The organism is Butyrivibrio sp. VCB2001 (assembly GCF_000423965.1).
In the GTDB taxonomy this organism is placed as follows: Bacteria; Bacillota; Clostridia; order Lachnospirales; family Lachnospiraceae; genus Butyrivibrio.
In genome coordinates this window covers 1-57,671 of sequence record NZ_AUIZ01000011.1, presented here as the reverse complement: position 1 = coordinate 57,671, position 57,671 = coordinate 1, and the positions used below count along the sequence as shown (strand labels likewise).

Here is a 57,671-nt window from a genome sequence, read left to right as displayed (position 1 = left end):
TGTTAAGGCCTTCGCCGGATCTCTTGCAAACGGAGACTTTACAGTTAATAAGATCAAGAGTAAGAGCGGAGACGAGCTTGGTCAGATGTCCGATTCCCTCAACAACATGTTTGAGAGTAACCGTGATGTTATCAGCAAGATTTCAGATGGATCCGAGCAGGTATCCGAGACATCATCAGGTCTTGCAACAATGGCAAGCGAACTTCAGGATCAGTTCACAAGTATCCAGGGCAATATCTCAGGTGTTAACGATGCTATGATGTCCTCCGGTGCAGCAACCGAGGAGGTTAATGCTTCTGTTGAAGAAGTTAATGCATCCGTTCATCAGCTGGCAGGAGAGACTGAGAAGACCAGCGCTGAGGCTGCAGATATCAAGGCAAGAGCAAGAGATATTGAGAGACAGTCCAAGCAGGCTTATGACAATGCCATCAGCATTGCGGAGCAGAGAGAAGCTGATCTTGCTGAAGCTAATGAAAAGGCTAAGGTTGTTGATCAGATCGGAACTCTTGCAGATACGATCGCTGAGATTGCTGATCAGATCAACCTTCTTTCACTCAATGCAAGTATTGAGGCTGCAAGAGCAGGAGATGCAGGTAAGGGATTTGCGGTAGTTGCTTCCGAGATCAATAAGCTTGCAAGTTCAACATCTGAAGCTGTTGAACAGATCAGAGACACAATCGATGGCGTACAGGAAGCTTTCGGAACACTTTCAAATTCTTCAGGAGAGCTGCTTGAGTTCATTAAAGAGACAGTTACACCTGACTATGACAATTTCGTAAATGTAGCTAAGCAGTACGGTGATGATGCTGATTCCTTCGGTGGTTCTTCAGAGAACATTGCTCAGATGGTTGAGAATATCAGATCTGCAATGGAAGAAGTATCAAAGGCTATCCAGAATATCGCAGAGTCCACACAGGATACTGCTGATCTCTCCAGCAGAGTAAACGACTCCGTAATGGCAGCTGCAGATGTTGTTTCTAACGTAAACGACATGTCTGGCAAGCAGGAAGAGATCGCCGGAACACTTAAAGAGATTGTTGGTAAGTTTAAACTTAAATAAAGAGCTCCGAATGGAGCAATAAAAAAGCAGTGGGAATGATAACATTCCCGCTGCTTTATTTTTGTGTGTCGCTTTTTTAAAGTGTATCCTGCCTCTTGATATACTGCGGAGCATCAGCCTCGCCTCTGATATTCTTGGCGTGAATGATGTGTGCCCACTTATCAACGATGGCATTTTCAATGTGAACTCCCTCTTCAATAGTGGAGTAGGCCATGATGATAGAGTTCTTGATAACAGCTCCCTTCTTAATGGTTACACTACGTCCGATGATGGAGTTATCTATTGTTCCTTCGATGAGACATCCGTTACTTACAAAGGAATTTGTAACCTTGGCGCTCTCAAAGTACTGTGTAGGACATGCATCCGTTGTTCTTGTGTAGATAGGCCATTCAGGTCTTAAGAGATCATGAGCCTTGTCATAGTCAAGCAGTTCCATGGAAGCATTGAAGTAATCTTCAAGACTTGTGAGGGTAGCAAAGTAGCCTCTGTGCTGGAATGCTCTGATATCCATATCCTTGCACTTAATGTTTACGATATCTGCAAGAGTGTACATTGAGGACATCCAGTTAGCTGCCTTGACCAGTTCTACGAAAACATCTCTCTTCATGCAGTAGGTATCCATGAAGATGTTTCTTGAATTGGCTGTTCCAAGGTTCTTGTCAATTGACTGAACACCCTTTTGCTTGTTTACGGAAACAGTGTGACAGTTCTTGAAGTACTCTCTGGCGTTATCAACCTTGTGGTAAAGGAGAGTAACGTCTGCGCCTGAAGCAACATGTGCATCGAGGAGCTGTCTGAAATCCTGTTTGTAAACCATGTAGCTGGGAGCGATGATAACATAATCCTGATGCATACGCTGGATGATATCAAGGTTCTCCATATAAGCTGAGATATCGTTATTGTAAATGGAGCGGGAAGAAGAGTTCTGAGAGAAGAGGAGCTGAATCTTACCTCTCTTTGAGTTGATGTTGTAATGCCTTCCGCTTCCTACGTGTTCTGCGATCGATCTCGGCCTTGAACGAACATATACCTGAATACGGTTAATGTCACTGTTACTCATGTTTGAAATAGGAAAGTCTATAACACGAAATCTTCCAAGGAAAGAGAATGCGCCGATGGGGCGGTAATCGTGAAGACCCTCTACATGAATGGAATTATCTGCGGAGGATACTATACCAAATGCCTTAACTGCCATTACTTTGTACCTCCTTTCACATTTTTAGCGACAAGCTCAATGCTCTCGCTGTTCTTAGAGCCGACTTTGGCTTTCTTGCCAATATGAACATCTTCAGCAACCAGTGCTCTTGTGACCGTTGCACCTTCTTCAATCACTACTCCGGGCATGATGACGGAATCAACTACCTTGGCTCCCTTGCCGATGACTGCTCCCGTAAAGAGAACGGAGTTTGTAACGCTTCCCTCTACGCGAACACCCTGTGTGATGTAAGCTTTCTTGATCTTGGCTTCCTTACCTATGTACTGAGGAAGAGTGGATACATCCTCTGTGTAGATAAGCCATGATGAGTCATTGAGGTTGAGCGGATTCTTGGGATCGAGAAGGTCCATGTTTGCTTCCCAGAGGGAGTCGATGGTTCCTACATCCTTCCAATAACCCTTAAACTCGTATGCGAAAAGACCTCTCTTTTCATTTAACATTCTCGGAATAATGTCTTTTCCGAAGTCATGATCTGAATCGGGATTCTTCATATCCTCAATCAGCATCTTGCGAAGAAGCTTCCAGCTGAAGATATAGATACCCATTGATGCGAGATTGCTCTTTGGCTTGGCGGGCTTTTCTTCGAATTCTATGATCTTGCCCTTGCTGTCTGTGTTCATGATTCCGAAACGGCTTGCTTCACGCATGGGTACACCGCGGACAGCAATGGTTGCGTCAGCGTGCATCTGCTTGTGATAATCAAGCATCTTGGAATAATTCATCTTGTAAATGTGATCTCCGGAAAGAATGAGAAGATACTCCGGATCGTAGGTATCGATGAAATCGATATTCTGTGAGATTGCATCAGCGGTTCCGCGGAAAACATCAAGGCCCTGATCAGCCTTTTCGCGGGGAGTTAAGACATAAACACCGCTGTCCCTGGTGTCGAGACCCCAACGTCCGTCCTGTGCCACATAACTGTTAAGAAGTACGGACTCATACTGTGTAAGGACACCGACTACATCGATGCCACTGTTTGCACAGTTACTTAAAGGGAAATCAATGATACGATACTTTCCCCCATAGAAAACTGCTGGCTTAGCTACCTTCGTGGTTAGGTCTTTTAGCCTGCTTCCACGTCCACCTGCCAGGATCATCGCTAACATTTCGTTTTGCGCCATAGTAAGATCCCCCTATCATTGTGTTTGTAGAAATACCATATAAACTATGATATAATGCATGAGAACTTTAATCAAGCACGAAAGGGGTATTTTAGGGTGCTTTCAGTAATAATACCTGCATACAATGAAGAAGAAATAATACCGCAAACAGCATCTGTGATCGATGGCATTTTAAGCGGTGAGAATATAGAACATGAACTGCTTTTTGTAAATGACGGATCCAAGGACAGGACCTGGGAGAGGATAGAGGAGCAAGCTAAGGCATTTCCAAGTGTGAGAGGCGTTTGTTTTTCAAGAAATTTCGGAAAAGAGTCAGCGATATTCGCGGGGATTGCCGAGGCAAAGGGAGAGTGCTGTGTAGTAATCGACTGCGATCTGCAACACCCACCGGAGAAGATTGTTGAAATGTACAGACTCTGGGAACAGGGCTATGAGATAGTTGAAGGCGTTAAGAGCGACAGAGGAAAAGAGAGCGGTTTGCATAGGTTTGCTGCCAGGAGCTTTTATGATATCATGTCAAACTCAGTCGGCTTTGACATGTCAAGGGCATCAGACTTTAAGCTTCTTGACAGAAAGGCTATGAACGTCCTTCTAAACATGCGTGAAAAGAATGCGTTCTTCAGGGCTCTTTCATCCTGGATCGGATTTAAATCCACAGAGGTTGAGTACGAGGTCAGAGAGAGGGAAGTCGGAACATCAAAGTGGAGCACCAAAGCTCTTTTCAAATATGCTCTCACCAATATCACTTCCTTTACATCAGCGCCGATGCAGATTGTAACGATCCTTGGAATTATTGTTTTTGTTGTCGGTATGGGTGCAAGTCTTGAAGCTATTATCACTTTCTTTGAAGGGAAGGCTCAGGACGGTTTTACAACGGTTATCATACTTCAGTGCTTTACGGGATCATTTATTATGATGGCCCTTGGAATCATAGGATATTACATTTCCAAGATCTATGATGAGGTCAAGGGAAGACCGAAATATATCATCGATAAGACGGTATAACGGACTGGACTGATTCAACATGTAGACGAGCCAAGACTCGAAAACGCAAGCGTTTCCTCGTTTCGTCTTGTCGCCGAATAAATCGCAATAAAAAAAGAGATTCATATGCAAGCATAGAATCTCCTTTTTTATTGCGATTTGCTTGGCTCGTCATTTACGGAATTTTATAAAATTATTATTGGTTTAAACATTTTTTAGAGGTACAATATAAGTAAGTGGGAGTTTGTCTTTAAATGGCTGAAAGGAGAACTTTATGCTTGCTACGTTGATACCTCTTTTTGATAATCAGATGTCTGTGAGTGCATATTCTGTCTTTGCTCGCAAGACCAATCTCTTTTTAAACCCCTCTTTCATGGCCGGAGCAAGATTTGACGGAGCCGGAACGGTTCCCGAACTTGAAGTTGTAAGCAACATGGGCGTTGCAACTCTTTCCGGCGGAAAGGAAGTCTTTGTCCCAATAAATCAGTTCTCCGTATTCGCGGAAATTTCCCTTCAATGCACAGTTCCACCCGAGAAGGTTGTTCTTCTTATGGACAACTCTATTCCGCCTGAGGCAGAGTACATTAAGAGGGTAAAAGAGCTCAAGGAACAGGGCTACAAGCTCGCCATCCGAAAGATTCCCATCAGCAGTTTTGAAGATTACAAGGAGATAATCAGCCAGTGCAATTATATCCTCCTTGATCATGCCAAGATAGATATTTCAAAAGCTAAGATATACTTTGGCAGACAGTATCCAAACATCAAACTCTGTGCTGTCAACGTAGATACAAAAGAGCAGTATGACAAGCTGGTAGAAGACGGCGGCTACGACCTCTACGAGGGAGGTTTCTTTAGAATGCCGGTCACAAAGTCAGAGACAGAAGTTAACCCGTTGAAGGTCAACTACATTGAACTTTTAAATGTCGTCAACGCCCCTGACTATGATCTTACCGACGCTGCGGATGTCATCGGAAAAGACCCGGCTCTTGTAATCTCTCTTTTGGAAATGGTCAACAGAATGGCCTTTAATTCGGAGATCACTTCCATTCGTCATGCAGCAGCAATGCTGGGACAGAAAGAACTAAAGAGATGGATAAACACAGCCGTTACCAAGGAGCTGTGTGCAGATAAGCCTACAGAGATCATAAGACTTGTAATGATAAGAGCTAAGTTTGCAGAGAACCTTGCAAGCGAATTTGAGATGGCAATGCATGCTCCCGAGCTGTTCATCATGGGACTGTTCTCCGCTCTTGATATCATGCTTGAAAAGACTATGCCTGAAGCACTCGATATGGTTCAGGTTTCTAAGAATGTAAGAGAAGCACTCCTTGAAGATAAGGGCGACTTTGCCAAGGTACTGGATTTTATTAAATGCTATGAGGATGCGGACTGGACTGAAATATCCAGGATTCTTGTTCTTGAAGACATTGATATGAACGATGTTTATACTGCATATCTCGGGGCACTTAGATGGTATCGTGACCTGATTCCTGCATAAGGGAAAAGATCTTTTGGATGCCTTGAGGATTTTGTATGGTAGATGTTAGAGGTATCGGCAGTTTTACCTTTAACCTTGCGGCTATTGTCATTTCACTGACCTGTCTTTTCTATACTCTTTTGATGGGCAGAAACCGCAGGTTTAAGAATAGACTGTTTATTACGTTAATAGTAATTGTTATCGTTGATTCAATAACAGTTATCGGAGCTGACCTGGTTGTTGCCGGAGGTATTTCCCATGCCGGTAAGCTCCTGCTTCTTAATGTGCTTCAATTTCTGTATTTCTTTACCCATTTTGCAATTGCTCCGATATTTGCCCTATACATAATCCTGGTCTGCAATGTTTCGTATAGGTTCTCAAAAAGCGCTCAGTTTTGCCTTGCGCTGCCTTTTTATATTCTTGAAATTCTTGTTCTGACCAATCCTCTTACACGTTTTGTCTATATTTTTGACGATAACCTGACATTCCACAGACATACCGGAGTGTATGTTGCATACATTCAGGCCGGTTTCTATGTTCTCTTTGCGATAGTAGCACTCTTCCTGTACTGGAATATCCTAAACGGTATGAAGAAGATAGCCCTTTTGTATTTCTTTGCCATAGTCATAGTCGGAACCCTGATACAGATGATACTCAGCAATATCCAGTGCGAGCTCATGTGCGAAGCCATAGGTCTTATGGGTATCATGATAGTTCTGGAAAACGACGATGACAGAATGGATATGCCCACAGGTGCCTTCAACAGAAATGCAATGACCAGGGATGTCGCAAGCTACTTTAAATACGGACGTAGCTTCTATAGTATCTGTATAAGAATGGTCAACGCCGATTCGTATCGCAAGATAACAGGCTATGAAGAGTTTGAGAAGATACTGAGGGAGATTGTCAATTTTATCCGCAGTATAAACAACAGCTTTGACATTTACAGGGCAGCTTCGGACTGCTTTATGGTTGTGTGTCCGGATATTGACGGCAGCGATGCAAAAGAGGCTGCAGAAAAGATTTTTGCAAGATTTAGCAAGGGCTGGTCTTTGGGAGATAACACCTTATTCTTAAAAGCTTACATTCTCATGGCATCATCACCCGATCAGTTTGCGTCTTTGGATAATCTCTATTTCCTCAGTGATACCTCAATAGATGCAGACAATGACAGAGTTTTAAGCGGACACGATCTGGACTTCATCCTAAGAAGAGCAGAAGTAGAGAAAGCAGTAAAAAGAGGCATTGGAACGGATGCCTTCAAGGTTTACTTTGAACCCATATACACCAAGGAAGATCTGGCTATCTGTGCTGCTCAGGCGGTTGTTGTTTTTGAAGATCCCGAGCTTGGAAAGATTGAGCCTGAGGAGTTCATTCCGATAGCGGAGCAGACAGGACTTATCGAAAAGCTTGGATGGTTTACCATCGATGAAGCTTTTTATTTCCTGGGCGGTGGTATTGCAGAAGAGATGGGACTTTTGTTTATTGAGATCGGCCTCTCATCTATTCAGCTCATTAAATCAGACTTCAGTAAAAGAGTCAGAGAAGCCCTTTCAAAGTTTGGAGTCAGACCGTCGCAGATTGTCTTTGACATCACGGAATCAGCAGCTGCAACGGATCAGGATGTTTTGGGCGTTGTTATGTCTGATCTTGCAAAAGACGGAATCCGATTCTTTATGGACGAGTACGGAACCGGCTTCTTTAACATGCAGTCGGCTTCATCTCTGATGTTTGAAGGTGTAAAAATGGATGCGGCTCTTTTGCATGTGGCAGGCAAGCAGATGCAGAACAAGATCATCCTTGAGAACAGACTCAAGATGATGAATCAGATGCTAAAGCGCGTCGTTATTGATAATGTTGACAGCCAGGAACTCCTTGATACTATTGCACACATCAAGGCTGACTATCTGAAGGGAACATATTTCTCCGAGGCGGTAAGTAAAAACGAGTTTATCGCAATCCTTCGTGCCACTGAGCTTGCAAGGATGGAGGAGAGAAGGGCAAGAGCTGCCAACGAAGCCAAGAGTAATTTCCTTGCAAACATGTCACATGAGATCAGAACCCCTATCAATGCCGTGCTCGGCATGAATGAGGTTATTCTTCGTGAGTGCAAGGATGAAAAGATACTTGAGTATGCCCAGAACATTGAAGGCGCGGGAAGAACTCTTTTGTCACTGATAAATGATATCCTGGACTTCTCCAAGATCGAGGCGGGAAGCATGGAAATCAACGAGTCGGATTATGACTTCTCATCAGTACTGAACGACGTCTACAACATGGTTCATATCAAGGCATCCCAAAAGGCGCTGAAGCTCGAGTTTGATATTGATGACCAGCTGCCTGAGAGAATGCATGGCGATGAGATGCGTCTTAGACAGATAATGGTCAACATCCTTAACAACGCAGTCAAATATACTTCAGAGGGTAAAGTAACCTTAAGGATCACAGGCTACAGGGAATATGAGGATCTGATAACCCTTAAGATAGATGTCACGGATACCGGCGTAGGTATCAAGGAAGAGGACAAAGAAAGACTCTTTGAGAAGTTTAAGAGACTTGATATAGACAAGAACAAGACGGTGGAAGGAAGCGGACTTGGACTTGCAATCACCAGCTCTCTTCTTGATCTCATGGGCGGAAATATCTCCGTTGAGAGTGAATACGGAAAGGGCTCAACCTTCACAATGTCCCTACCGCAGAGGGTTGTGGATGATACGCCTATAGGAGACTTTAAGACCAAACTTCAGGAATCCGTTAAGGAGAGAAAGAAGTATAAAGCTAAGCTCACTGCACCTGAAGCAGAGATCCTGGTAGTTGATGATACACCGATGAATCACGTGGTGATCAGGGAGCTTTTGAAGAACACCAAGGCAAAAGTAGAGTCTGCAAGAAGCGGAGATGAGTGCTTAAAGAAGCAGCACGAAAAGAAATACGACATCATCTTTTTGGATTACAGAATGCCCGGAATGGATGGCATTGAGACTCTGGATGAGATCAAGAAGGATACGGCAAGTCCCAACAAGGACACTCCGATCATCGTTCTTACAGCCAATGCTATTTCAGGCGCCAGAGAGAACTTCTTAAGGGAAGGCTTTGATGATTATTTAAGTAAGCCGATAGAGAGTGACAGGCTTGAAGATACACTTATAAGATATCTGCCAAAGGATAAGGTTTTACTGCAGACAGAGGAGAATGTAGCTACCAAGACTCAAGGCAGCAGCAAGGATACGGAAGAATATCCTCAGTGGCTTAAAGCGCTTGAAGAGATAGATGTTGGTGAAGGACTTAGGAACTGCGGCGGAGTAGACAGCTACTTCAGCATTATCAAGGTATATTACGAATCAGCACAGATGACGGAATCAAACCTGGTAAATGCCTATGAGGATGAGAACTGGAAAGACTATACCAGCTATGTTCATTCCTTAAAGAGCACCAGCAGAACCATTGGTGCGATGGAGCTCAGCAATCTGGCTAAAAAGCTTGAAGATGCAGGTAATGCGGGCGATATAGAAACTATAAGGGATCATCAGGATGAACTGATGAACCTGTATGCAATAGTTATTCATTCCCTCTCAGAAGTTCCGGGAATTGATAAGGAAGATGAGAGTGCAGATATAGAGGATAAGGTTGATATAAGCGCAGCACAGCTTAAAGACGCATATCAGAGCATTATAGAAGTAAGCAAGAGCCTTGATTATGACACACTTACCTTTATTCTCGATTCATTAAGAAGCTACAGACTCTCCGATGCGGACAGGAAGATCACAAGAAGTATCGGAGAAATGGCCTACAAACTTCAGTGGGATGAGATAGTGAAGCTGGCATCGGAAGGACTTGCCGGATTGGAGGAGTAAGCTATGTTTAATAAAAAGATATTACTCGTAAGAAATGAACAGACATTCCTGGTAAACGCCATAAAGAACGCATTGGATGCTGCCAAATTCATAGTGGATGAAGCAGCTTACTCCCTTGCTGATCTGAGCGCAAAGGCAAAGGAAGCCAATCTGATCCTTCTTTATACGGATAACGAGCTCGAGGAGCATCGTGATGCCATGGTCTATCTTAAGGATTTGAGCATGGAAGATAACATAGTCATGATGGTCATAGGAAATAAGGATGCCTTTGACTTTGTTCATCAGTATATTCCCAAAGAGGATGTTGCCTACGAGATAGAAAGACCTCTTGATATGGCTGACCTGGTTCAAAAGGCGCAGATTGTCACAGATGATGAATACGAGTTCCAGAGAAGAAAGAGTATTCTCATAGTTGACGATGATCTCACCTTCCTTCAGATGATAAGAGAGTGGCTAAAAGATACTTACAGAGTCGGTATGGCAAACTCAGGAACACAGGCTGTTGCATGGCTTGCAACCAACAAGGCTGACCTTGTGCTTCTTGATTACGATATGCCTGTTCTCGACGGCCCTAAGGTTCTTGAGATGTTAAAGAGTGAGTCTTTTTCAAGCTCTACACCGGTAATGTTCCTTACCGGCAAGAACGACAAGGAGAGCGTTACAAACGTTATCGCATTAAAACCGGCTGATTATCTGCTTAAGACTATATCTAAGGATAAACTTCTTTCAACTCTGGATGCATTCTTTAAGGCGAGGAAGTAATACATGGGTGATCTAAATCCTATTGGAGCGCTATCCTTTAGGACTGCTGCGGCTATAATCTGCATAACATGTATATTCTACACGGCTGTGATGAAAAGAGAGAACACAAGAAGGCTCCGCAGCCGTTTATTTCTTGCTGCCCTTGTGATCACCCTCTATGACTGCATCACAGGTATCATCAATACGCTGGTTCTGGACAGCAATCTCCCCCAAAGTACAAAATACATAGTCGTTTACTTTAACAAGCTCACATATTACGGGACGCATTTTGCCTTTGTTCCTATATTTGCGCTCTATATCATACTGGTTTGCGATGTCCTACACAGATATAAAAGCAAACTGAAACAGATCATATTTCTTGCACCGTGTCTTTTGCTTGAACTTGCGGTAATAACCAATCCATTCACAGGCTTTATTATAAATAATGATGTTGAAAAGAACTTTGTCAGAGGAGGCGGCGTTTATCTCGCTTACATTATCAGCGCGGTATATCTGGCATTCTGTTTCTATCTTCTTGGCAAGTACTGGAATACAATGAATCACCTGCAGAAGATCGCCATGTTCTATTTCCTGGGACTTGCTGTGCTGGGCGTTTTCATACAGATGATATTCCCTGAGATCATCTGTGAGATGCTGGCTGAATCTCTGGGACTGATGGGCGTTATGATCATGATAGAGAAGGATGACTACAGGCTTGACTATAAGACCAGAGCATTTAACAGAGCCTCGCTCCTTCAGGATTTAAAGGGCAGTATCAACGTAGGAAAAGAGTTCTATGCAATCTGTGTTCGAATAGTAAATGCCGATCTGTATAGACGAGTAATGGGCTATGAAGGATATGACATCATTCTGACTAAGGTCGCTGATTTTCTTAAAGGAATAAACTACGAGTATGATGTATACAGGACTACCGGCGGTATTTTTTATCTGATATGTACAGATGCAGATGAAGATGCGATTGATATTATTATTGACAGTATAGTTAAGCGATTTGGCCAGAGCTTTGAGGTTAACGGCGCAGCTACGAACGTTAAAGCCAAGATCATCTGTGTAAAATCTCCCGATGAGTTTAACGATGCCGATGATATTTTAAGACTCTCAGAGACCAAAATTGATGATGACGATAAGATGGTTTTCAGAGGAAAAGGCCTTGACTTCATGCTCAGAAGCATTGACGTAGAAAAGGCGATAATAAAAGGTATGGCAGGCAACGCCTTCAGAGTAATGTATCATCCTGTATACAAAAAAGAGACTATGGGTATATTTTCTGCAGAAGCTCTTTTGACACTGAATGACCCCAATATGGGAAGGATCAGATTCTCGGAGTATGCAGTCGTGGCAGAGAACGCCGGAGTTATCGATGAGCTGGAAGTCAGGATGATAGAGGCTGTCTGTCAGTTTATCAATACCGGTGTCACCAAATCGGAAACAAATATAAAGATATTCTGCATACACATAATGTCGGTTCAGGTTCTTACTCAGGAACTGGTGGACAAAGTGCGTTTTCTTATCAATAAATATGAAGTGGATCCGGCTATGCTCAGATTCAGTGTAAATGACACGATCGCAACACAGGCACAGGATGTGCTTGGATTCATAATGGATGAGTTTAACAAGATCGGAATAGAGTTCATTCTTCTTAATCATGAATCGGTATTTCTTGGACTTGATGTGGCAACTATTGATAAGTTTGACGGTATCAATATCGATGTTAAAAGACATTTCGAAACCGCAGATGAGAATCAGGCGGATGCAATACTTCGCAACAGGGCAGCTATGGTAAGCCAGCTCGGAAAGCGCGTTATCCTTAGCGGTATAGACAGTAAGGAACTGTACAACAGGATAAAGGACGTTAAGGCAAATTACCTTATAGGAGATTATCTGTCGCCTATGGTAACAAAGAATGAACTTCAGAATAAATTCTGGAATAATGAGGTATTTTCCGACAACAGATGATCAATTGGTTTTGTTATCTGACAAATAGCGTGTATAATTAATATATCAAGTAATCCGAAATGGAAAGGAGAAGAATTATGAAAAAAAGATTAGCATTGGTATTGGCGGGGCTTATGACTCTTGGCCTGATCGGCTGCGGAGAGGCTGAATCTTCGGCTCCTGCAGCTACTGAGACACCCGCAGCAACAGAGGCACCTGCAGCAGAAGCACCTGCAGCAGAGGCTGAAAGTTCAGGAATGGACGCACTCATCGAGGCTGCCAAGGCAGATGGAGAACTCATTGTTTACGGTTCCTGCGAAGAAGAGTATCTTGCAGCAGCTTGTGAGAACTTTGAGAAACTCTATGGAATCAAGGTTCAGTATCAGCGCCTTTCAACAGGTGAGGTTCAGAGTAAGATCGAAGAAGAGAACGGAAATCCTTCAGGTGATGTATGGTTCGGCGGAACAACAGATCCTTACAACGTAGCAGCTTCAGAAGGACTCCTTGAAGCATACGATGCGCAGAATGCCAGCCACCTTCTTTCAGATAAGTATCGCGATGCTGATGGATACTGGTACGGTATCTACAAGGGAATCCTCGGATTCATGGTAAATAAAGACGAGCTTGCAAGAATGGGTATCGAAGAGCCTGCAGATTGGAAGGACCTTCTTGATGAGAAGTACAAAGGTCTCGTTTGGCTTTCAAACTACAACACAGCCGGAACAGCTAAGCTTGTTATCAACACAATGATCCAGAAGTATGGTCATGACGAAGGTATCCAGTACCTTGTAGACCTTGATAAGAACATCGAAGTTTACACAAAGTCAGGTTCAGGCCCTTCTAAGAACGTTGGTACAGGTGAGTGTGTTGTTGGTATCGGATTCCTTCATGACGGTATCACACAGATCGTTGACAACGGATATGGCAACATCGGCCTCATCATTCCTTCAACAGGAACATCCTACGAGGTTGGTGCAACAGCTATCTTCAAGGGATGCCAGCATCCAAACGCAGCTAAGCTTTGGATCGAGTATGCACTCAGCCCTGATTGTGTAGAGCTTGCAGCACAGAACGGTTCATATCAGTTCCTGGTTATCGACAACGCTAAGCAGCCTGAGATCGCTACAGAGTTTGGCCTTGATCCCGAGAACGTTATGGATTATGACTTCGAAGATGCTAAGCAGAACACAACAACTTACATTGAGGAAGTTATGAATGCACTCGGAAGCGCAGCAGATGATCGTTTCCAGACAGAGTGATTTCTATATCGGGGATATTACAGGGCGGATGCTTATCCATCCGCCCTTCTCTTTTTAAGTTGATGTGAGGAGGATTTTCAAATGGCAAAGAGTCAGAGTGCCAGCCTTGACAGGAAAAAGCTTTTGGCCGACCCGATCATGGTGACGACCATTGTGCTCCTGGTGGTATTTCTTACAATATTCATCCTGTATCCGCTGGCAATACTTCTGGTAGACAGTTTCGTTTCGGACAATGGACTTACGCTTGATACATTTAAGAGAGTAATGGCGCTTCCCAATTTCAGGCGCGCTATCACCAATACTCTTAAAGTTGGTTTTTTGGTTGGAATTGCATCAGCTCTCATAGGTCTTTTGTTTGCCTATGTTGAGGTCTATGTTAAGCTTCGTACAAAATTCATGGAGGGACTCTTTAAGGTAGTATCAATGCTTCCTGTTGTTTCACCTCCCTTTGTTTTGTCGCTTTCAATGATCATGCTTTTTGGAAAAGCAGGTATCATTACAAGATTTCTTTTACATATCTATGACAACAGTGTGTATGGATTCTGGGGCATTGCAATTGTCCAGACCCTTACATTTTTCCCCGTATGCTACATGATGCTCAAGGGTCTTTTGAAAAATATCGATCCTTCTCTTGAGGAAGCAGCAAGAGATATGGGCGCTTCAAGATTCAAGGTATTCATGACGGTTACACTTCCTCTTATCCTTCCGGGACTTGGAAATGCATTCCTTGTAACCTTCATCGAGTCTATCGCAGACTTTGCAAACCCAATGATCATCGGTGGTTCATACGATACTCTTGCAACAACGATCTACCTGCAGATAACAGGTGCTTATGATAAACAGGGTGCAGCTGCCATGGCGGTAGTTCTTCTGGCTATTACACTCATGATGTTCGTGGTTCAGAAGTATTACCTTGAGGCAAAGAGCACTGCGACACTTTCAGGTAAGGCATCAAGAGAGCGTATGCTGATCACCGATAAGAGTGTTACTATTCCTCTTACCATCATGTGCTCAGCCCTTGCGATATTCGTAATCATCATGTACATCTGTGTTCCCTTCGGTGCGATGTTCAGGACCTGGGGATATGATTTCCATCTGACCTTCAAGTGGTTCGGTCAGGTATTTAGCAAGTACAAAGGCTTTAAGGCATTTAAGGACAGCTTCATTCTGTCACTTATTTCAGCGCCTATAACAGCTCTTTTGTCTATGATAATCTCATACCTTGTGGTAAAGAGAAAGTTTAAGGCCAAGGGCTTTATTGAGGCGGTGTCTATGCTGGCTATGGCAGTTCCCGGAACGGTTCTCGGTATCGGATATATCAGAGGCTTTTCGGGCGGATTGTTTGGCAGCGGATTCCTTCAGGGACTCTACGGAACAGGTGCGATACTGGTTATCGTATTCGTAGTACGAAGTCTTCCGACAGGTACCAGAAGCGGAATTTCAGCTCTTCGCCAGATTGATAAGAGCATTGAGGAATCAGCTTATGACATGGGTGCGGACAGCTTCAAGGTATTCATGACGGTAACGCTCCCCCTCATTAAGGACAGTTTCCTCAGCGGCTTTGTTACCTCCTTCGTAAGAAGCATAACAGCCATCAGTGCTATCATCCTTCTGGTTACACCTTCTTATCTGCTCATCACTGTTCAGATCAATGAGTTTGCAGAGAAGGGTGCTTATGGAATAGCCTGTGCATTTGCAACTATCCTGATCCTTATTACCTACACAGCGGTTCTTCTCATGAATATTTTCATGAAGTACTTCGGAACCAGCCGTAAGGTAAATTTAGAAGACTGACACTTAACACAGATTAAAGCCGCATGAAGATGCGAGATAGGTGGATAAAATGGCAAAAGAGAAAAAGGGCGTACGCCTTGAACATATTTCAAAGATATATAAAGATCCAAAGACAGGAAAAGATTTTTACGCAGTTAAAGATCAGAACCTTGAGATTGAGCCGGGCAGCTTTGTTACACTGCTTGGACCATCAGGTTGTGGCAAGACGACCACACTTAGAATGATAGCGGGCTTTGAGTCTCCTGATGAGGGAGAGATATACCTTGGCGGAGAGCCAATCAATGCTCTTACTCCCAATAAGCGTGATACAGCCATGGTTTTCCAGAGCTATGCGCTTCTTCCTCACTACAACATTTTTGACAACGTAGCTTACGGACTTAAGCTTCGCAAGATGGATTCAGAGACCATCAAGAAGAAGGTTACGGATATCCTTTCACTGGTTGGACTTGAGGGTATGGAAAACCGTATGACAAACCAGCTCTCAGGTGGACAGCAGCAGAGAGTTGCTCTTGCAAGAGCACTGGTAATTGAGCCCGGAGTTCTTTTGTTCGATGAGCCTTTATCAAACCTTGATGCCAAGCTCAGAGTATCCATGAGAACTGAGATCAGACGTATCCAGCAGGAAGCCGGAATTACAGCCGTTTATGTAACTCATGACCAGTCAGAGGCCATGGCTATTTCGGATAAAGTTATCATTATGAACAAGGGCGTGGTAGAGCAGGTGGCAACTCCGCAGGAAGCTTACTACTATCCAAACAGCAAATTTGTTGCTGACTTTATCGGCGAGTGTAACTTCCTAAAAGCCAAGGTGACAGGTCAGGATATGGTTGAGATCGACGGATCGACTGTAAAGTGTGCGACAGGAAGCCTTCAGACCGGCGCAGACTGCGATGTGGTTCTTCGCCCTGAAGGAGCTGTTCTTTCAGATACAGGAGCCATTAAGGGCATTGTTGATTACTCATGTTTTATGGGTGCATATCAGGATTATCGCATCAAAGTCGGCGAGAGCTTTGTTAAGATCCAGGAATACAATCCAAAGAACAAGAAGATATACAATGTCGGTGATACTGTATGTCTTGGTTTTGAGGATAATACATTATATGCGCTATAAAGGGGTAATATATGTCTTTAGCTACTATTATTGATTATTTGCAGGGAAGCAGCAGTATAGCTGTTGGTATAAGGCTGGTGGTAGCCACTGTATTCGGGGGCATTGTAGGCTGGGAGAGGATAATAAAGCACCACAGTGCTGGCATTAAGACCCATGCGCTGGTAAGTCTTGGATCAGCTTCAGCTACGGCACTCAACATTTATCTTGCCATGCTACCCGGACTAAATGCCGACGTCAGCAGGATTCCTGCCGGTGTGGTAAGCGGAATTGGATTTTTGGGAGCCGGCACAATACTGGTTACCGGCAGAAAGCAGATAAAGGGATTATCTACAGCAGCTACACTCTGGGTTACCTCCTGTATGGGAATGGCTATAGGTGCCGGATATCTGGAAATCGGCTGTGTATGTCTTTTGATGGTTGCCTTTTCAAATATCCTTCTAAAGCAGCTCTCCAACAAGGTGGAAGGCTACAGCAAGTACATGAACATCTACATCGAGGTCAACAAAAGCCGCGGTGTAAATAAGCTCATGAAGATGCTTTCGGATCAGGGCTTTACAATTCTTAGCATGACCAAGAGTAAGGAAAAGACCCTTCAGTCCTCCGATACAGGCCTGATCCTTGATCTGGATCTGGATAAAAAGAGATCGCACCATGAGATCTTAAACATGCTCAGCGATGAGGAATATGTCAATTACGTAGAAGAAGTTTAATAGTTTTGCAAATCTGTTTTAGAGGGACAAAATACTATGATAATTGAAGGTTGGCAGGTCAATAATTTCCTAACACTCTTTATATTGGTTATGATTCTTGCATTCCAGAGTAGAGGCAGCAGAGTTAAGACAAGCAGAATGTTTACGTACATTATCATTACCACTATTGTGCTTGTCGTTGCCGATACATTTGCAAGGATTGGTGAGAACAGAGGAGGCTCATTTATTCTCATGGCCTTTTTCGGCAACCTTGTAATGTTTCTGCTGGATCCTCTTATCATCCTGTTTTCAGTCATCTATATAGACTGCTGGATGGATGAAAAGAATAAGAATGCACGCAAGATATTCAAAGTGGTTTTTCAGATATTTGCTACTTTAAACATAGCACTTGTGCTGGCAGACCAGGTTCTTGGCCTTAAGTGGTTCTTCTATTTTGAAAGAAGTAATTATTTCAGAGGGAAACTCTTTATGGCAAGGGCTGTTGTGCTTGCTCTGTTCATGCTTCTGGTTACGGTTTATCTGGTTGCCTTCAGGAAAAATGTACTTAATGATTACAGAAGAACGCTGTATGTTCTGCCGGTATTTGCTCTGATCGGTACAATTGCTCAGATTCTGTATAATGGAATAAATACCACATACACCGCAGGTTCATTGGCTTGTCTGATACTGTTTATCAGTTTTCAGAGTAATGATGTCAACATGGATAACCTGACCGGAGTCTTAAACAGGCGAGGATTTGATATAAGGCTTGAGAAGATGATGAAGAGCAGCGCATCCGGAGATGGAAATTTTACGGCTGTTTTGCTGGATATCGACAACTTCAGAAAGATCAACGAAAGCTGCGGTCATGAGGAAGGCGACGGCGCCATTATGGTATTTGCCGATATGATCATGGACGCTTTCGGAGAAAACTGCAAGATTGGCAGGATTGACGGAGTGACCTTCTGTGTGCTTTTGGAAAATGCATCAGAACCGGAGATAAAAGAGGGAATCAGAAGAGTAAGAAACAGTCTTGAAAGAGTAAGAAAAAAATGCGACTGGGATGAGAGTGTTGGAGTAAGAAGTATCTATGAGACCTATAATCCCGGTATTAACATGAATTCTTCGGAGTATAGAAAACACCTTGATAGCCTTATGCATGAACAGGGGGTATAACAGGGAGAATCAGCACCATGCAGGAAGATTTTCATTACTATGGAACATATTGCGCGGCGTATCTGGCAGGGTACTCCCATGAGGAGAGCCTTGACATCTGTTACTGCGCCCAATTTGTTGATCTTTGTTCAACTACCTTTTTATCCAAGATAAAAGCGCCCACCAAGGCAGCCACAACCCAGCTTCAGCTGGAGATGATGGATGCAAGGACTGATATCATAGGCCTTCAGGACATTACCAGAATCTGGGCATCCTTCCACTTCCTTCCAAGAGATCTTTATGCTTATAAACCAAAGCGCACAAAGAGATACTTGAATAAATTCAGGCTTATCTGCGGACCAAACGGCGATCTTTTGGAAAAGACCGTCAGGCTTGCGAAAGATAAGCCTCTTCAGCATGCAGGTATTGCAATGCATGTACTTGCCGATACCTGGGCACACATGTACTTTGCCGGGACTCCTTCACTTGTCATCAACAATGTAGATAATTCATTTTTTGAGATCATAGAAAAAGACGGTGAGGAGATAGCAAGGCCTATCAGGTTCAGGCATAATCCTTCGGCTCCCGATGACATTGAAAAGGGCCTTTATACAAACAGTCTTTATCAGTCAAACGAAAATTCCATCATGAACTTAGGGCATGGAAGAGCCGGACATTTCCCCGATTACTCTTTTGCCAAATACAAATATATGCCTGCCTGGGGAGATTACATGGAAGTTTTGAAGGACAACCCTTCGGACTACGAGAAGGCCTTTACTCAGATGGTATATGCTCTTAAGTACTTAAGGGGCGAAGTGGAGTCTTTTAACAAAGATACTTATGACACCTCCGTGATGGAGAAGTATGGTGACAGGATCAGAAGCATAATCAGAAAGAGGCAGCTAAATGCCTGTGCTGATTGGAAGAGCTTCGGAGAGGAGCTCTCAGGCGAGAACATTGAGGACTTTGATATCACAAAATATGAGGATGAATACGACCTGATTCCCGCCGATTCCAAGAACAAGTCCTTTATTGGCAAATTCATTGAGGGAGCTATGTTGCAAAAGGGAATGGTGACGGATGAGATATCAAAGGCCGGCATAAATCACGCTGGATTTGTACTTCCAAAAGAACTTAATCTGAGGAAATCGGGATGACGAAACTACAGAAAATCCGAAATTCATTATTCGGGATAGCCATGATGGTGGCAGCAGTTGTCATGGCTTATAAACCAAAGGATGCATACGAGAGCGTGATTGTCTTTATGGCACTGGGCTTTTTTGTTACGAGCATCGCAACACTTGGGTACTACTTCACCATGGCCAAATACATGGTGGGCGGCAGAATGATACTGTACAGAGGCGTTGTGCTGTTTGACTTTGCGATTCTTACAGGCTCGATCACGGATGTTCCCAGATTTTATGTGATCATCTATCTTGCAGTACTCCACCTGTTCTCGGGACTTGTCGAGATACTAAGATCAAGGGAGGCAAGAGCCAGCGGCGGAAGGGGCTGGAGACTCAAGCTCTTCCATGGAATCTTTAACATGTCGATTGCAATCGGTTGTATCGTCCTTGCCAGAAGAGTAAATACCGCAGTTTATATGTACTGCTTTGGTATATTCTACTCAGGACTTATAAGAGTGATACAATCTTTCAGAAAGACAACTTTTGTTTATATCAGATGATTCGGATTTAATGCCGCTTTCCATGGCTTTGGAGAGCGGTATTTTTGCGCCATTTTTTTAAGTGCAAAAATATATAAACTTTGGCTTGGATTTTATAAATACACCCTTTCAACGCTTTGATAGAATACAAATCGGTTGAAACTTTTTGGAAAAAGTGCGCCTTTTGTCTAGTAAAAAAGATACTTAAATGGTTTTAAGATACTTGTTTCGCCTGCCCTAAAAAGTTATGATATATGGGCATGAAAACGTTTCCGGGGGTGTTATATGAAATACAGAACTCTTGTTGCAGATGATGAACCTATGATAAGAAGAGGAATCATCAGTTTTCTCAAGGCCTATGATGACTTTGAAGTTGTGGCCGAAGCGGAAGACGGTGAGATGGCTCTTGAGAAGTCCAAATCAACAGTTATTGATGTATTCTTTGTGGACATCAACATGCCCTTCCTCAACGGACTGGATTTCATTAAGGAGCTTAAAAAGCTCTATCCTCAGGCACTTGTTGTAATAATAACCGGGTACGATCTCTTTGAATACGCAAGAAAGGCCGTGGGCCTTGGAGTATTTGACTATGTACTTAAGCCTCTGATGGAGGATCCTTTCGATGAACTTATCGGAAGAATCCGTGAGGCTCTCAGCAAGCGCAGCGGCGAAGAGATGGAAAAGAAATACCTTGAGTGGGCAAGAGACAAGATGAACGAGAGCAGAGAACTGCTCGTTGCCGAACTTGTCAAAAAGATAATTGACGGAAGACTCTCGGAAGATGAGATAACCCAGGAGTGCAATTATCTGAATCTCAGGATTCCTGAGAGCTACTCAATGATTCTTGTCAGGATGGACACAAGACCTACAGAGGAACTAAACGGAGACTGGAACGATGATCTTTTGTACTTTGTATCGGAGAACATTGCGCTTGAGATGTTTGCTTCTCTTGCTCTTGAGAGCAGATGCAGAGACGAATCCGGAAATCTCGTGCTCATAACTTCTCGCATGGATGAGAGTCTTTTGGCAGAGAAGGCTGATGAGTACATCAGCTATATTTCAGGAATACTTCCTGTAAAATGCGTAATTGAGACTGCTCTTGGCTCAGGCCTTGGAACAATTGCCGGCACCTATCAGGAAGCACTCTCAAGAGCTTCAGAGAACACCGGATATTCCTCCATCATGGAATCAGTACTTGAGCTGATGCAGGAGAGTTATTCAAGAGAGGAGTTCTCTCTCCAGGAGGCAGCAGATAAGGTTGGACTTTCCGTTCCGTACCTCAGCCGCATCTTCAGGAAGGAAGCAGGCTGTACCTTCGTCGACTATCTCACAAACTTAAGGATGCGGAAGGCAAGCATTCTGCTGCATGATGAGGAAATGAAGATCTACGAAGTTGCCGAGAGCGTAGGCTATACATCACAGCAGTACTTCAGCCTGGTATTCAAGAAGAAACTGGGAATTAGCCCTGTAGAGTACAGGCAATCAATAAAAGAGAATAAGTAAGCGAAGCGGCTACAACATTTCTGCCCCGCAGATCGTGTATTGTAGCACAAATAAAGAAGGATGCAACGGCTGCCCGAGCGCCAAAAAGCGGCGCTCAGCGTACTGTCCGCTGCATCCTTCTTTTTTTGTGCATAAAGGTCACTAAGCGGGGCAGGCATGTTGGAATAGCGCCTTGAGCATGCAGAACTCATGTCCCGGGGACGATGAAGTACGATATTGCCACAGATTTCTGGTGGGAGTAGCCCCTTATGCAAGCTTTTATCATGTCCCGGAGACGATATCTTCTGATTTGCCACAGATTTCGGATAGGAGTAGCTCTTTATGCAAGCTTTTATCATGTCCCGAAGCCGATATTTTCTGATCTGCCACAGATTTCGGATAGGAGTAGCTCCTTATGCAAGCTTTTATCATGTCCCGGAGACGATATCTTCTGATTTGCCACAGATTTCGGATAGGAGTAGCCCCTTATTCAAGCTTTTATCATGTCCCGAAGACGATATTTTCTGATCTGCCACAGATTCTAGGAAGGGGTAGTCCCTTGTGCAAGCTTTTATCATGTCCCGAAGCTGATATTTTACAGTCTGCCACAGATTTCAGGCTGGGACTAGCTGAGTTTGTGGCAGGAAGGGTAGTTTGAGGCCTTATGACATGTAAAAGACTTGCATACAACCTGATTTCTGGATGCATTTTATGGCAGGAAGGGTAGTTTGAAGCCTTGTGACATGTAAAAGACTTGCATACAACTTGATTTCTGGATGATTTTTATGGTAGGGCGGGGTGTTTGAAGCCTTGTGACATGTAAAAGGCTTGTATGCAGCCAGATTTCTGGATGCACAAGGTTCGATATAGCAACCGATTACTGTAAGCTGCGGGGCTGAGCTGTTCTGCACTCTGAGGAATAATTAGCTGAGCGGCAATAAGTTAAAAAAGTATAAACTTCGGACAAATCAGTCTAAATACTTTTCCTTACTCCTTAGCTAGAATCAGTATTGTAAACAACGAAAGGGCCTATAAGGAAAGGGCCAAATAAGGAGGATAATATGAAGAAAAGATTAGTTAGTTCGATTCTGTGTGCAGCCATGGTTGCTGCAACAATCGCAGGCTGTGGAAGCGCTGCTCCTGAGACTGCAGCTACAACAGCTCCTGCTACAACAGTAGAAGAGGCTGAGACACCTAAGGCAGATGCTCCTGCTACAGATGATGCAGGAAGCGAGAAGCTCGTAGTTGGCTTTGCACAGATCGGACAGGAGTCAGGCTGGAGAGATGCTGAGACAATGTCTATTCAGACATATGCTGCAGAGCATACAGATACAGTTGAACTCAAGTTTGCTGACGCTCAGCAGAAGCAGGAGAACCAGATCAAGGCTATCAAGAGCTTCATCGAGCAGGACGTAGACGTTATCGGACTTGCACCTGTTGTTGAGACCGGTTGGGATCAGGTATTTGCTGAGGCACAGGATGCAGGAATCCCTATCATTCTTCTTGACAGAACAGCTGATGTAGATGAGAGCCTTTATGCTACATTCATCGGTTCAGACTTCATCGAAGAGGGCAAGGAAGCTGCTAAGCAGATGGCTGAGCTCATCGGTGGAAAGGGTAAGATCGTAGAGCTTGAGGGAACAGTTGGTGCTTCTGCTGCAACAGACAGAAAGACAGGTTTCGATGAAGAGATCGCTGCTAACTATCCTGATATCGAGATCGTAGCATCACAGACAGGTGACTTCACAAGAGCACAGGGTAAGGAAGTTATGGAGTCATTCCTTAAGTCAAATCCTGATATCGTTGGCGTATATGCACACAATGATGACATGGCACTTGGCGCAATCGAAGCTATCAAAGAAGCAGGCCTTAAGCCCGGAGAAGATATCGTAACAGTATCTGTTGACGGTGTTAAGGGAATCTTCGAGGCTATGGTAGCAGGCGAGGCTAACTGCACAGTAGAGTGCAATCCTCTCCTTGGACCACTTTTCTTTGAGACAGCTGCTAAGCTTAAGAACGGCGAGACTGTTGAGAAGTGGGTTAAGTCAGTTGACGGCGTATTCACATCAGATATTGCTGCGGACGTTATCGATTCAAGAGCTTATTGATCAGTAAAGAGTTAGTAAGAATAATCCGCTCCGATACACTCCGGAGCGGATTTTTTAAAGGAGGAGAAGGGTGAGCGGTCAGACAAAACTCTTAACAATGGAAGGCATATCCAAGACCTTTGGTAAAGCGGTAATTGCCTTAAATAATGTACAGTTCGAACTTGAGGCCGGAGAAATCCATGCTCTTCTGGGCGAGAACGGTGCAGGAAAATCCACACTTATAAAAGTACTTACGGGTGTTGAGGAGAGAGATGAGGGAGAGGTTTTACTTGAGGGAAAAAAGATCCATCCCAAATCTACAAATGAAGCTCAGCAGGTGGGAATATCAACGGTTTACCAGGAAGTAAATCTTTGCCCCAACCTGTCTGTTGCAGAAAATATCTATATCGGAAGAGCTCCTAAGACAAAGATGGGAGCAATCGACTGGGCAGCTATGAGCAGAGATGCAAAAGAGCTACTAAAGAAATTTGATCTGCACCTAGATGTAAGCAAGAGGCTCGATAACTATTCCGTAGCCATTCAGCAGATGGTTGCCATAGCAAGAGCCAGTGACATACAGGCTAAGGTACTTATACTGGACGAGCCCACTAGTTCTTTGTCCAAGGTAGAAGTAGATAAGCTCTTTGAGATCATGAGAAGGCTTAAAGCAGAAGGTATGGGAATCATATTTGTAACTCATTTCCTTGATCAGGTATATGAGGTTACAGACAGGATCACAGTCCTTAGAAACGGCACTTATGTAGGTACATACAAGACATCTGAGCTTCCGAGAATGGAGCTGGTATCAAAAATGATCGGTAAGGACTATGCAGTCCTTAATCAGTCTCTTAAGGAAGGTCAGGCAGAAAAAGAGGGAACTAGAACAGGCGATGAGCTGATCTCCATGAAAGGTGTATCACACCAGGGAAGCATATCCGGAATGGACCTCTCAATTTCAAAGGGAGAGGTACTTGGTCTTTCGGGACTTCTTGGTTCAGGAAGATCGGAGACAGCAAGAGTACTGTTTGGAATAGATCAGGTAAACAGCGGTGAACTGTATATCAATGGGGAAAAGGTACACCTAAAGCATCCAATAGATGCCATAAGAAAAGACCTTGCATTTTGCCCTGAAAACAGAAAGACGGAAGGAATTATCGGGGACCTTTCCATCAGGGACAATATGGCACTTGCTCTTCAGGCAAAGAAGGGACTCTTTAAAAAGATATCCAAGAAAGAGGCTCAGAAAATCGCCGACGAGTACATAGAAAAACTTGAGATAAAGACACCGGATGCAGATCAGCTGATAAAAAACCTCTCCGGAGGAAATCAGCAGAAGGTGATCCTGGCAAGATGGCTTGCCACAAATCCGCAGCTTCTTATGCTGGATGAGCCCACAAGAGGTATCGATATCGGTACAAAGGCTGAGATCCAGAAGATAGTAATAGATCTTGCAGCTCAGGGGATGGCTGTACTCTTCATATCATCAGAACTCGACGAGGAACTCAGATGTTGCAGAAGGATTGTTGTATTAAAAGACATGGAGAAAGCAGGAGAAGTAGTAGGGGATAACATCTCAGAGACAGCTGTGATGCAGATCATGGCAGGAGGAGAAAAGTAATGAAAAATAAGCAGTATAAAATAACGCAGAATCAGGCGTTCTGGCCTGTGATCATTTTCCTGACTATCATATTGTTCAACACGATAATGACAAGGGGAGAATTCCTCTCCATATCAATAGTTGACGGACACTTCTACGGAAGAATCATTGATATCTTCAGAAACGGCGGAAAGCTCATGATCCTGGCTGCAGGTATGACCATGGTTCTTGCAACAGGCGGAACGGATATCTCCGTTGGCTCGGTTATGGCCATAAGCGGAGCCATTGCCTGTAGTATCATAAGAGGAAATCTTCTTCCGGGACTTGGCGGAAACGTAGCAGCAGCGATACTGCTTGCCGTATGTGCAGGAATCATCTGCGGACTTTGGAACGGATTTTTGGTAGCACAGATAAAGATCCAGCCCATTGTCGCAACTATGATACTTCTTGTAGCCGGAAGAGGAATAGCTCAGCTCATCACCAGCGGAAAGATCATCACCATCAATTCTGATGCGTATTATTTCATCAACGGCGGCTATATTTTAGGACTTCCTTTCCCGCTGTACATAGTTCTTTTCCTGGTTGGAATCCTGCTCTTGTTTGTTCACAGAACATCCTTCGGACTGTTCCTTGAGTCCATCGGCTGCAACTCACTGGCTTCAAAGTTTGCAGGAATCAAGGTAAACAGATACCTTCTTGCAATCTACACCATTTCAGGAGCATTTGCTTCTGTGGCAGGACTTATCGAGAGTGCGGGAATCAAAGGCGCTGACTGTAACAACGCAGGTCTTAACATCGAGCTTGATGCCATCCTTGCAGTAGCAATCGGTGGAACCAACCTCATGGGCGGAAGATTTTCAATATTTGCAAGTGTGATCGGAGCGCTTATCGTTCAGAGTATCACTACAACAGTTCTGGCACTTGGTGTTCCGGCAGCATATATCAGGGTTTTGAAAGCTCTTTTGATCATAGTTATCTGCCTTTCACAGTCAGGTAAGTTCAAACTGCTCTTTGCCAAGAAGAATCTTGAAAGTAAGAAGAAGGAGGCAGTTGCACTATGAAAGAAAAGCTGCGAATCAAAAATATATCACTTACCATGACCATAGTTCTTTTCCTGATCATGTTTATCTTCGGATCGGTCAGATACGATCATTTCTTCTCATTGTCAACGTTCCTCAATCTGTTCAATGACAATGCGTATCTGATGATCGCAGGAATTGGAATTACATTTGTACTTATTACCGGTGGTATTGATATTTCAATCTCATCAACCATTGCCTTTACCGGAGTGTTCATGGCTTACAGCCTGCAGAAGGGAATCCCGTCTTATGTGGTCATTCCCGTAGCACTACTTATCGGTATCATTGTTGGCGCTGTTCAGGGAAGTCTTATCCACTACTTCAGACTCCAGCCCTTTATCGTTACGCTGGCAGGACAGTTCCTTATGAGAGGACTTTGCGTAGTAATCAGTGAGGCATCTATACCGATCACAGATCCTTTCTTTAAGTTTATGGCACTTGGAAGAATTCAGATTAAGCTAGGTGATTCCAAGGCCCTGAACGGAAAGATTTACTATTACGTTCTTATCTTTGTAGCAGTTCTTCTTATAGGTCTTTATGTACTTAAAAGGACACCTTTCGGAAGAGCAGTTTACGCCATCGGAGGGAGTGAGCAGTCCGCAGAACTTATGGGACTCAATGTTGCAAGAACCAAGATTGGGGCGTATATTATAAGCAGTTTCTGCGCATCCCTTGCAGGTGTTGTATTTAGCTTTTACACACTGGCAGGATATGGTTTGCAGAACATGGGAATGGAACTGGATGCCATCTCATCAGCGGTTATCGGCGGAACACTTCTTACGGGAGGTGTCGGCTCAGTATTCGGAACAGCCGTTGGCGCGATGATCCAGGGTATTATCCAGACAATTGTCACTTATGAGAATCTCAATACTTGGTGGACAAAGGTTACTATTGCAGGTCTTCTTTGCTTCTTTATTGTGGTTCAGAGAATTATAGCTGTAAGAGCTGAAGCCATGAAGGGAAAAGAGCTGGCAGCAGCATAAATAAACTTTGCTTAATGAGGATGAGAGTAATGAATAAGTTGCAAACAGGATCAGGAATAACCAAGATACGTACTAAACTGATCCTGTCGCAGATATTCATTGCCCTCATCCCTTTTGTTTTGCTGGGAATCGTGGGAGTTTTATTCTCAATCCGGGAAGCCAGGAAAAATGTGACCCAGCGCACATCTCAGACGGTAATACAGGTCAGTCAGACTCTTGATACCTATATGGAGGATCTGGACAAGCTGGTCCTTACGGTATCAGATGAGATCGCAGCGGCGGACCTTGGAGATGACTGGGATCAAGAAGCAATGATCGTAAGCAGATCAATGCAGAACATCATGGGCAGATACGACGAGATAGCCGGTATGCTCTATGCTGATTCCAATGACAGATATATCAGCACCGGTATCACCAGAATATCCAGGGACTCTTTTCAAAAGGAGAACTGGTACAAGGTGGCTTTATCAGACCCTGATAAGAGTCACAAGATAAGTACGGTCACAGGAAGAAACATCACTACGGACGTAGGTTACTCGGTGGACGATGTCTTTTCCATTGTAAAGGCCGTTAAGGACAAGGAAACAGGTGAGCCTAGAGGCGTGCTTCTTATGGATATAGGGCACAGCATCATTTCCTCAGCCATCAGAGAATCCCAGCAAGGCGGCGAGGGATTTGTTTTCGTGCTGGATGAAGAGGACCACATGGTCTATACTCCCATAAATCAGGTAGTATACAGGATCAGGCCCGAGTGGCTCACCGACGAAGATGAGACCATGACCGTCGACATAGATGGAGGAAGGTACCTTATCAGGTACAAGGAATCTGAAAAGACAGGATGGAAGACCGTTTCTGTCACCTCCTACGACGAGCTTATGGGCGATTACAACAGGATGATAGGCGTTTTTGCTGTCATTCTGGTTGCAACTCTTTTACTGGTTCAATATCTTTCAATCAGGGTTTCAGACAATATCACAAGACCCATCAAGCACCTTAGGAACCTTATGATGCAGACGGAAGAAGGAAATCTGTCCCTAAGGTTTGAAAGTAACTCTCGCGATGAGATCGCGGACCTTGGCATGAGCTTTAACCACATGATCGTGAGGATCCGCGAGCTTTTGGACAGAGTAAGACATGAAGAAGATCTTAAGAGGAAGGCTGAACTGAAGATAGTTCAGGAACAGTTCAAGCCTCACTTTCTATATAATACGCTGGACACCATCAACTGGATGGCCAGAGAACACGGGGCAAAAGACATTGTCAGTCTCGTAGATGCCCTGACCAATGTATTCAGGATAAGCCTTAGCCACGGCAAGGACTATATCACCATCAGAGAAGAGATCAATTATATTTCCAGCTATCTCTATGTACAAAAAACCAGATATGAAGACAAGCTCTTATTCGAAATAGATGCGGACGAGGACTGTATGCAGAGGCAAGTGCCAAAGCTGATCCTTCAGCCTCTTGTTGAGAATGCCATCTACCACGGCATTAAGCTTAAGAGGGGAACGGGACACATCAATATTTCTGTGCATCGAATCGAAGACAGGATCTGCATGAGTGTTGAGGACGACGGAAAGGGAATGGATGAAAATACCAGAGATTCCCTTAGGGACCTTTTAAAGACCGGCGAGCGCACAGACGATGTGAAGGTGGATGACAACCAGAGCTTTGGTCTTTTTTACGTAAAAGAGAGACTCCAGCAAAGATACAGGGATAACTACAGCGTAGAGGTTGAGAGTACTCAGGATATCGGCACACGCATATCCATATACATACCTTTTTTTGAAGAGGAGACCGGTGTAATCTGATGAAGATGTTAAAAGAAAAATGGCATATATTAAGTGCACTGGCTGTGATGGTGCTCACTGCGCTTACCATAGGAGGCTGCCACATGATTCCCTTAGGGGACAGTGGTAGCCAAAAAGGCGTTGCATCAATTATAGGTGTATCTCAGGCTAACATGAGAGAAGAGTGGAGAGTTGCTCTTATAAATGAGCTCAGGGAAGAGACTGAGAAGTATGAGGATATCCAGATCGTAACTACCGATGCCACAGGAAGCGCTGCCAAACAGGTGCAGGATATCGACAATCTCATTGGCTATGGAATGGATCTTCTAATAATTTCTCCCTGTGATGAGAAGATCATGGGAGAGAAGATAAAAGAGGTATATGACAGCGGAATACCTGTAATTGTCATGGACAGATCGGTAGAGGGCTTTGACTACACTCTTTATATCGGACCTGACAATGAAGTTATTGGGCAGCAGGCCGGATCTTATATCATAGATCTCCTGGGCGAAAAAGGCGGAGATGTAGTTGTGCTTCAGGGAAATCCTGCGTCAGTTCAGGGAACTGAGAGACTATCGGGATTCAAAGGCGCTATTGAGAACGCGCCCGGTATCACACTTCATGAAGTATACCTGGCAGCAGAGTCCAAAGATGCTGCCTATGATATCGTAGTAACAGCCAAAAACATTGTTGAGAATTCTGATATAATATTTGCTTACAGTGACTCAATGGCACTTGGAGCCTGCGATGCACTTAAGGCTCTGGGACTCGAAAATAAGGTCATGATCGTTGACTGCGACGGCTTTAAGGGAGCAGATGAAGGCATCGATCTGGTGTCTCAGGGAAGGCTTATGGCTACCGTTTCCTGCCCTATCGGAGGTAAGGAAGCCATTGACTATGCCCTTTCAATCTTAAACAATGAGAGCGGAGTTCCCAAGCAGGTGATACTTCGCAGCAATATCATTGACAAGAGCAACGTGGAAGAGAACGTAAACCGCATAAATGCCGATACATCAGATGACGGCAGAAAGCTAAAAGTCGGCTACTCTCAGGTAGGACAGGAGAGTAACTGGCGTCTTGCCAACACCAAATCCATTGAGGAATCGGCTAAGGCCTTTAACATTGATCTGCACATGGAGATTGCTGACCAGTCTCAGGAGAAACAGTTTGAAGCAATAAGGTCCTTTATAAAAGAGGGTGTTGATGTTATAGTAGTATCTCCTGTTGTTGAGACCGGCTGGGATGAGGTCCTTAGAGAAGCCAAGGCAGCAGGCATTCCCGTTATAATGTCAGATAGAAATGTCCTTGTGGAGAACAGGGAAGAGAACCTGACAACGACGTATCTGGGGGCGGACTTTGTAGAGGAAGGTCGCAGAGCCATGCGCTGGATCAGAGACAATGTGGACAGCACGGGCGGCGACATGAAGATCATGGAGATCATGGGCAATGTCGGTGCATCTCCCACAGAGGAGAGAGATGCGGGCTTTAGGGAAATCCTTGAAGAGAACCCCGGATATGAAATATCATATTCCGCCTATGGCGATTTCACTTTTGACGGTGGGAAAAAGGTAATAAGAGAATACCTTGAGAAAAACGAGTGGGACATCGACATTATCTTTTCCCAGAATGACGACATGGCCCTTGGCGCAATCGAGGAGCTTAAGGCCCATGGAATAAAACCCGATGAAGATGTTAAAATAATCTCAGTGGATGCCACCACGGAGGCTTTTGAAGCTATGGTCAGAGGAGAGCTCAGCTGCGCTGTTGAGTGTAACCCGATAATCGGACCACAGCTCATGAAGGCCATAAGGGACCTTTGCAGCGGTAAGCAGATGCCCTTCAGGATCATCACAGATGAGAAGGTTTACGATCAGTCCGTGGCGGAGGATTATATTCGCAAGAGGAGATATTAAATCGGAGGATTGTAATGATAAATCACTTCAATGCTTTTATTTCTTACAAGCATGCAGACCTTGATAATAAGATAGCCGCCTCTATTGTAAAGGACTTGGAGCGCTTTCATATCCCTAAGAAGATACAGAAGGCTACCGGAGTAAAAAAGATAGAGAGGATATTCAGGGATAAGGACGAGCTTCCAATAACCAGTGACCTTGGGGATACCATATCACAGGCGCTTGAAAACTCTGACTTTTTGATTGTCATCTGTTCTCATAACACCAAGCTCTCAACCTGGGTTGAGAGGGAGATTGAGTACTTTTTGCAGAGCCATCCGATTAACCGGATTCTTACGGTACTTTGCGATGGTGAACCAAACGAAGTTATTCCGCAGATTCTTTTAAAGGGAAAAGACATTTTTGTGGACGAAAACGGCGTAGAGCATATCAGGGAAATCCCCTATGAGCCGCTTTCCTGTGACTATAGATTGCCTTACAGAAAGGCCAAGGCTGAGGAACTTCCAAGGCTTGCTGCGGCGCTTATCGGCTGTTCTTATGATGAGCTGATAAACAGAAGGCGTCAGTACAAGATGCGCAGAATGAATGCGATCTTTGCAGGTGCGCTTACGTTAACGCTTGGTTTTATAGCGTATATGATGCACTCCAATGCGCTTATTCAAAAGAATTATCTGGAGTCGCTCAAGAATCAGTCCAGATATCTGGCAAACGAATCCGAAATAAAGTTAAATAATGCGAACCGAATTGAAGCTATGCAACTGGCACTGGCATCTCTTCCTGAAGGTGATGAGGATGTAAGGCCTGTAATTCCCGAGGCTGAAAGAGCTATCACCAAGGCTTCTTACTCCTATGTGTCACTTGAGGGCAGCAATATAGGTGCTGTTTGGAATTACAGAATGCCTGGGCGTGTAAAGAGCTTTAAACTCTCTGATGAAGGCTCATATTTTGCTGCCATGGATCAGAACGGTGTTGTCATGGCCTGGAAGACAGACGTCAGCCATGAACTGGTTCTTTATGAGGACAATGCTGCCGACAAAGGAACAGGCTTCTTCTTCCTTGGAGATGACAGACTGATACTCTTGTGCCAGGGAAGCGTTTCGGCTTTTGATCTTAATGAGAGCAAACTTTTGTGGAAAATAGAGGATGAACAGTCAAAACAGCTCTTTGTCGATGATGTCTTTGTGCTGCCCGAAGGTGATCTTCTTCTTCCCGGAGCAAAGGGAAATGTAGATATTGTTTCTGCAGATGACGGGAAGCTTAAAAGAACGTTCTCTCTTTTTGGGGATGAGTCTAACATGATTGATGCTACTGATTTTGTTATGTCTGAAGATGGGACAAAGCTCATCTATATTCTGGCGAACAAGACAGATATCAATAATTATATTTACAGTCTGCATGAGTATGACCTTAGCACCGGGGAGCAGCTTGTAAACGATGAGATAGGCAGCTGGGTTACAAGTATAGTCTCGGCCGGTGACAATATCTATCTGGCATGCAAGGAAGATATGGACGGATCCAGCGTTCAGCTCATGAACTTTCGATTTGTAACGGAGGACAAGGCAGAGATCAAATGTATTTCCATAGAGGATCTTAGTGAGAAATGGGCATCTGAAATTACAGCTACAGACGTGTATTTCAACGCAGAATTTCTTCCTCTGGCGGGCGGAAAGATTGCCTATTATGAGTCCGACACCTGCAGGATATGGGATGTAGAGACCGGAGAGATACTGGGAACTTATAATACCAATGATTCGATTATCGATATAAGCGATAATGATGGGGACGGAGAGCCGATGTTTATTACCAAAGGCGGAGCCACAGCAGCTCCGGCAACGTTTGGGGATAAGCAAGGGGTATCTGTCTTTGACAGATTTACGGACAATCTGTCAGATGCTCTTGTCGGGGGAGGAGTCTATACATTAAGCGATAATGCAAGACAGGTAATATACTATGGCACCAAGGTCTATGATGAAGAATGGAAACTTATTGATGAGGTGCCTGATTTTAAAACAGGCAATACCTATTTGCTAACCGAAGATGTATTGGCGATTCTGGATGATGAAGGTGAAGGAGCCAAGATCATCTTTGTTGATCCGGCAGAGAAGACCTATATGGGTCAGTGCGTTTTGAGTGAAGATATTCCGTCCTATAGCTATAGACTGATCGGATCGAATAATAGCACATTTTATGCGGCTGTAAGTAAAGGACTGGTTTTAAGAATAGTGAAGGTCAATCTTTCTGACATGACGCTTGAGGAAGAGGTGATCAACGAGGATTACAGCAAGTATGAGCCGTATTGCTTTTTGAAAAACGGAAAGCTTGTTTATATCAATAGCGGAGAAGGATTTGAATATACAATTGTTCAAAGGGATCTTGCCACAGGAGAAGAGAAAAAGGTTGAATTTAATACCGCCTTTAGCGATGTATATTACATTGAGGAGATAGATAGCGTATATATTAATGCAGATACCGATCTTCTGGCTGATATGTCTAAAGAGACGATTACTGAGATTGATTTAGGAGAAGGTTTTGGAGACGCAGTCCTGGCTTCGGCAAACAGTGATGGCAGTATCATTGCTGTAAGCGACAGCGAGATTATAAAGCTCATAGGAAGAGATGGTGAAATTATTGGTGAGATATTCTGTGGTGGAGTCGCACCAATGGATATTACCTTTATAGACGCTGACGGAAAAGAGATCATAGTGGTGGCTTACACTAATGGAACGCTTTACCGCTATGATAAAGAGACCTTTGAATTTTTGGGAAAAAGTGATCTTTCTGTTATCGGATCGTCATTCGTTTCGAATAAATACTTTGACTATGACAGTGAAAAGGGTCTGCTCTATTTTAAAAACAGCGATATCACAGATGTGGTGGAGACAGATACCTGGGTCGAAGTTACATGTATCTATAACTCTTTTGGCCATGACAAAAAAACAGACACCTTCTTAACTTACGGTTATGACCAAAAGTCTACGGAAGGTGTCGTTGGATACTTTAAGCATTATTCTGTGGATGATCTGATCCAGAAGACAAAGGATTATCTTCATGGTGAAGAGATGTCAGTGGAGCAGAAATCCATATACGGAATTACCGGATAATTAAGCTTCTGAATACAATCTGTTAAACAGCGACCCTCTGATAATATAAATGTCATGAGGGTCGTCTTCACGACAGGCAATATAGTCGCCCGGATTTCCAAGGTAGTATTTCTCGCTGTCCCAGGCTGTGAAGACTTTTGCGCCGCGCTTTAGAGTCTTTGCATAGATACAGGAGGTATCTGTGGTGCTCACAGTCTTTGCAAACTCCATGATGGATTTCTTTTTGCCAGTAGTAAGAGACTTGATCTTTGGCGGGTATTCAAGAGCCTCTGTGTAGGGGCTATCTTTTAATGTATAGCTCTTTAGGAGCTTTTCTTCTTTTATAGGGTAGATCTCGCCCTCGATTCCAATCATTATATAAAGATCCGGTTCAACGGTTATGTCTACGTCTCCCTCAAGAGTTCTGATGGAAACAAGAGTCTTTTCAGGGAAAACATCGGTGAGCTTAACGCAGCCTCTGTCCTGAGGAAGCTTTTTGTATCTGCCCATTTCCGCTGTATCAAGGGTGGTCTTTAAGGCGTAGATTACATCATAGCTGTCATAGTAAAGGCGGAGTCTTTCTTTAAGTATTTCGTCTGCACTTTTTCCTTCAATCTTCTCGGGTCGGATGGATCCGCCGGCTTTGTAGATATGTCCACCGCCGCCTCCGATGCCTTCAGCAAGGAAAGCAGCAAGATCGTTGGCATGAACTTCCTTGGAGCAGCTCCTTACAGAGAACTTGATCTCTTCAGGGCTCTCGTAGTAGGCGACGCAGACATCAACACCTGCAGTTTCCAGTGAGAAGTCACTCATTACTCCAAGGATATTGGGGTCGCAGGGCTCAGCCTGGATTATCATGTATCTGTTGTCATCAAAAAACTCGTATCCGAGGATAGCCTTTCCGGTTATCTTCAGCTCTTTTAAAGAGATATTGGAGTTGCTCATTCTGACAATAAGGCTCTTATTGACGATAAGCTCATCCATCATATCTCTGTCCAGAGGATGGGATACTTCGGAGAGTTTGTTGGTATCGGTATAAAGACCGTAGTATAGAGCAGTGGAGAGCTTTTTATTTGTGCTTATCAGCTCTTTTGCCTTATCACCTTCCGCACATATCATGTCCCAGACAACGGTGGATGCGCTGCCGATATTGCTGCGAACCTCAGAAAGCTCAGGCAGATCAACGGTCTTCTGGTGATGGTCTATAATGGCGATATTCTGCGCCTTTGACGTGGTCACATTTCTCTGGCCGTACTGGCAGTCAACGGTTATCAGAAGCTCAGGCTCTTCGTCGTAGTCAGGGACATACTCTATGGGAATCTTAAGTTCTTTTAACATGATCATAAGATTGCTCTTCTGGATCTTGTTTCGTCCTCTGTAGATAAAACGCACATCCTTGCCGGCGGCCTTAAAATATGTATAAAGCCCAAAGCCTGAAGCAAGGGCATCCGCATCAGGATTGTCGTGGCACTGGATCACTATATTTTCAAATTTCAGAAGGTCTTGTAGTTTCATAATATTTCCTTTTATTTGTTTTTTCAGGCGTATAAATTCTAACATAGTAGGATGTCCTTTGCCAATTTTGAGTTGCAACAGATATAATCTGTATATATGATTTAGTCGTTACGAAGTTGGTTGAACTGAGGAAATGCTTTTATGATAATCAACACAGGACAGAGGACTGATATTCCTGCTTTTTACCCCAAGTGGCTTGCAAACAGGTTTAAAGAGGGAGAAGTCTGCGTCCGCAATCCATTTAATGAAGAAAGGGTCAGCAGGTATAAGCTTAGTCCTGACACGGTAGATGTGGTGGGATTTTGCTCTAAGAATCCTGCGCCATTTTTTGAGTATATGGATGTGATAAAGGACTACGGACAATACTGGTTCGTTACGATAACGCCCTATGGAAGGGATATAGAGCCGGGAGTTCCCGACAAGCATAAGATACTGGAGGACTTTAAGGCGCTCTCGAAGATGGTTGGAATTAACAGCATCGGATGGAGATATGACCCGATACTGGTAAATGACAGGTATACTGTGGACTATCATCTGCGCGCCTTTGAGCAGATGGCTGCTGCACTGGATGGGTACACCAAGACTGTTGTCATCAGCTTTATTGATCTGTATGAGAAGGTGAAAAGAAATTTCCCTGAGGTAAGCTCTGTCGCAAGGCAGAATAAGCACTTTCTGGGAAAAGAGATCGTGAAGATCGCTACAGCTCATGGCATGGTGGTAAAGCCCTGCGGAGAGGGCGAGTTTCTGTCGGAGTACGGCGCTGACTGCAGAGGCTGTATGACAATTGAGACTTACGAAAAAGCCATCGGAGCAAAGCTCATCGTCCCAAATAAAAAGCCCGCAAGAAAAGAGTGCGCATGTTACCTCTCAGGTGACATCGGAGCCTATGACAGCTGTGGACATCTCTGCAGATACTGCTACGCAAACAATGACATCGAGGCAGTTAAGCGAAACATGAAGCTCCACAATCCCGATTCGCCTTTCCTTATCGGAGGCTACCGCGAGGGCGACATAATCCACGACGTCGAGATGAAATCCTACATCGACAACCAACTCAGCCTATTCTAAAATGAACCCCTGACTCCGTCCCCAGGGCTCATTTTTGAGCCCCGGGGACGGAGTCAGGGGTTCATTTTTCAAATATTGGTGGTATAATATTGATATAAATTAATATATCTCTTTTGGGAGGGCAGGATTATGGATGATTTGGAAAAGATCAAAACTCATGTCACAAAGGAAGAGGAAATATATGCAGAACCTGAACGAGCTGCACTGTTTACCGATGATATCAGTGAAAAGGCGATAAAGCCGGAGATATCGAAACAATCAACGGTCGCATTTACCGAGAAAGAACGGCTCTGGGAAGGAATGAAATAAATAAAGAACAATAACTGAATATGGTATAAATTATAAAGGCTTCGGAGTGATCCGAAGCCTTTTTGTATATCAATATACTCTTCATCAAAGCAGGGATATATCAGGCTGACGCCTACTGTGGCTTCGATAATCCTGGGATTTGTATTAACGGGACTCAAAAGATATCGTGTGATAGGGCTTGGAAGTAGAAGCGTCGTATGAAATGAAAAAAATTGAATAACAACTATTAATTATTAACATATGTTATCCGATATAATAGATATACAGGAGGATGGTATGCCAAAAGAAGAGATGCTTCCAAGTGAAAGTGAATGGATGATCATGGAGACGCTTTGGAGATGCGGGCATGATCTTACCTCTGCGGAGATAGCCGATGCACTTCCAAAATCTTCCAAGATGAACCAGAGAATGGTCAGGGTCCTTATAAACAGATTGTGTAAAAAAGGGATGCTCACATATACGGTCGATCCGGATGATGCAAGAGTTTATCACTACAGTGCTGCAAGGGGAAGGCAGGAGTGCCAGAGAGCCAAGAGCAGCGCTTTTGTGGAGAATTATTTTGAGGGCAACAGACTATCAGCCGCATTTACTTTGCTGGAGGGCGGAAAGCTGTCGGCGGAGCAGATAAAAGAGCTTGAGGACATCCTCAAAAAAGCCAGGAAAGATATTTAAGTCTCATGGATGAGCAAGGGAGCAGTTATGCAAGGAATGCAAATGTTCTTTGAACAACTGCATAATGTCTTTGAATTTGTATGCGTTTATTATTCGACCATACTTGGTTTTTGTGCGATCATATCAATTTTTGTAATGGGAATTATCATGGCCTTAAGGAGTAGTGTGTTTGCCGGGCATGTCTTTGGCAGAGCTGCTTTGTGGTGCATGCTGATTCCTGTTTTATTTTGCGGGAAACTAAGAGCTTATTTTGAGACAAGAGTTGGTGTGCATACCATATTCAGGTGGTATAGCTTTTTGTCAGAGCATAGATGGATATGTGCAGTGTATATGGCTGGGATTATAGCATTTGCAGCACTGCTTATTTATAGGCGCGTCAGACTAAAACGCCTTATCAGGTTCATGACCGATTCGGAAGATGATCACTTATCCGTGTATCCTGTCAAAGTGTTTGCGGGTAAAGCATCGCCTTTCTGCCTGGGATGCTTTAAGCCGGTTATTGTAGTTCCGGATAGCTTGCAAGGTGCAGAAAGAGGCGTTGTGATAAAGCATGAAGAGACACATATAAGGCTCGGACATCTGTGGATATTGCTGGCTTACGATATTCTTCGGACTCTTCTTTGGCCCAATGTCCTGCTTCATATAGGAGTTCGGTATTTGAAAAGAGATCTTGAAGATATTTGTGATCTGGTAACGATTCAGAGAAACAACATCGATACGGGGTTTTACGGACGCGTAATTCTCGACTGTGCAAAAGACATGTCTGATAGCGGGAGAAAGATTGGATATGAAAGCGGAATGTCTTTTACCACGGATGATAATTACAAGGCCTTGAGAAAGAGACTTGAGCAGATAGTAAGGAAAAGGGCATACAATCCGAAAGCTGTGCTGAGCGGGGCTGTAATCCTAGTGATGGTGGTTTGCGCTGTGATCGGACTTATAAAGGCTAATTCCTATAAGAGAACCAATGACATGGGACCGGTCTGTTCCATGTGCTATACAGGTGATCTGGATTCTATATTTGTAGATGACGACCAGTCCATTGTGACATATTATGACGACGAGTATATATCAATAAACGCCCAAGCCCTTCTTGAGCAGTACCCTGAAGCAAAAAGCGGCGATGGATGGTTTTATTTCTCAGTGGGCGGCTACTACAAGATCCCCGGAATCGGTGGCAGCGTAAGCTGGGGAGAGCTCGATGCAAAAGATATCAACGAGAGCATCATCATTATCCCCAACCACTCAGACATCGACATCTTCGAGCGCCTCATCATGTGGTTATGACCCCTAGGGACGGAGTCAGTGGCTCATTTTTGAGCCCTAGGGACGGAGTCAAGGGCTCATTTTTGACCCCTGGGGACGGAGTCAGGGGATCATTTTTGAAAACCGGGAACAGGAGGTGGTTATGTGAACGGATGGGAAGTCACTGTGAGTGGCAACACAACTCATTACAGGAAAAGACTCTATGATGCATACGGCAATCATGTCGGAACCATCGGAATCTGCAGACCAACCAAGCAGACCGGCAAGAAAAAGAAACCGGCACTATATAGCTTTAAGCAGGTTTCATCACAGGTCTTGCAGGCTAAGACCTCCACAAAAGCCATGCAGGTATCGAACAGTATCAGGGCGAAGATAGCTCTTTTGAAAAAGCAGCTAAAGAACGGGGACGTGGATGAAGAAGAGGTACTGAGGGCAATTCTCCATGCCGAGATGGTTCAAAGAGCCTGCGATAAGAAAAAGAAGAACCTGAAAATGGAAGAGACTGCGGAAAGGAATATCAAGGCTGAGGAGGAAATGCCTGTTGAGCCGGAAGAAGCGCCGGATGAAGCAGCGTCCGAGGAAGAGATAAAAGAGCTTGAGCAGGCCGAGTTTGAAGCCCTTATGGAAAAGTTAGAGCTCAGCGTCGATGAGATGATGGAGATGGCGGAAGAGACGGTAGAGCTGGACGAGGAGCTTGATGAAATGGCAGAGGCTCTCTCAGGATCCATGACACCTGAGGACTTAGAGCAGCTCAAGGTCAAGCACAGATCTGATGAAGCCAGAGACATATTGAAGGCGGATCTTAAGTATTTGAAGGCACTGTTTGACCGGCTCCAATCTGAAAAAGAGAATGCCGGAAAAAGCTCTTTTGCGGGAGCAGGGGCATACGACAGCGGAGTGATGCTATCGCTGGGAGGTGTGGACATGACAGTTATGGATGCGGGAACGACGAGCGCACCGGCAGAAACAGGTGGGACGTTTGATGTAGGGGTGTGAGATATTTTTTTTGAAGAATAGATTAACAAATGTTAATAAATGCAAGGAGGTAACATTTATGAGCATAGGAATCAACACAAATTATGGAACGAAGGGTTATGTAGGCCTAAATAGCAGCGCAGAGCCGGCGTGGATCAAGGATGATGATAAGGAAAAAGAGAAAGCATCTTCCGCAGCACAGCCCGGAGTTATCTACGAAAAGCAGGATGCCAATGCGAAGGCAGCAAAGAGCGAGAAGGATGATGAAAAGGCTATATACAAGAAGTCCAAAGAAGACCGGGCAGCCATAGTTCAGCAGCTCAAGGCCGCCGAGGAACAGCAGAGGAACAATCTGATTTCCATTGTGCAAAAGACGCTGCAAGGTCAGGTAGGTGCTTATGGAACAGCCAAGGGCGATGACTTCTGGAGGCAGCTTGCCGGTGGCAATTTCAAGGTGGATGCTGCCTCCAAGGCTCAGGCGCAAAAAGATATTTCAGAAGACGGCTATTACGGCGTAAAGCAGACTTCCCAAAGGCTCTTTGATTTCGCATCAGCTCTTGCCGGCGATGACGTGGACAAGATGAAAGAGATGCAAAAGGCCATGGAGAAGGGCTTCAAGCAGGCAACAAAGACCTGGGGAAGAGATCTTCCTTCAATCTGCAAGGAAACCATGAATGCGGCGAACAAGCTGTTTGAGGACTACTACAGTTCAAAAGAGAAAGGAACAGTATAAGTTGCTAAAGGTTATATGCCGATATAACAGAAAAAAAGTTATGTCGTTCATATACACGGAGGTAGATGGTCATGACCGGAATCAATATTACTTCGCTGGATAGACAGGTAAAAGACATTGGTCAGGAAATTTATGCTGCGAAACAGCAGCGAGATGAGAAGCTGGCAAAGTCTTCACCTGAAAATAAAGATGGTGGTTTGCAGATGGCAATTCATGAAAAGCTCAGTGATAGATCAAACGTAGCTTTTGGTGACACGGCAGCTACGCTTTCTATCTCTGCGCTTGGAGCAGAAGAACTGGAGAAAGTCAGAGATTCTTGGAATAACCATCCGGTAAGTTCTCTGTACAGAACAGAGATTCCGATTAACAAGAATGCTGAAGGTGCGTACAAGATAGGCGGAGTTTCTTTTTCCGAAGAAGAGTTTGACGCGGCCAGAAAGCTTGTGACTGGTGTCGGAAGTCAGCTGAAGGCAGGATACCTAAGCTATCGGGACTATGCCAAGATGAAAGTCGCGCAGAAGGTTGTGGAAAACACCGCTGCTGCGGGATTTAATGAAGATCAGGCCAAGGTGATCAGCAAGGCTATGAGAGATTACAACAATGGTCTGGTGGAAAGACAGAGCGAAATGCTTTCGGGAAGAACCACACGTGTGAACGATGATCCTGAGTCAGGCAGATACTTTGGAGTTGAAGTACTGGTGCCCGGAAGCGTTACAGAATCTGGAACACCAAGATATGCCAGCACCGACATTGCTACTGATAGGGAACTGATAAAAACGCTCCGCGACAGTATAAGGGCAGTTGATATTACCGGCAAAAACGCTGCTTCTGAGATTAAAGCTCTTTATCAGGACATCATGAAGCCCGTATATGCTGCGCAGTACCCATTCCAGAGGGAATCTGATATAAATGACGCTTTGGATAAAGACGTAAAAGAGCTTATGGCACTTATAGATGTAGAGAAGTGATATTTAGATTTGCTCATGAAAAATGAGCCCATGACTCCGTCCCTAGGGATCAAAAATGAGCCATGGGGACGGAGTCATGGGTTCATTTCGGAGGTAACAAATTATGAGAATACAACAGAACCCCTTTCAGGGAAATGATAATACGCAGATAATTTCAGGCGCTGCAAATACGCAGAATAAGAACGGCAACATGAATTCGATTTCCGGCGCAAACCTTAAGGGCGAGAGTCTTATAGCTCAGCGTCAGGGGCTTGCAAGAAAGCAGGCTCTTAAGGTTGTCTCCGATGCTTTTGGAGGCGAGAAGAAGCTTGATGCGCAAATGCAGGGAATCAAGGATGAGATCAAGCGCCTGCAGGACGTGATAAATGAGAAGCGCACTGATACCAGGGACAATGATGCCAGGTTAAAAGAGCTTCAGGAACAATATGGGATAGACCCGGACAGCGAAGAGAATAAGAATCTTGAACAGCTTGCCTTTAAAATGAATTACTCCAAAGACGGACTATCCGATGAGGAGAAGGGAAAGCTGTCCGAGTATCAGCAGCAGGCTCTTTACTATGTGGCGAAGAATCAGCAGAATGCGCTTGATATCGATCAGGCCAAGGCTCAGCAGGCCGGAAATGTCCAGGGATATGCAGATATGAAAAGAGAACGTCTCAAATCGCAGGACATGCTCAAGGCACAGGATGCAGCTGAGGAGATCATGGAGGCTTCGAATGATGAGACGGTAGCTCTTTTGACAGAGGAAATGATCGAGCATGTGGATGAAGAGCAGAAGGAGCGCGAAGAAGAGGCAAAAGAGGCTGCGGAAAAGAAGAAAGAAGAGAAGAAAGAAGAGGCGAAGAAGCTTGAAAAAGAAGCTATGCAGCAGGAGATGATCGAGAACATCAAGGAACATGCTGCAGAGAGCCAGAGGACCGGCGCAGATGCAAAAAGAGCTGTCGCAAGGCGCGAGCGAGCTGAGGCAGAGCGGATGGATGCCGAAGGTACGCAAAAGACCATTATTTCTGAGGGTGCTTCCATGGAGGATACACAGAATACGGTCAACTCTGAGATTAACAATATTCTCAACAAGCTGAGCCTTCTTTCGAACGACGTAAAGGGAAGTGCGATAGACAATCAGATTTGAGCCCCGGGGACGGAGTCAAGGGCTCAAAATCAAGGATGCGCATTATTTCAATGGAATGAAAACATTGGAATGATGCGCTTTTTAATTGCCCATTCGTAACATAAAAATGTCTATTCATGACATGGATAAAGCCTACGCAAATGTTCTGATGCTATGATTTATGCATAAACAGACAAGAGGATGAAATATGAATAAGTACTGTATAGCGATTTGTGATGATGAAGAGCCTGTGAGATGTCTTTTACGCGAATGGACAAGGACAAGTACGCCGGGGGCAGAGGTTAAGGAATACTCAGGTGGCAAAGAGCTGCTAAAGGATATCGATGAAGGCCTTAGGGTTGATGTGTTGTTCCTTGATATTGCCTTGAATAAGAGTGATGGCTTTGAGACAGCAAAAGAGCTGGAAAAGAAAATAGAGGCAACCGGAAAGAGTATGCGCGCTTCAAGGCCTCTTATCATTTTTGTTACCGGAATCCCTGACAGAATGGGAGATGCGTTTGAGGTAAAGGCTTTTGATTATCTGATAAAGCCGGTTTCAAAAGATACATTTGAGAGTGATCTGCACCGGGCAATTGAGGAGCTAAAACGACTTGACGCACAGCTCATATGCGAAACTTCATATCACAACAAAGAGGATTTCATTACAGTGCAGATTGGAAAAGAGTCTGTGACTTTGAGGGTAAAAGACATTCTCTATGTTGAAAGCTCAGGCAGAAAAGCAGTAGTGCATATGAAGGATAAACGCTATGAAATCTACAGACAGATGGCCGGACTTGAAGAGGAACTGGGAAAAGAATTTTTCAGAATCCACAGGGGGTATCTGGTTAATATGAAGCATATTAAAGGGTACTCGAGGTCTGAGGTACAGATAGATAACGGAGATCTACTTATAATGTCCAAATATAAATACCAGGAATTTGTAAAAGCATATATGGATTACATATCCTAAAAAGCGGAGGGGTTATGACCGAAGAACAGATAAGGATAGCTCAGCAGTTATACGGAATAATCATGATTCTTATCAGGGGAGCATTTCTGGGATTGTTTCTGGATCTTTTTCTGGAAAAAGAGATATTGAACAGAGCAAAGATAATTATGATATCAGCAGTCATGACTATTATCGGGCTAATTCTCTTTGCCATACCTTTCTCAACAAGAGGACTGTACAGCCTCATCGGACTTATCGTCATAGCCATAGTCTTTTGGCTGATCAATCCCAAAGTGCTGCCTCACTCGATATTTGTTTTCTTTTTGTGGAACAATGTCTTTTACGTATGGTATCTTGCAAACTTCGCAATCTTCAATGAAATTACAGATAAGGTCACAGGAGCAATTAATTATTCAAAGGACGGTGCCATAGAGCGTTTGTGGCTTTGGATGTTTGTGCTTATAGTGGCGCAGATTGTCTTCATGGCACTTACACTTTTTGGCGAATACCTGGTAGTAAGAAAACTCTGCCAAAAGAAATATGACATGTCCTGGACGGAAGCTCTTTATCTGTCAGTTTATTCGGCGGTCTCGTACATTATCTGTTACATGATTGCCGATGTCATGGTGGTTCCTTTGGAGAAAGAGGTATTCTTTTTATTGGACGAAAAGAGAGGAATGGTATTTACACTTCCTCTGCTTGCACTGCTATTATTCATAGGCGAGATATCTGCCATTGCTACCTGGCAGAGGTACAGACGGCTCAAGGAAGAGGAACTGCGACTTCAGGAGGAACTTAAGCAGCAGGAATTTATCAGGAAGAAGATAGAATACACAGAAAAATATCATGACCGCATCAGGACACTCAGGCATGATATGGCCGGAAAACTAATGATACTAAAGAGCTTTTTGGAAAATAAAAGATATGAAGATGCTTCGAAGTTTCTTGGTGAAATGAACATAGAACTGAGCACGAATAGCATGCGGATTTCTACAGGAAACCCAGTCACCGATATAGTGATAAACGAGGCAGCAGGCCAGGCGGACAATCTAAAATGTGAATTTCGGGCGGACTTCTCTTTTCCCAAAGAAAGTGGTATTGGCGCTACAGACATGGGAATCATATTGAACAATCTGCTGGACAATGCTATGGAAGCTGTGGCAGCAATCCCGGAAAACGAAAGGTACATAAAAATTACGGGAGAGTTTAAGGAGAACTTTTTCCTGATAAGAGCCGAGAACTCTTTTGACGGAATGCTGAAAAGAGACTTGGATAGCAATATAGTGAGCAGGAAGAGACAGCAAACCGATGGAGAGCTTCATGGAATTGGGCTAAAGAGTGTGATGAGCATTGCGGATAAATACCTTGGGACAATGGATATCAGTTCAGAGAATAAGGTATTCAGGGTTAGAGTTATGCTCCAAAGCACAGAAGATGACTATTCACTACATTAAAATGTCCGTTGATGCATTAGCTATTTATCCGGATATCTTCATAGTCGATACCTGTAATGTAACAGTAAAGCGCTGGAATTGTGAGGTAAACAGAATATGAAGATAGCGAGTAGTGATGTTTATTCCAAGGCAAATTACAGCTATCAAAAGGAATTGAAAAGCAGCGGCGCAGGGACAAGCGGATTTTTTGCAGGAATAGTAGAAAAGCATGTAGAGAAGGAGAAGGCGGATTATCAGGCAACGGGCAGGATCACAACTGAGGATGGCAGGGAAATCAAGGTTGATGTAGATGTTGCGATGGCGCGGAAGAAAGAGCGCGATACCTTTATTGCAATGTCATCACCAATGGACAGTCTCTTTGATCCACTGATAATAAATACCGGGCAGCAGGTGGCTTCACTTAGTGATAAGAAATTTAAGTTCGACCTGGATGCTGACGGAAAGCAGGATGAGATTTCCATGACAAAGGCAGGAAGCGGATTTCTTGCTCTTGATAAAAATGGGGATGGCAAGATAAATGATGGCGCGGAGCTGTTTGGTGTTAAGAGTGGTGATGGTTTTAAGGATCTTGCTGAGTATGACAGCGATGGAAATGGCTGGATTGATGAGAGTGATGAGGTCTTTGAAAAGCTTCAGGTTTGGAGTAAGACCGATGACGGAAAAGAGGAATTAAAGAGCCTTAAGGAATCGGGAGTTGGTGCGATTTTTCTTGGAGCAGAGGATACTGAATTTACAATAGACGGAACGGATGGCGTTCTGGACGGAAAGGTAAGAAAGACCGGATTTTATCTGAAAGAAGACGGCGGAGCAGGAACTATACAGCACGTTGATCTTGCCATAAAGGGTAGGGAATCCGAGCTTATGAGCGCAGCAGAGAAGCTTGATGAATTGCTTGAGAAAATGCGAAGCGAGCGATCTTCCAGGAGGCGACCGGCCAATAATGATAATGCAAGGCGCAGAGCACAGAGAGCAGCAAGGCAAAAGAAACAGATCGAAGAATGCCAGAAACGCAAGGAACTTAATAAAGAACTAACGGAAAAGGCAATCGAACATAGAAAGCTTATGTATGGCCAGCAGATATGAGCCCTAGGGACGGAGTCAGTGGTTCATTTTTGAGCCCTGGGGACGGAGTCATGGGTTCATTTTCAGAAAATTCTGAAAATGAACCCATGACTCCGTCCCCAGGGCTCAAAATAGTATAGAATAGAATGTATATAGATTGTAGACTTGAAGGGAGGAGCAGGTATGCAGATTTCGGACATCGATAATGGTAAGTCCTTTGATTGGGGGAATACTTCGAAGGATTATGCTAGATACCGTGACATTTATCCTCAGGAGTTCTATCAGTGTATTCTGGACATGGGGCTTTGCAAAGATGGCCAGAAAGTGCTCGATATTGGAACCGGAACAGGAGTCCTTCCGCGCAACATGTACAGGTACGGTGCTAAGTGGATTGGGACTGATATCTCGGAAAACCAGATAGCTCAGGCAAAAGAGCTTGCAGATCAGCAGGGGATGGACATTGAGTTTTACACGTGCTCTGCGGAAGAAGTCAGCTATTCAGACAATACATTTGATGTCATCACCGTGTGCCAGTGCATCTGGTATCTGAACGCTGAGGTAATTACTGACAGGTTTGCAAAGATGCTTAAACCCGGAGGAAAGCTCCTTATCCTGTATATGGGATGGCTTCCATACGAAGATCCGATTGCCGGAAAGAGTGAGGAGATCATCTTAAAGCACAATCCGAATTGGTCTTCTTACGGAGATACGATCCACCCGGTTTATGTTCCGGATGCACTTTTGTCATCTTTTGATTTGGTGAAAAGAGATGAATTCAGAGTCGATGTGTCTTTTACCAGAGAAGGATGGCATGGCAGAATGCGCGCGTGCAGAGGAGTTGGAGCTGCAATGAATGAACAGCAGCTAAAGACCTGGGATAAAGAGCATATGAAGATGCTTGAAGAAAATGCAGGGGAAGAATTTGTGATTAAGCACTATGTGTCTTTTGCAGAGCTTCAGGTGAAAAAGAAATAGTTAGAGATCGCGGTGAAAACGGCCGGCAGAGGTGAGAATCTTTGCCGGTTTTTTGTTATAATAAACATGACATATAGATGACATGTTTAGCATGATATCATAGATATTGAGAGCAGAAAGAGAGCGAAAATGAAGATAGACAGGCTGATCGGGATACTTTCCGTGCTGCTTCAGCAGGAGAAAACTACAGCTCCTGAGCTGGCAGAGCGGTTTGAAGTATCAAAGAGAACCATAAACAGAGACATAGAGGATCTGTGCCTAGCCGGGATTCCGATACAAACTACCCGGGGCGCCCACGGCGGAATCAGTATCATGGATGGATACCGGATGGACAGGACTCTTCTTACGTCAAAAGACATGCAGGTGATCCTTGCCGGCCTCAGAAGCCTTGACAGTATCAGTGGCAGCAGATACTATGGGCAGCTCATGGAAAAGATCAGTGCAGGTTCATCTGAGTTTGTGAGCGGCCGTGATTCCATTCTTATTGATCTCTCGTCCTGGTACCGGGATACGCTTGCTCCCAAGATAGAAACTATACAAAGCGCCATTGAAAACAGGCACATACTGACCTTTAAGTATTACAGCCAGAGCGGAGAGAGTAGTCGCAGGATTGAGCCATACTATGTGGTGTTCAAGTGGTCCAGCTGGTACGTGTGGGGATGGTGCCTTAAAAGAAAGGACTTTCGCCTGTTTAAGCTAAATCGCATGGATAAGGTGGGTGAGTCGGATGCTGAGTTTAAGTGCAGAAGCGTTCCGGCGCCGGATCTATCAACTGAAAAGGTGTTTCCGGGTGGAATAAAGGTGAAAGCTCTTTTCACAAAAGACGTGAAGTGGCGCCTGGTAGAAGAGTTTGGCCCCGCGCGCTTCATAGAGCAGGAGGATGGAAAGCTGCTGTTTACGGCGGATTACACGGATATGGAGAACCTTGTTACGTGGATTTTGACCTTTGGAGAAAAGGCGGAGATTCTTGAGCCGAAACAAGCACGACAGAGACTGGCTGAAATCGTTAGGAAAATGAATGATGTTTATAAGGAGGATGAGAAATGAGACTTGATGGATTTGGACTTATGGTGGAAGACATGGGGAAGATGGTTAGATTTTACAGAGATGTTATGGGATTTGAGATAAAAGAGGCAGAGGATACCTCCAATGTTTATCTGGTTAAGGATGGAACTCTTTTCCTGCTGTATGGAAGAGGGGATTTCGAGAAGATGACAAACAGGAAGTATGAGTATGTAAAGGGACTTAACGGACATTCTGAGATTGCGCTCTATGTTGATACATTCGAGGAGGTTGATGCTGCGTTCAAAAAGGCAGTGGAAGGTGGTGCAACAGCGGTGCTTGAGCCTGAGCTTGAGCCCTGGGGTCAGCGAACATGCTACATCGCAGACCCCGAGGGAAATCTTATTGAAATCGGCTCCTGGAACAAACCCTACGAAACCAAGGATGCAAAGTGAGCCCTAGGGACGGAGTCAGTGGCTCATTTGTGAACCCCGGGGACGGAGTCAGGGGCTCATTTTTTGGAGGGGGTGGAGAGGATCAACTATGGCGTTTGATTATAAAAAAGAGTTTAAAGAATTTTATATGCCGGCATCAAAACCGGAAATTGTAACTGTGCCTAAGATGAATTTTGTTGCCGTGCGCGGTACTGGCGACCCTAATGAGGAAGACGGTGATTATAAAAGAGCAATTGGCATTCTTTACGCAATCTCTTTTACCATCAAGATGAGTAAGAAGGGCGACCATAGAATTGAAGGCTATTTCGATTATGTTGTACCGCCACTTGAAGGGTTTTGGTGGCAGGACGGAGTTGAAGGCATAGATTATGCACATAAGGAAAGCTTTAATTGGATTTCTGCGATACGGCTCCCGGATTTTGTGACAAAGGATGATTTTGACTGGGCAGTTGCAGAGGCTACATCTAAGAAAAAGCAGGATTTTTCGAAGGTGGAGTTTATGACATTGGAAGAGGAAATCTGCGTCCAATGCATGCATGTCGGACCATATGATGATGAGCCTGCGACTGTAGCGATGTTGCATGAGTATATGGAGGAGCAGGGGTATGCACTGGACATTACAGACAAAAGACATCATCACGAGATCTATTTAAGCGATGCAAGGAAGGTGGCGCCTGAGAAACTGAGAACCGTGATCAGGCATCCGATAAAACTTAAGGAGGGTTGAGTAAATGGAGTTTGTCAGGGTTACAAAAGACAATCTGGAAGATGAGCACATTTGTTGTGCTATCTCAAACAATAAAGATGTGCAGGTTTCATCCAAGAAGGCATGGCTTGCCGAGAGGTTTGATGAAGGGCTTGTGTTTTTAAAAAGCGCAGAGCGAGGCAAGTGTTTCATTGAATATATTCCTGCTGAGAATGCCTGGGTTCCCATTGTTGCAGATAATTATATGTATATCGACTGCCTGTGGGTATCAGGGGCATTCAAGGGACATGGATATTCTACCGAGCTGCTTGATTCTTGCATTTGCGATAGCAAAGAGAAGGGAAAGCTTGGTCTATGTATTCTGGCTGCAGCTAAGAAAAAGCCTTTCCTGGCTGATCCGAAGTTCCTTACATACAAAGGCTTTACAGTGTGTGACGAAGCAGACAACGGGATACAATTGTGGTACCTGCCATTTGCAGAAGGCAGCGTGGTACCACAGTTCAAAGAGTGCGCTAAACACCCGCACATAGAAGAAAATGGCTATGTTCTCTACTATACAAACCAATGCCCGTTCAATGCGAAGTATGTCCCGATTCTTGAACAAACTGCCGCTGAGCACAATATCCCCTTCAAGGCAATTAAGATAACCAGCAAGGAAGAGGCGCAAAACGCGCCAACACCCATAACGACCTACGCATTCTTCTGCGACGGTGAATATGTCACCAATGAGCAGATGAACGACAAAAAGTTTTTGAAGATTGCGAAATGACCCCTAGGGACGGAGTCAGTGGCTCATTTGTGAGCCCAGGGGACGGAGTCAAGGGATCATTTTGCTCAGTCGTTTTACTGTGGCTAAAGAAATATCCATTAACCTCGCAATCTGCTTTATGGTTAAGCCTTTGTCTCTCAACTCGCAAATCAAGCGGTTTCGTTGTACTCTGTTAAGGTTATTTACTTCAGATGTTGAAGTCAGTTTAGATGTTGATATAAAGACTTCCAGGGCTTTTTCATCGGTCAGAAAGAGCTTTTGCATTTTATGATCATCTGCAAAAAGTTCATCATTTGAATGATTTGTCGCTCTGGAGAAGAATCTGTGAAGAGAATCTCTGTCACCGGCGATCTTGTCAGCAAGACTTGCATCGATCAGAGAATTCTTTTGACTATAATAAGCGTTGTAGCTGCTCCAGCGATATTCTGATGGATAACGACACATGTTTGCTTTGACCGGATTGTTATGTATATAAACTATTGCGGCAAGAAAAGCTCTTTCACTCTCTACTGATGTACTGCGGAATCTATCCTGAAAGAGATGTCCTGTACGCAAATATTTGTTGTTATACCATCGTACAAATTTTGTCCCCAGGCTTTGGAAAAAGACAGAAAGCTTATCCGCGGGGGAATTTAACAATAAGTGGATATGATTATCCATCAAACAATATGCATATACCTTAATGTCATATTTCATTTTGCAATCTGAAAGAATGTAGAGAAACTTTTGATAATCAGAATCTTCTTCGAAGATGAGATGTTGATTTACAGAACGAAGTATGATGTGATATATGCCAGTTGAACTCATGATTCTTGGCCTTCTTGGCATAATCTACTCCTTTGCTCACAGAAGAACTCTGTGATTGATATTAATTTAAAACGCATTATACAATTGTTGAAAAAGAAAAGCAATATGAAAATAAAAATGAGCCACTGACTCCGTCCCTAGGGCTCACAAATGAGCTCCTGACTCCGTCCCCAGGGCTCAAAAATGGAGGAACACAATGCACTTTGTTGAAGCAAAAGGAATTCTCACAGAAAACCATGGGCGCCATGGAATGAATATCTACCGTGGATGCACCCACGGTTGTATTTATTGTGACAGCAGAAGCAAGTGCTATCAGTTCACCCATCCATTTGAGGATATAGAAGTAAAGCGCAACGCTCCGGAGCTTCTGGAAAAAGCACTGAAGTCCAAGAGAAAAAAGTGCATGATAGGAACAGGCTCTATGTCAGATCCCTATATGCACTGCGAGGATGAATTGTGCCTGACTAGGCGCTGTCTGGGAGTTATAAGAAAGTATGAATTCGGCCTTGCCATCCAGACCAAATCCGACAGAATCCTTCGTGACATAGACCTCCTGGACGAAATAAATCGCAGCGCAAAATGCGTGGTGCAGATGACCCTCACAACCTACGACGATGAGCTGTGCAGCATCTTGGAACCCAATGTGTGCAATACAAAGCGCAGGATAGAAGTGCTCGAAGAGATGCAGAAAAGAGGAATCCCAACAATCGTATGGATCACGCCAATCCTACCGTTTATCAATGATACTGAGCAAAACCTGACATCAATACTTAAGGATTGCGCACGCGTGGGTGTAAAGGGTATTATAGATTTCGGCATGGGACTAACGCTTCGGGAGGGCAACCGTGAATACTATTATGCAGCGCTGGATAAGCATTTTCCCGGAATGAAGGAGCGCTATATTACGCGTTACGGAAACGCCTATGATCTTCCAAGTCCTAATGCAAAAGAGCTAATGCAGACCTTTCAAAAGTTCTGCATATCAAACAAAATCATGTACAAGCCGGAAGATTGCTTCAGCTATATGAATGAACTACCTGATAAGTATGAGCAGATGAGCCTGTTTAGCCTGTGACATGACATAAAAAATGAGCCCATGACTCCGTCCCCAGGGCTCACAAATGAGCCACTGACTCCGTCCCCAGGGCTCAAAATGCGAGGAGAGAAATGTATAAGAATATAATGTTTGATCTTGACGGAACTGTGACAGATTCCGGAAGAGCGATCACATCATCAGTTGAATATGCACTGGAACAGTTTGGAATAACAAATCAGCCCAAAGAGAAGCTGGAAACTTTCATCGGGCCGTCTTTGTATGATTCATTTGAAAGAGAGTATCAGTTTCATGGAGAGGACTGCGACAAGGTAGTAGCCCTGTACAGATATATTTATGAAAAAGAGCGCATGTATGATGTCGACATTTACGATGGCATCATCGCGCTGTTGCAGAATCTGAAAGCCCAAAACAAAACAGTCCTTCTTGTGACCAGCAAGCCCCTAAAGTTTTCAAAAATGATAATCGAGAAGATCGGAATGTCAGACCTGTTCGATGCCATAATCGCACCAGAACTAACGGACCACAGCTCTGACAAAAAGAGACTAATAGAAAAGGCCGTAAATGAATACGGCCTTGACAAGAATGAATGTATTATGATTGGTGATACCAAATATGATATCGAAGGTGCCCTGGGGGCCGGAGTAGATAGCATTGCTGTTACCTACGGGTATGGTAATACCGAAAGCCTTAGAGAATCCGGCGCAACGTTTATTGCTGATTCGGTAAAAGACATCTCGGACATATTATCATCACAGTCCTGAATATGCTCCGATATTAACGCACTCAGCAGATGTGAAGCTTGCGTTATTCTGCAGATCATTGTACCAGGTTACTACATAAAGATTACTATCGTTTCCTCTGCAAAGAGCCTTATAATTGGTTCCTGATACAACCTGTGTTGCAAGCAGTGCGATCGGATTGTACATAACAGCTTCATTGTTAATCTTATCAAAGGAAGCCTGTGCGTTCTGGTCAGAGAGCATACCGGGCTTTCCTGTTCCACGTACTGCCCATCCGCCAACCATGCCTTTTCCCATAGGTGCAATAGTCTGAATGGCATTTACATCAATAGGTGTAGTTCCGATTATTGTATCGATTCCTTGTGTATTCTCGTAAACTGTTACGAAATAGTAACCAGGAACTGCATTGTCTGCTGTTGTTCCATATACGAGATACATGTAGTTTGCTCCTGATACAACCTGTGTTGCGACAAGATCAAGCACTTTGAAATTGTCACCACTTCCTTTAAGTACTGTCTCAATGCGATCGTTGTCTTTTTCATTTATCATGACGGGGTTATTCTGTTCTGCAACTTCCCATCCGCCAAGTGTCTTTCCCTGAGCTGCTTCATTTGTTGCTGCAAGTGACTTGAATCCTGTTAAAACAGATGCACAAAGTGCTACGCAGGCAATAGCTGCTATGATTAAATTCATCTTTCTCATATTTTTCATCTCCTTTTTTATTTATTTAGTAGAAACTATCAATTACGATAGTTTTTTTTATCTTGTGATGATTATATGATTTCCCTTATCACAGAAATGTCACACTATTTGCAACTTAAGCATCTCTGATTGCAACTTAGTACATGAGGCATTGTAACAAGGCTCCGGGCCTAGTAAGGTATGTTTATCAGATGAAACAACAACTACTGCAAAGGAGCTTTTCACAATGAAAACAATGACACTTTCAAAAGACAAAAACAGATTTTTCCAGGGACTTGATTTTTTGAGCTATGCCTTAGAGGCTTTTGCCGTTATCGGATTCGAGCTTTTACTCGCATATGTGATTGAGATAAACGTATATGGATATGACTTTAGAAGTTTTAACATGTGGCAGAGCATTTTGCACTGGACATTAACAGTTATAGTATGGGTACTCGGCGGACTGTATGTTATCAAGGAATGCGCACGTAAATCAGGAGTTGACCTCATCAGGAACTTTAGGGAAAAGAGCCTTATCCAGGGCGCCAAAGAAATGTCTTTAACCCAGTGGGTACTCCTCATCATAGGAACAGCCTTTTGCCTGATCTCCACATGGCTTGACTGGGACGGCAGCAAAGTCCTCAAAGAATTCAGTAAGAAGGGACCGGTTCTTTTCACATTCCAGTACATTTACTATCTGGCAGAGGTATTTCTTGTACTTCTCATCATCGTTTTTGGCCAGTATGCATTTGAAAAGTGGTTCAAAAATGATAAGATTCCCTATGGAGGAATTGTGGTGGCACTTACATGGGGGCTTGGTCACTGGTTTACAAAGGGATCCCTTGTGACCGGTATATACACTGCAATTGGAGGATTTGTCTTCGGAGGAGCATATCTTCTTACAAGAAGGAATTTAAGACTTTCCTACCTGTTCCTCTGCAGCATGTTCATTTTATAAGGGGAGAAAATGAAATTTCTTAAGACCAGAGAGGAAAACATAGAGGAGAACTACTTAGAACTTCACTATGATGTGGTAGACAGCGAGACAGCTGCGGTGCTTGAAAGACTTAGGCCTGCGCTGAAATACATAGAAGGAACCACGGATGGAAAGAGGGTGACGCATCCTCTTTCTGCCATATTCTACTTTGAGACCGTGGACAGGAAGACATTTGGTTATACCAAGGATACCTGTATTGAGGTAAAAGAAACTTTGCAGGGAATCATAGATGATCATAAAGACGCAGGTTTTGTGAGGATCAGCAAATCCTGCATCGTAAATCTCTATAAGATAAAAAGACTTCAGGGAGATCTGAACATGAGGACACTCATATATCTTAAGAACGACGAGTGCCTTGTGATGAACAGAGGCTACAGAGCAGAGTTCTATGAAGCTTTAAAGAACCTACAGGGGAGGAAGAAAAATGAAACTAATTAACAGAAACAATTTCATCTCCATCGTCTGTATCACCTTTACACTTGTTGTATGTGGTAAGCTTCTGCTCGAAAAGAGCACAGGATTTATCGACAGGTATTATACCGAAAACATCTTTACCTGCTTGGGAATTTCTGTCCTGGCAACCTTCGTGCTTTCGCTTCGCTATTATCTGCAACGATTTCCGTTTATTCCCGTGGCTATCGGGCAGTACCTTGCGCTAATAGGATTTGTCTTTTTATGCATTTGGATCGCGGGACATTTTACGGAAAATGCTCCATCAGCCTACAAAGACATGTTCGTTTCGGTGACGATTCCCTATGTCGCCGGGGCAGTGGTTTATTACATCAGTTTTTTCGCTCAGATTAAAAGAGCTAACGAAGTATTTTCCAATCTTGAGTAGCCTTTCATGTAAAAAAGAAATGTTTTTTATAACGATTACATATTTACTTTATATAATATTAATAATCATTGTGTATACTTATAAATAGTGTAGTCGTTGTAAGACATTTTCATGTTTTATATGGAGGTATATCATGAGTGACAATACGTCTAAGAAAGCAGGCGCATCACCAAAGGCAATCAGCGCTAGGATTTCTGCACTGTTTGTTACAATGCTTCTCATCACAATCCTGGTAGCTGAGGGAATCACATTTTCTCTTGGTTATTCAATGATCAAGGATCTTATTTACAATTCTTTGGAAAACGAGGTTTCTGTAGATGCCAGTAAGGTAAACAGAGAGCTCAATTCTACATTCTATTACCTCAACGCTGTGGCAGATGCAGTTGAACAGAATGAATTTGCCTCCAATGAAGAAATAATGGGATATCTTGCGGGAACAGTCGGCAGATACGCGCTTCTTCCAACCGGCACGTATGTAATGCTTAATGATAAGACATTTTTGTATCCGGCTGATCCAACATATGAAATAGAAGATTGTACAGAAAATGTTATGTACAAGGAAGCAATGACGTACACAAACAGCTGGTTCTATTACTATGATGTTCCTTATTTTGATAAGGTTACAGGCGGGCTTTGTGCATCTGTTATAAGACGTGTTCATCTTAAGGATGGCAGAGAAGGTGCTTTTGCAGCCGATATGTTCTTATCAAGTGTTCAGGAAGATCTTGGTAACGTTAAGATATATCAAACCGGCGGAGCTATGATGATCACAAGTCAGGGGCTTTTGCTTACTTATAAAAATGCAGATGTTTGTGGAAATAATGTAGCTGATATCCAGGATGATCCGTTCCTTACCGCTATTGGCAAGTATGTAGCAGAAGAGTCGGGAAAAGAAACTCATGAAGTAGTCAATGCCAAGATAAACGGAGAAAAGTATTATCTCGCTGCTTCACAGGTAAGTGGTACTGACTGGTTTGTAATAGCTTATGCTAAGCAAAAAGAGGTGCTCTCAGCACTTATCAGCCTTGTTGCTATTCTTGCAGTTGTTATTGTGATTTCTGTTGCAGCTGTAATCATAATAATGAACATTGTTCTTAGAAAACTTATTAAGAACCCTGTTACAAGCCTCACAGGCAATATTGAAAAGATTTCGAACGGTGACTTCACTGTTGACATATCATCTAACGGTGATGACGAAATTGCTTATATGAACAATGCCATGGGCGACTTTGTCAATGGTATGAGAACGTCCCTGAGTGAGATTAAAGATGTTTCGGGCAGACTTCTTGATGATGCACAGAACTCCAAGAGTACAGCTGAAGACCTTGAGGGAGCAGCTAACGAGCAGTCAGCCAGCATGAATCAGATTCGTGAAAACATTGAAAATATGGCCCAGGCTGTCAATGAAGTTGCAGAAAATGCTACAGTCCTAGCTCAGACAGTTGCTAATGTAACAGAGCAGGAACAGCAGATTGAAGAGACAATGAACGAGCTTGTTACCAAAGCTGATTCCGGACAGCATGAGATGGCAGGTGTTGCAAACGGGATGAATGATATCGTTGATTCCATGAGGGATATGGCGGATGCGGTTTCAAGTGTTGATGAGGCTGCTGAGAAGATCAATCAGATCGTTGATCTTATCAACTCCATTTCTTCACAGACAAATCTGTTGTCACTCAATGCCAGCATTGAGGCTGCGAGAGCCGGAGAGGCAGGAAAGGGCTTCGCTGTTGTTGCTCAGGAAATCGGACAGCTTGCTCAGAACTCAGCAGACGCTACAAAGCAGATTGCAGACATCATCAAGGATATGTCAGCAAGAGTTCAGCAGCTTTCGGAGAAATCTGAGACCAATACTCAGATGATCAACTCAAGTGCTGAATCTATCAATAATGCTGCTTCTACATTTAAGGAGATTACACAGCAGTTATCAGAGGCCAATGATACACTTACCATTATGGCCGGACAGATGGAGAAGGTTAATGATGTAGCAACAAATATGGCATCAGTTTCTGAAGAGCAGTCGGCATCAACTCAGGAAATTGCCGACAATGTTGAAAGAGTTACAGAAGCTGCCAAGGGTGTTGCATCATCCTCAGAACTTGTTGCAAGTGCAGCATCTTCAGTATCCGAGGCGGTTGATACCATCAACGGAAACCTTGAGAGATTTACAATTCAGTAAAACAGAGCATGCGAATATGAAAAAGGCTGTGGCTTGGTAAATCTGCTGACGACAATGCTGTTGCTTTCGACGATCAGGGGCTGTCTGCCACGAATGCAATTGAGAATCTGGTAAAAGACTTTGAGAAAGGACACAAGGGCCTCGAGAAGGCTGCAGCGAAAAAAGTACATAAGTATCTGACAGAGAAGGCATACCAATAAACTGATACCCAGATGATGGACTTCAACATGACAGTTGAAATACCCATTGTTTGGGTATTTTTATTGTCTGGAGGTATAGCTATGGAGTGGAA

The 57,671-nt window shown here is 43.9% G+C and carries 49 protein-coding genes (1 of these 49 running past the window's edge); 43 read left to right on the top strand and 6 right to left on the bottom strand.

Annotated elements, in window-relative coordinates:
* Nucleotides 1-1,060, top strand: the 3' portion of a protein-coding gene (locus tag G589_RS0110680) for a methyl-accepting chemotaxis protein (protein ID WP_026522134.1). Its footprint begins 1,010 nt before the window's first position; the window shows 1,060 of its 2,070 coding nt (coding positions 1,011-2,070); its start codon lies off the left edge, out of view; it ends in the stop codon at nt 1,058-1,060.
* A 76-nt stretch (nt 1,061-1,136) separates the two neighbouring features.
* On the opposite strand, the gene glgD is transcribed toward G589_RS0110680, so the two are convergent.
* Together glgD and G589_RS0110670 are read right to left on the bottom strand one after the other, a co-directional pair.
* Nucleotides 1,137-2,255 carry a glucose-1-phosphate adenylyltransferase subunit GlgD gene (gene glgD / locus G589_RS0110675; RefSeq protein ID WP_026522133.1) on the bottom strand — a complete coding sequence of 373 codons (1,119 nt, stop codon included), beginning with the start codon at nt 2,253-2,255 and terminating at the stop codon, nt 1,137-1,139.
* Complete coding sequence (locus G589_RS0110670) at nt 2,255-3,397, bottom strand: glucose-1-phosphate adenylyltransferase (protein WP_026522132.1); 1,143 nt, start codon at nt 3,395-3,397, stop codon at nt 2,255-2,257. The genes glgD and G589_RS0110670 overlap by 1 nt, the downstream gene beginning before the upstream one ends.
* 54 nt (nt 3,398-3,451) lie before the next feature.
* On the opposite strand from G589_RS0110670, the gene G589_RS0110665 reads away from it, so the two are divergent.
* From G589_RS0110665 to G589_RS0110570, 20 genes are all read left to right on the top strand, one after another.
* Nucleotides 3,452-4,402 (top strand): glycosyltransferase family 2 protein, encoded by a 951-nt coding sequence (locus tag G589_RS0110665; RefSeq protein ID WP_051192323.1) that lies wholly within the window; start codon nt 3,452-3,454, stop codon nt 4,400-4,402.
* Between the two features lie 253 nt (nt 4,403-4,655).
* Nucleotides 4,656-5,879: an EAL and HDOD domain-containing protein gene (locus G589_RS0110660; protein ID WP_022768430.1), complete on the top strand. Its 1,224-nt coding sequence runs from the start codon at nt 4,656-4,658 to the stop codon at nt 5,877-5,879.
* 35 nt (nt 5,880-5,914) lie between these two features.
* Nucleotides 5,915-9,712: an EAL domain-containing protein gene (locus tag G589_RS21175; protein ID WP_051192322.1), complete on the top strand. Its 3,798-nt coding sequence runs from the start codon at nt 5,915-5,917 to the stop codon at nt 9,710-9,712.
* 3 nt (nt 9,713-9,715) lie between these two features.
* Nucleotides 9,716-10,474: a response regulator gene (locus G589_RS0110650; protein WP_026522130.1), complete on the top strand. Its 759-nt coding sequence runs from the start codon at nt 9,716-9,718 to the stop codon at nt 10,472-10,474.
* A 3-nt stretch (nt 10,475-10,477) separates the two neighbouring features.
* Complete coding sequence (locus G589_RS0110645; protein ID WP_026522129.1) at nt 10,478-12,430, top strand: EAL domain-containing protein; 1,953 nt, start codon at nt 10,478-10,480, stop codon at nt 12,428-12,430.
* A gap of 77 nt (nt 12,431-12,507) precedes the next feature.
* Nucleotides 12,508-13,668: an ABC transporter substrate-binding protein gene (locus G589_RS0110640; RefSeq protein ID WP_026522128.1), complete on the top strand. Its 1,161-nt coding sequence runs from the start codon at nt 12,508-12,510 to the stop codon at nt 13,666-13,668.
* A gap of 81 nt (nt 13,669-13,749) precedes the next feature.
* Complete coding sequence (locus G589_RS0110635; RefSeq protein WP_026519525.1) at nt 13,750-15,462, top strand: ABC transporter permease; 1,713 nt, start codon at nt 13,750-13,752, stop codon at nt 15,460-15,462.
* A 49-nt stretch (nt 15,463-15,511) separates the two neighbouring features.
* Complete coding sequence (locus tag G589_RS0110630) at nt 15,512-16,573, top strand: ABC transporter ATP-binding protein (RefSeq protein ID WP_026522127.1); 1,062 nt, start codon at nt 15,512-15,514, stop codon at nt 16,571-16,573.
* An 11-nt stretch (nt 16,574-16,584) separates the two neighbouring features.
* On the top strand, nt 16,585-17,283 hold the full coding sequence (locus G589_RS0110625) for an MgtC/SapB family protein (protein WP_035775891.1): 699 nt from the start codon (nt 16,585-16,587) through the stop codon (nt 17,281-17,283).
* A 36-nt stretch (nt 17,284-17,319) separates the two neighbouring features.
* A complete protein-coding gene (locus G589_RS0110620) occupies nt 17,320-18,438 on the top strand; it encodes a GGDEF domain-containing protein (RefSeq protein WP_026522125.1) in 1,119 nt (372 codons plus the stop codon).
* A 17-nt stretch (nt 18,439-18,455) separates the two neighbouring features.
* Nucleotides 18,456-19,574, top strand: a complete 1,119-nt coding sequence (locus G589_RS0110615; RefSeq protein ID WP_026522124.1) for a DUF6765 family protein — start codon at nt 18,456-18,458, stop codon at nt 19,572-19,574.
* Nucleotides 19,571-20,104, top strand: a complete 534-nt coding sequence (locus tag G589_RS0110610) for a DUF308 domain-containing protein (protein ID WP_022768440.1) — start codon at nt 19,571-19,573, stop codon at nt 20,102-20,104. The genes G589_RS0110615 and G589_RS0110610 overlap by 4 nt, the downstream gene beginning before the upstream one ends.
* A 264-nt stretch (nt 20,105-20,368) precedes the next feature.
* Nucleotides 20,369-21,586 (top strand): response regulator transcription factor, encoded by a 1,218-nt coding sequence (locus G589_RS0110605; protein ID WP_026522123.1) that lies wholly within the window; start codon nt 20,369-20,371, stop codon nt 21,584-21,586.
* 1,040 nt (nt 21,587-22,626) lie between these two features.
* Complete coding sequence (locus G589_RS0110600) at nt 22,627-23,673, top strand: ABC transporter substrate-binding protein (protein ID WP_022768442.1); 1,047 nt, start codon at nt 22,627-22,629, stop codon at nt 23,671-23,673.
* 97 nt (nt 23,674-23,770) lie between these two features.
* Nucleotides 23,771-25,270 (top strand): sugar ABC transporter ATP-binding protein, encoded by a 1,500-nt coding sequence (locus G589_RS0110595; protein ID WP_035775903.1) that lies wholly within the window; start codon nt 23,771-23,773, stop codon nt 25,268-25,270.
* A complete protein-coding gene (locus tag G589_RS0110590) occupies nt 25,270-26,310 on the top strand; it encodes an ABC transporter permease (protein ID WP_022768444.1) in 1,041 nt (346 codons plus the stop codon). The genes G589_RS0110595 and G589_RS0110590 overlap by 1 nt, the downstream gene beginning before the upstream one ends.
* Nucleotides 26,307-27,311, top strand: a complete 1,005-nt coding sequence (yjfF, locus tag G589_RS0110585; protein WP_026522121.1) for a galactofuranose ABC transporter, permease protein YjfF — start codon at nt 26,307-26,309, stop codon at nt 27,309-27,311. Before G589_RS0110590 ends, yjfF begins: the two co-directional genes overlap by 4 nt.
* A gap of 29 nt (nt 27,312-27,340) precedes the next feature.
* Entirely contained in the window at nt 27,341-29,122 is a 1,782-nt protein-coding gene (locus G589_RS0110580) for a cache domain-containing sensor histidine kinase (RefSeq protein ID WP_026522120.1), read from the top strand.
* Complete coding sequence (locus tag G589_RS21880; protein WP_051192321.1) at nt 29,122-31,014, top strand: substrate-binding domain-containing protein; 1,893 nt, start codon at nt 29,122-29,124, stop codon at nt 31,012-31,014. Before G589_RS0110580 ends, G589_RS21880 begins: the two co-directional genes overlap by 1 nt.
* 14 nt (nt 31,015-31,028) lie before the next feature.
* Complete coding sequence (locus tag G589_RS0110570; protein ID WP_026522118.1) at nt 31,029-34,115, top strand: TIR domain-containing protein; 3,087 nt, start codon at nt 31,029-31,031, stop codon at nt 34,113-34,115.
* On the opposite strand, the gene G589_RS0110565 is transcribed toward G589_RS0110570, so the two are convergent.
* On the bottom strand, nt 34,116-35,609 hold the full coding sequence (locus tag G589_RS0110565; protein ID WP_026522117.1) for a DHH family phosphoesterase: 1,494 nt from the start codon (nt 35,607-35,609) through the stop codon (nt 34,116-34,118). It lies immediately after the preceding gene.
* 141 nt (nt 35,610-35,750) lie between these two features.
* Between G589_RS0110565 and G589_RS0110560 the strand changes: the two genes are divergently transcribed.
* The 16 genes from G589_RS0110560 (at nt 35,751) to G589_RS0110485 (ending at nt 50,080) form a co-directional block, all read left to right on the top strand.
* A complete protein-coding gene (locus G589_RS0110560; RefSeq protein ID WP_026522116.1) occupies nt 35,751-36,677 on the top strand; it encodes a DUF1848 domain-containing protein in 927 nt (308 codons plus the stop codon).
* Nucleotides 36,678-36,806: 129 nt separating this feature from the next.
* Nucleotides 36,807-36,986, top strand: coding sequence for a hypothetical protein (locus G589_RS0110555; RefSeq protein ID WP_022768451.1), 180 nt, complete (start codon nt 36,807-36,809; stop codon nt 36,984-36,986).
* Nucleotides 36,987-37,262: 276 nt separating this feature from the next.
* Nucleotides 37,263-37,658: a BlaI/MecI/CopY family transcriptional regulator gene (locus G589_RS0110550; protein WP_026519518.1), complete on the top strand. Its 396-nt coding sequence runs from the start codon at nt 37,263-37,265 to the stop codon at nt 37,656-37,658.
* 27 nt (nt 37,659-37,685) lie between these two features.
* Nucleotides 37,686-38,945, top strand: coding sequence for a M56 family metallopeptidase (locus G589_RS0110545; protein ID WP_196811877.1), 1,260 nt, complete (start codon nt 37,686-37,688; stop codon nt 38,943-38,945).
* A 123-nt stretch (nt 38,946-39,068) separates the two neighbouring features.
* The gene (locus G589_RS0110540; protein ID WP_026522114.1) at nt 39,069-39,920 is read left to right on the top strand and encodes a hypothetical protein; all 852 of its coding nucleotides are present in this window, start codon (nt 39,069-39,071) and stop codon (nt 39,918-39,920) included.
* Nucleotides 39,921-39,978: 58 nt separating this feature from the next.
* Nucleotides 39,979-40,632: a hypothetical protein gene (locus tag G589_RS19630; RefSeq protein WP_035775889.1), complete on the top strand. Its 654-nt coding sequence runs from the start codon at nt 39,979-39,981 to the stop codon at nt 40,630-40,632.
* Between the two features lie 71 nt (nt 40,633-40,703).
* Complete coding sequence (locus G589_RS0110530) at nt 40,704-41,600, top strand: hypothetical protein (RefSeq protein ID WP_026522113.1); 897 nt, start codon at nt 40,704-40,706, stop codon at nt 41,598-41,600.
* Nucleotides 41,601-41,703: 103 nt separating this feature from the next.
* Nucleotides 41,704-42,729: a hypothetical protein gene (locus tag G589_RS0110525; RefSeq protein ID WP_026522112.1), complete on the top strand. Its 1,026-nt coding sequence runs from the start codon at nt 41,704-41,706 to the stop codon at nt 42,727-42,729.
* Between the two features lie 187 nt (nt 42,730-42,916).
* Nucleotides 42,917-43,678 carry a LytR/AlgR family response regulator transcription factor gene (locus G589_RS0110520; RefSeq protein ID WP_026522111.1) on the top strand — a complete coding sequence of 254 codons (762 nt, stop codon included), beginning with the start codon at nt 42,917-42,919 and terminating at the stop codon, nt 43,676-43,678.
* A gap of 14 nt (nt 43,679-43,692) precedes the next feature.
* A complete protein-coding gene (locus tag G589_RS21170; RefSeq protein ID WP_026522110.1) occupies nt 43,693-45,111 on the top strand; it encodes a sensor histidine kinase in 1,419 nt (472 codons plus the stop codon).
* 96 nt (nt 45,112-45,207) lie between these two features.
* Nucleotides 45,208-46,194 (top strand): hypothetical protein, encoded by a 987-nt coding sequence (locus G589_RS21165; RefSeq protein WP_051192320.1) that lies wholly within the window; start codon nt 45,208-45,210, stop codon nt 46,192-46,194.
* A 162-nt stretch (nt 46,195-46,356) separates the two neighbouring features.
* On the top strand, nt 46,357-47,148 hold the full coding sequence (locus G589_RS0110505; RefSeq protein ID WP_026522109.1) for a class I SAM-dependent methyltransferase: 792 nt from the start codon (nt 46,357-46,359) through the stop codon (nt 47,146-47,148).
* Nucleotides 47,149-47,277: 129 nt separating this feature from the next.
* A complete protein-coding gene (locus G589_RS0110500; RefSeq protein ID WP_026522108.1) occupies nt 47,278-48,195 on the top strand; it encodes a helix-turn-helix transcriptional regulator in 918 nt (305 codons plus the stop codon).
* Nucleotides 48,192-48,605, top strand: a complete 414-nt coding sequence (locus tag G589_RS0110495) for a VOC family protein (RefSeq protein WP_026522107.1) — start codon at nt 48,192-48,194, stop codon at nt 48,603-48,605. The genes G589_RS0110500 and G589_RS0110495 overlap by 4 nt, the downstream gene beginning before the upstream one ends.
* A gap of 88 nt (nt 48,606-48,693) precedes the next feature.
* A complete protein-coding gene (locus G589_RS0110490) occupies nt 48,694-49,332 on the top strand; it encodes a GyrI-like domain-containing protein (protein ID WP_026522106.1) in 639 nt (212 codons plus the stop codon).
* 4 nt (nt 49,333-49,336) lie between these two features.
* Nucleotides 49,337-50,080 carry a GNAT family N-acetyltransferase gene (locus tag G589_RS0110485; RefSeq protein ID WP_026522105.1) on the top strand — a complete coding sequence of 248 codons (744 nt, stop codon included), beginning with the start codon at nt 49,337-49,339 and terminating at the stop codon, nt 50,078-50,080.
* A gap of 48 nt (nt 50,081-50,128) precedes the next feature.
* Here G589_RS0110485 and G589_RS19615 read toward each other — a convergent pair whose 3' ends face one another.
* Entirely contained in the window at nt 50,129-50,908 is a 780-nt protein-coding gene (locus G589_RS19615; protein ID WP_081669003.1) for a transposase, read from the bottom strand.
* Between the two features lie 175 nt (nt 50,909-51,083).
* Here G589_RS19615 and G589_RS0110475 point away from each other — a divergent pair, with 175 nt between their 5' ends.
* Both G589_RS0110475 and G589_RS0110470 read left to right on the top strand, forming a co-directional pair.
* Nucleotides 51,084-51,962: an SPL family radical SAM protein gene (locus tag G589_RS0110475; RefSeq protein WP_026522104.1), complete on the top strand. Its 879-nt coding sequence runs from the start codon at nt 51,084-51,086 to the stop codon at nt 51,960-51,962.
* Between the two features lie 92 nt (nt 51,963-52,054).
* Nucleotides 52,055-52,705, top strand: coding sequence for an HAD hydrolase-like protein (locus tag G589_RS0110470; protein WP_026522103.1), 651 nt, complete (start codon nt 52,055-52,057; stop codon nt 52,703-52,705).
* On the opposite strand, the gene G589_RS0110465 is transcribed toward G589_RS0110470, so the two are convergent.
* Complete coding sequence (locus G589_RS0110465) at nt 52,694-53,386, bottom strand: hypothetical protein (RefSeq protein WP_026522102.1); 693 nt, start codon at nt 53,384-53,386, stop codon at nt 52,694-52,696. The genes G589_RS0110470 and G589_RS0110465 overlap by 12 nt on opposite strands.
* Nucleotides 53,387-53,612: 226 nt before the next feature.
* Here G589_RS0110465 and G589_RS22120 point away from each other — a divergent pair, with 226 nt between their 5' ends.
* The 4 genes from G589_RS22120 to G589_RS0110445 all read left to right on the top strand — a co-directional run bounded on the left by G589_RS22120 (nt 53,613) and on the right by G589_RS0110445 (nt 57,379).
* Entirely contained in the window at nt 53,613-54,323 is a 711-nt protein-coding gene (locus G589_RS22120) for a hypothetical protein (RefSeq protein ID WP_196811876.1), read from the top strand.
* 9 nt (nt 54,324-54,332) lie between these two features.
* A complete protein-coding gene (locus tag G589_RS21155) occupies nt 54,333-54,800 on the top strand; it encodes a LytTR family DNA-binding domain-containing protein (protein WP_051192318.1) in 468 nt (155 codons plus the stop codon).
* Complete coding sequence (locus G589_RS0110450; RefSeq protein ID WP_026522100.1) at nt 54,787-55,200, top strand: DUF6608 family protein; 414 nt, start codon at nt 54,787-54,789, stop codon at nt 55,198-55,200. The genes G589_RS21155 and G589_RS0110450 overlap by 14 nt, the downstream gene beginning before the upstream one ends.
* Nucleotides 55,201-55,333: 133 nt before the next feature.
* Complete coding sequence (locus tag G589_RS0110445) at nt 55,334-57,379, top strand: methyl-accepting chemotaxis protein (protein ID WP_026522099.1); 2,046 nt, start codon at nt 55,334-55,336, stop codon at nt 57,377-57,379.
* A 73-nt stretch (nt 57,380-57,452) separates the two neighbouring features.
* Here G589_RS0110445 and G589_RS22185 read toward each other — a convergent pair.
* Nucleotides 57,453-57,671 (bottom strand): hypothetical protein (locus G589_RS22185; RefSeq protein WP_207637020.1); only part of this gene is annotated, 219 nt, incomplete at its 5' end.

Excerpts from the sequence above, each read along its gene's own strand:
- glgD (WP_026522133.1), bottom strand. The coding sequence starts at position 2,255 with ATGGCAGTTAAGGCATTTGGTATAGTATCCTCCGCAGATAATTCCATT.
- G589_RS0110670 (WP_026522132.1), bottom strand. The coding sequence starts at position 3,397 with ATGGCGCAAAACGAAATGTTAGCGATGATCCTGGCAGGTGGACGTGGA.
- G589_RS0110665 (WP_051192323.1), top strand. The coding sequence starts at position 3,452 with ATGCATGAGAACTTTAATCAAGCACGAAAGGGGTATTTTAGGGTGCTT.
- G589_RS0110660 (WP_022768430.1), top strand. The coding sequence starts at position 4,656 with ATGCTTGCTACGTTGATACCTCTTTTTGATAATCAGATGTCTGTGAGT.
- G589_RS21175 (WP_051192322.1), top strand. The coding sequence starts at position 5,915 with ATGGTAGATGTTAGAGGTATCGGCAGTTTTACCTTTAACCTTGCGGCT.
- G589_RS0110650 (WP_026522130.1), top strand. The coding sequence starts at position 9,716 with ATGTTTAATAAAAAGATATTACTCGTAAGAAATGAACAGACATTCCTG.
- G589_RS0110645 (WP_026522129.1), top strand. The coding sequence starts at position 10,478 with ATGGGTGATCTAAATCCTATTGGAGCGCTATCCTTTAGGACTGCTGCG.
- G589_RS0110640 (WP_026522128.1), top strand. The coding sequence starts at position 12,508 with ATGAAAAAAAGATTAGCATTGGTATTGGCGGGGCTTATGACTCTTGGC.
- G589_RS0110635 (WP_026519525.1), top strand. The coding sequence starts at position 13,750 with ATGGCAAAGAGTCAGAGTGCCAGCCTTGACAGGAAAAAGCTTTTGGCC.
- G589_RS0110630 (WP_026522127.1), top strand. The coding sequence starts at position 15,512 with ATGGCAAAAGAGAAAAAGGGCGTACGCCTTGAACATATTTCAAAGATA.
- G589_RS0110625 (WP_035775891.1), top strand. The coding sequence starts at position 16,585 with ATGTCTTTAGCTACTATTATTGATTATTTGCAGGGAAGCAGCAGTATA.
- G589_RS0110620 (WP_026522125.1), top strand. The coding sequence starts at position 17,320 with ATGATAATTGAAGGTTGGCAGGTCAATAATTTCCTAACACTCTTTATA.
- G589_RS0110615 (WP_026522124.1), top strand. The coding sequence starts at position 18,456 with ATGCAGGAAGATTTTCATTACTATGGAACATATTGCGCGGCGTATCTG.
- G589_RS0110610 (WP_022768440.1), top strand. The coding sequence starts at position 19,571 with ATGACGAAACTACAGAAAATCCGAAATTCATTATTCGGGATAGCCATG.
- G589_RS0110605 (WP_026522123.1), top strand. The coding sequence starts at position 20,369 with ATGAAATACAGAACTCTTGTTGCAGATGATGAACCTATGATAAGAAGA.
- G589_RS0110600 (WP_022768442.1), top strand. The coding sequence starts at position 22,627 with ATGAAGAAAAGATTAGTTAGTTCGATTCTGTGTGCAGCCATGGTTGCT.
- G589_RS0110595 (WP_035775903.1), top strand. The coding sequence starts at position 23,771 with ATGGAAGGCATATCCAAGACCTTTGGTAAAGCGGTAATTGCCTTAAAT.
- G589_RS0110590 (WP_022768444.1), top strand. The coding sequence starts at position 25,270 with ATGAAAAATAAGCAGTATAAAATAACGCAGAATCAGGCGTTCTGGCCT.
- yjfF (WP_026522121.1), top strand. The coding sequence starts at position 26,307 with ATGAAAGAAAAGCTGCGAATCAAAAATATATCACTTACCATGACCATA.
- G589_RS0110580 (WP_026522120.1), top strand. The coding sequence starts at position 27,341 with ATGAATAAGTTGCAAACAGGATCAGGAATAACCAAGATACGTACTAAA.
- G589_RS21880 (WP_051192321.1), top strand. The coding sequence starts at position 29,122 with ATGAAGATGTTAAAAGAAAAATGGCATATATTAAGTGCACTGGCTGTG.
- G589_RS0110570 (WP_026522118.1), top strand. The coding sequence starts at position 31,029 with ATGATAAATCACTTCAATGCTTTTATTTCTTACAAGCATGCAGACCTT.
- G589_RS0110565 (WP_026522117.1), bottom strand. The coding sequence starts at position 35,609 with ATGAAACTACAAGACCTTCTGAAATTTGAAAATATAGTGATCCAGTGC.
- G589_RS0110560 (WP_026522116.1), top strand. The coding sequence starts at position 35,751 with ATGATAATCAACACAGGACAGAGGACTGATATTCCTGCTTTTTACCCC.
- G589_RS0110555 (WP_022768451.1), top strand. The coding sequence starts at position 36,807 with ATGGATGATTTGGAAAAGATCAAAACTCATGTCACAAAGGAAGAGGAA.
- G589_RS0110550 (WP_026519518.1), top strand. The coding sequence starts at position 37,263 with ATGCCAAAAGAAGAGATGCTTCCAAGTGAAAGTGAATGGATGATCATG.
- G589_RS0110545 (WP_196811877.1), top strand. The coding sequence starts at position 37,686 with ATGCAAGGAATGCAAATGTTCTTTGAACAACTGCATAATGTCTTTGAA.
- G589_RS19630 (WP_035775889.1), top strand. The coding sequence starts at position 39,979 with ATGAGCATAGGAATCAACACAAATTATGGAACGAAGGGTTATGTAGGC.
- G589_RS0110530 (WP_026522113.1), top strand. The coding sequence starts at position 40,704 with ATGACCGGAATCAATATTACTTCGCTGGATAGACAGGTAAAAGACATT.
- G589_RS0110525 (WP_026522112.1), top strand. The coding sequence starts at position 41,704 with ATGAGAATACAACAGAACCCCTTTCAGGGAAATGATAATACGCAGATA.
- G589_RS0110520 (WP_026522111.1), top strand. The coding sequence starts at position 42,917 with ATGAATAAGTACTGTATAGCGATTTGTGATGATGAAGAGCCTGTGAGA.
- G589_RS21170 (WP_026522110.1), top strand. The coding sequence starts at position 43,693 with ATGACCGAAGAACAGATAAGGATAGCTCAGCAGTTATACGGAATAATC.
- G589_RS21165 (WP_051192320.1), top strand. The coding sequence starts at position 45,208 with ATGAAGATAGCGAGTAGTGATGTTTATTCCAAGGCAAATTACAGCTAT.
- G589_RS0110505 (WP_026522109.1), top strand. The coding sequence starts at position 46,357 with ATGCAGATTTCGGACATCGATAATGGTAAGTCCTTTGATTGGGGGAAT.
- G589_RS0110500 (WP_026522108.1), top strand. The coding sequence starts at position 47,278 with ATGAAGATAGACAGGCTGATCGGGATACTTTCCGTGCTGCTTCAGCAG.
- G589_RS0110495 (WP_026522107.1), top strand. The coding sequence starts at position 48,192 with ATGAGACTTGATGGATTTGGACTTATGGTGGAAGACATGGGGAAGATG.
- G589_RS0110490 (WP_026522106.1), top strand. The coding sequence starts at position 48,694 with ATGGCGTTTGATTATAAAAAAGAGTTTAAAGAATTTTATATGCCGGCA.
- G589_RS0110485 (WP_026522105.1), top strand. The coding sequence starts at position 49,337 with ATGGAGTTTGTCAGGGTTACAAAAGACAATCTGGAAGATGAGCACATT.
- G589_RS19615 (WP_081669003.1), bottom strand. The coding sequence starts at position 50,908 with ATGCCAAGAAGGCCAAGAATCATGAGTTCAACTGGCATATATCACATC.
- G589_RS0110475 (WP_026522104.1), top strand. The coding sequence starts at position 51,084 with ATGCACTTTGTTGAAGCAAAAGGAATTCTCACAGAAAACCATGGGCGC.
- G589_RS0110470 (WP_026522103.1), top strand. The coding sequence starts at position 52,055 with ATGTATAAGAATATAATGTTTGATCTTGACGGAACTGTGACAGATTCC.
- G589_RS0110465 (WP_026522102.1), bottom strand. The coding sequence starts at position 53,386 with ATGAGAAAGATGAATTTAATCATAGCAGCTATTGCCTGCGTAGCACTT.
- G589_RS22120 (WP_196811876.1), top strand. The coding sequence starts at position 53,613 with ATGAAAACAATGACACTTTCAAAAGACAAAAACAGATTTTTCCAGGGA.
- G589_RS21155 (WP_051192318.1), top strand. The coding sequence starts at position 54,333 with ATGAAATTTCTTAAGACCAGAGAGGAAAACATAGAGGAGAACTACTTA.
- G589_RS0110450 (WP_026522100.1), top strand. The coding sequence starts at position 54,787 with ATGAAACTAATTAACAGAAACAATTTCATCTCCATCGTCTGTATCACC.
- G589_RS0110445 (WP_026522099.1), top strand. The coding sequence starts at position 55,334 with ATGAGTGACAATACGTCTAAGAAAGCAGGCGCATCACCAAAGGCAATC.